Origin of the sequence: Gordonia heveisoli, from assembly GCF_030315745.1 — a bacterium.
GTDB lineage: Bacteria > Actinomycetota > Actinomycetes > Mycobacteriales > Mycobacteriaceae > Gordonia.
On the sequence record NZ_JASXSH010000023.1, the window covers coordinates 1 to 57,671 of the forward strand.

37 protein-coding genes and 3 tRNA genes (1 of these 40 running past the window's edge) are annotated in these 57,671 nt (G+C 66.9%); 18 read left to right on the forward strand and 22 right to left on the reverse strand.

Features of this window, described 5'->3' with window-relative positions:
* Positions 1 to 224: 224 nt before the first annotated feature.
* Positions 225 to 1,805, reverse strand: a complete 1,581-nt coding sequence (locus QSJ18_RS17265) for a hypothetical protein (RefSeq protein ID WP_286327864.1) — start codon at positions 1,803 to 1,805, stop codon at positions 225 to 227.
* A gap of 263 nt (positions 1,806 to 2,068) precedes the next feature.
* Here QSJ18_RS17265 and QSJ18_RS17270 point away from each other — a divergent pair, with 263 nt between their 5' ends.
* Positions 2,069 to 3,583, forward strand: a complete 1,515-nt coding sequence (locus QSJ18_RS17270) for a DUF7782 domain-containing protein (protein ID WP_286327865.1) — start codon at positions 2,069 to 2,071, stop codon at positions 3,581 to 3,583.
* A 12-nt stretch (positions 3,584 to 3,595) separates the two neighbouring features.
* Here the strand turns inward: QSJ18_RS17270 and QSJ18_RS17275 are convergent, their stop codons facing one another.
* The 3 genes from QSJ18_RS17275 to QSJ18_RS17285 all read right to left on the reverse strand — a co-directional run bounded on the left by QSJ18_RS17275 (position 3,596) and on the right by QSJ18_RS17285 (position 7,880).
* Complete coding sequence (locus QSJ18_RS17275) at positions 3,596 to 4,762, reverse strand: trans-sulfuration enzyme family protein (protein ID WP_286327866.1); 1,167 nt, start codon at positions 4,760 to 4,762, stop codon at positions 3,596 to 3,598.
* A complete protein-coding gene (gene opgC / locus QSJ18_RS17280; protein WP_286327867.1) occupies positions 4,759 to 5,991 on the reverse strand; it encodes an OpgC domain-containing protein in 1,233 nt (410 codons plus the stop codon). The genes QSJ18_RS17275 and opgC overlap by 4 nt, the downstream gene beginning before the upstream one ends.
* 104 nt (positions 5,992 to 6,095) lie before the next feature.
* Entirely contained in the window at positions 6,096 to 7,880 is a 1,785-nt protein-coding gene (locus QSJ18_RS17285; protein WP_286327868.1) for an AMP-dependent synthetase/ligase, read from the reverse strand.
* 278 nt (positions 7,881 to 8,158) lie between these two features.
* Here QSJ18_RS17285 and QSJ18_RS17290 point away from each other — a divergent pair, with 278 nt between their 5' ends.
* From QSJ18_RS17290 to QSJ18_RS17300, 3 genes are all read left to right on the forward strand, one after another.
* Positions 8,159 to 9,943: a DEAD/DEAH box helicase gene (locus QSJ18_RS17290; protein ID WP_286327869.1), complete on the forward strand. Its 1,785-nt coding sequence runs from the start codon at positions 8,159 to 8,161 to the stop codon at positions 9,941 to 9,943.
* Between the two features lie 164 nt (positions 9,944 to 10,107).
* Positions 10,108 to 10,443 carry a rhodanese-like domain-containing protein gene (locus QSJ18_RS17295; protein WP_286327870.1) on the forward strand — a complete coding sequence of 112 codons (336 nt, stop codon included), beginning with the start codon at positions 10,108 to 10,110 and terminating at the stop codon, positions 10,441 to 10,443.
* 111 nt (positions 10,444 to 10,554) lie between these two features.
* Positions 10,555 to 14,733 carry an AAA domain-containing protein gene (locus QSJ18_RS17300; protein WP_286327871.1) on the forward strand — a complete coding sequence of 1,393 codons (4,179 nt, stop codon included), beginning with the start codon at positions 10,555 to 10,557 and terminating at the stop codon, positions 14,731 to 14,733.
* Positions 14,734 to 14,779: 46 nt separating this feature from the next.
* On the opposite strand, the gene QSJ18_RS17305 is transcribed toward QSJ18_RS17300, so the two are convergent.
* Complete coding sequence (locus tag QSJ18_RS17305) at positions 14,780 to 15,232, reverse strand: HIT family protein (RefSeq protein WP_286327872.1); 453 nt, start codon at positions 15,230 to 15,232, stop codon at positions 14,780 to 14,782.
* A 473-nt stretch (positions 15,233 to 15,705) separates the two neighbouring features.
* On the opposite strand from QSJ18_RS17305, the gene QSJ18_RS17310 reads away from it, so the two are divergent.
* Together QSJ18_RS17310 and acpS are read left to right on the forward strand one after the other, a co-directional pair.
* The gene (locus QSJ18_RS17310; protein ID WP_286327873.1) at positions 15,706 to 24,942 is read left to right on the forward strand and encodes a type I polyketide synthase; all 9,237 of its coding nucleotides are present in this window, start codon (positions 15,706 to 15,708) and stop codon (positions 24,940 to 24,942) included.
* A gap of 17 nt (positions 24,943 to 24,959) precedes the next feature.
* The gene (gene acpS, locus QSJ18_RS17315; RefSeq protein ID WP_286327874.1) at positions 24,960 to 25,352 is read left to right on the forward strand and encodes a holo-ACP synthase AcpS; all 393 of its coding nucleotides are present in this window, start codon (positions 24,960 to 24,962) and stop codon (positions 25,350 to 25,352) included.
* Between the two features lie 9 nt (positions 25,353 to 25,361).
* Here the strand turns inward: acpS and QSJ18_RS17320 are convergent, their stop codons facing one another.
* Positions 25,362 to 25,994: a TetR family transcriptional regulator gene (locus QSJ18_RS17320; RefSeq protein ID WP_286327875.1), complete on the reverse strand. Its 633-nt coding sequence runs from the start codon at positions 25,992 to 25,994 to the stop codon at positions 25,362 to 25,364.
* 10 nt (positions 25,995 to 26,004) lie between these two features.
* Positions 26,005 to 26,478 carry a thioredoxin-dependent thiol peroxidase gene (gene bcp / locus QSJ18_RS17325; protein WP_286327876.1) on the reverse strand — a complete coding sequence of 158 codons (474 nt, stop codon included), beginning with the start codon at positions 26,476 to 26,478 and terminating at the stop codon, positions 26,005 to 26,007.
* Positions 26,479 to 26,643: 165 nt separating this feature from the next.
* Here bcp and QSJ18_RS17330 point away from each other — a divergent pair, with 165 nt between their 5' ends.
* The 6 genes from QSJ18_RS17330 to QSJ18_RS17355 all read left to right on the forward strand — a co-directional run bounded on the left by QSJ18_RS17330 (position 26,644) and on the right by QSJ18_RS17355 (position 32,542).
* A complete protein-coding gene (locus QSJ18_RS17330) occupies positions 26,644 to 26,865 on the forward strand; it encodes a DUF3618 domain-containing protein (protein WP_286327877.1) in 222 nt (73 codons plus the stop codon).
* Complete coding sequence (locus tag QSJ18_RS17335) at positions 26,862 to 28,070, forward strand: L,D-transpeptidase (RefSeq protein WP_462476109.1); 1,209 nt, start codon at positions 26,862 to 26,864, stop codon at positions 28,068 to 28,070. The genes QSJ18_RS17330 and QSJ18_RS17335 overlap by 4 nt, the downstream gene beginning before the upstream one ends.
* A gap of 66 nt (positions 28,071 to 28,136) precedes the next feature.
* A tRNA-Lys gene (locus QSJ18_RS17340) sits at positions 28,137 to 28,212 on the forward strand.
* A 217-nt stretch (positions 28,213 to 28,429) separates the two neighbouring features.
* Positions 28,430 to 29,653: a L,D-transpeptidase gene (locus QSJ18_RS17345; protein ID WP_286327912.1), complete on the forward strand. Its 1,224-nt coding sequence runs from the start codon at positions 28,430 to 28,432 to the stop codon at positions 29,651 to 29,653.
* 102 nt (positions 29,654 to 29,755) lie between these two features.
* Complete coding sequence (locus tag QSJ18_RS17350; protein ID WP_286327878.1) at positions 29,756 to 30,898, forward strand: acyl-CoA dehydrogenase family protein; 1,143 nt, start codon at positions 29,756 to 29,758, stop codon at positions 30,896 to 30,898.
* 135 nt (positions 30,899 to 31,033) lie between these two features.
* Positions 31,034 to 32,542 (forward strand): DUF4185 domain-containing protein, encoded by a 1,509-nt coding sequence (locus QSJ18_RS17355; RefSeq protein WP_286327879.1) that lies wholly within the window; start codon positions 31,034 to 31,036, stop codon positions 32,540 to 32,542.
* Positions 32,543 to 32,561: 19 nt separating this feature from the next.
* Here QSJ18_RS17355 and QSJ18_RS17360 read toward each other — a convergent pair whose 3' ends face one another.
* The 6 genes from QSJ18_RS17360 to orn form a co-directional block, all read right to left on the reverse strand.
* A complete protein-coding gene (locus QSJ18_RS17360) occupies positions 32,562 to 34,595 on the reverse strand; it encodes a neutral/alkaline ceramidase (RefSeq protein ID WP_286327880.1) in 2,034 nt (677 codons plus the stop codon).
* A 28-nt stretch (positions 34,596 to 34,623) separates the two neighbouring features.
* A complete protein-coding gene (locus QSJ18_RS17365; protein WP_286327913.1) occupies positions 34,624 to 35,253 on the reverse strand; it encodes a TetR/AcrR family transcriptional regulator in 630 nt (209 codons plus the stop codon).
* 2 nt (positions 35,254 to 35,255) lie between these two features.
* On the reverse strand, positions 35,256 to 36,731 hold the full coding sequence (locus QSJ18_RS17370; RefSeq protein ID WP_286327881.1) for a flavin monoamine oxidase family protein: 1,476 nt from the start codon (positions 36,729 to 36,731) through the stop codon (positions 35,256 to 35,258).
* Between the two features lie 274 nt (positions 36,732 to 37,005).
* A complete protein-coding gene (locus tag QSJ18_RS17375; RefSeq protein WP_286327882.1) occupies positions 37,006 to 37,260 on the reverse strand; it encodes a hypothetical protein in 255 nt (84 codons plus the stop codon).
* Positions 37,261 to 37,401: 141 nt separating this feature from the next.
* Positions 37,402 to 37,474: transfer RNA gene (locus tag QSJ18_RS17380), tRNA-His, on the reverse strand.
* Positions 37,475 to 37,578: 104 nt separating this feature from the next.
* Complete coding sequence (orn, locus tag QSJ18_RS17385) at positions 37,579 to 38,178, reverse strand: oligoribonuclease (protein WP_286327883.1); 600 nt, start codon at positions 38,176 to 38,178, stop codon at positions 37,579 to 37,581.
* A 67-nt stretch (positions 38,179 to 38,245) separates the two neighbouring features.
* Here orn and QSJ18_RS17390 point away from each other — a divergent pair, with 67 nt between their 5' ends.
* Positions 38,246 to 39,826, forward strand: a complete 1,581-nt coding sequence (locus QSJ18_RS17390; RefSeq protein ID WP_286327885.1) for a helicase HerA-like domain-containing protein — start codon at positions 38,246 to 38,248, stop codon at positions 39,824 to 39,826.
* A 12-nt stretch (positions 39,827 to 39,838) separates the two neighbouring features.
* Here QSJ18_RS17390 and cmrA read toward each other — a convergent pair whose 3' ends face one another.
* The 6 genes from cmrA to QSJ18_RS17420 form a co-directional block, all read right to left on the reverse strand.
* Complete coding sequence (gene cmrA, locus QSJ18_RS17395; protein WP_286327886.1) at positions 39,839 to 40,642, reverse strand: mycolate reductase; 804 nt, start codon at positions 40,640 to 40,642, stop codon at positions 39,839 to 39,841.
* A 129-nt stretch (positions 40,643 to 40,771) separates the two neighbouring features.
* Positions 40,772 to 42,835, reverse strand: coding sequence for an NADPH-dependent 2,4-dienoyl-CoA reductase (locus QSJ18_RS17400; RefSeq protein ID WP_286327887.1), 2,064 nt, complete (start codon positions 42,833 to 42,835; stop codon positions 40,772 to 40,774).
* A gap of 68 nt (positions 42,836 to 42,903) precedes the next feature.
* Complete coding sequence (locus QSJ18_RS17405) at positions 42,904 to 43,452, reverse strand: PadR family transcriptional regulator (protein WP_286327888.1); 549 nt, start codon at positions 43,450 to 43,452, stop codon at positions 42,904 to 42,906.
* 180 nt (positions 43,453 to 43,632) lie between these two features.
* Positions 43,633 to 44,064 carry a hypothetical protein gene (locus tag QSJ18_RS17410; RefSeq protein ID WP_286327889.1) on the reverse strand — a complete coding sequence of 144 codons (432 nt, stop codon included), beginning with the start codon at positions 44,062 to 44,064 and terminating at the stop codon, positions 43,633 to 43,635.
* On the reverse strand, positions 44,061 to 45,242 hold the full coding sequence (locus tag QSJ18_RS17415) for an FAD-binding oxidoreductase (protein ID WP_286327890.1): 1,182 nt from the start codon (positions 45,240 to 45,242) through the stop codon (positions 44,061 to 44,063). Before QSJ18_RS17415 ends, QSJ18_RS17410 begins: the two co-directional genes overlap by 4 nt.
* A 50-nt stretch (positions 45,243 to 45,292) precedes the next feature.
* Positions 45,293 to 45,817 (reverse strand): RrF2 family transcriptional regulator, encoded by a 525-nt coding sequence (locus QSJ18_RS17420; RefSeq protein ID WP_286327891.1) that lies wholly within the window; start codon positions 45,815 to 45,817, stop codon positions 45,293 to 45,295.
* Between the two features lie 174 nt (positions 45,818 to 45,991).
* Between QSJ18_RS17420 and QSJ18_RS17425 the strand changes: the two genes are divergently transcribed.
* Positions 45,992 to 47,332 carry a uracil-xanthine permease family protein gene (locus QSJ18_RS17425; protein WP_286327892.1) on the forward strand — a complete coding sequence of 447 codons (1,341 nt, stop codon included), beginning with the start codon at positions 45,992 to 45,994 and terminating at the stop codon, positions 47,330 to 47,332.
* 7 nt (positions 47,333 to 47,339) lie between these two features.
* On the opposite strand, the gene QSJ18_RS17430 is transcribed toward QSJ18_RS17425, so the two are convergent.
* Together QSJ18_RS17430 and QSJ18_RS17435 are read right to left on the reverse strand one after the other, a co-directional pair.
* Positions 47,340 to 49,148, reverse strand: a complete 1,809-nt coding sequence (locus QSJ18_RS17430; protein ID WP_286327893.1) for an alpha/beta hydrolase — start codon at positions 49,146 to 49,148, stop codon at positions 47,340 to 47,342.
* On the reverse strand, positions 49,148 to 49,471 hold the full coding sequence (locus QSJ18_RS17435) for a hypothetical protein (RefSeq protein WP_286327894.1): 324 nt from the start codon (positions 49,469 to 49,471) through the stop codon (positions 49,148 to 49,150). The genes QSJ18_RS17430 and QSJ18_RS17435 overlap by 1 nt, the downstream gene beginning before the upstream one ends.
* Before the next feature lie 237 nt (positions 49,472 to 49,708).
* Here QSJ18_RS17435 and QSJ18_RS17440 point away from each other — a divergent pair.
* Together QSJ18_RS17440 and QSJ18_RS17445 are read left to right on the forward strand one after the other, a co-directional pair.
* Positions 49,709 to 49,782: transfer RNA gene (locus QSJ18_RS17440), tRNA-Arg, on the forward strand.
* A gap of 267 nt (positions 49,783 to 50,049) precedes the next feature.
* Positions 50,050 to 52,080: a cytochrome c oxidase assembly protein gene (locus tag QSJ18_RS17445; RefSeq protein WP_286327895.1), complete on the forward strand. Its 2,031-nt coding sequence runs from the start codon at positions 50,050 to 50,052 to the stop codon at positions 52,078 to 52,080.
* A gap of 78 nt (positions 52,081 to 52,158) precedes the next feature.
* Here QSJ18_RS17445 and QSJ18_RS17450 read toward each other — a convergent pair whose 3' ends face one another.
* Positions 52,159 to 52,539 (reverse strand): hypothetical protein, encoded by a 381-nt coding sequence (locus QSJ18_RS17450; protein WP_286327896.1) that lies wholly within the window; start codon positions 52,537 to 52,539, stop codon positions 52,159 to 52,161.
* Between the two features lie 370 nt (positions 52,540 to 52,909).
* Here QSJ18_RS17450 and ettA point away from each other — a divergent pair, with 370 nt between their 5' ends.
* A complete protein-coding gene (gene ettA / locus QSJ18_RS17455; protein ID WP_286327897.1) occupies positions 52,910 to 54,583 on the forward strand; it encodes an energy-dependent translational throttle protein EttA in 1,674 nt (557 codons plus the stop codon).
* Positions 54,584 to 54,621: 38 nt separating this feature from the next.
* Positions 54,622 to 57,671: the 5' portion of an NAD-glutamate dehydrogenase gene (locus QSJ18_RS17460; RefSeq protein ID WP_286327898.1), read on the forward strand. 1,705 nt of this gene lie beyond the right edge of the window; the window shows 3,050 of its 4,755 coding nt (coding positions 1-3,050); its start codon is at positions 54,622 to 54,624; its stop codon lies off the right edge, out of view.

A 57,671-nucleotide genomic window follows, 5' to 3' on the forward strand; every position in this document is an offset into this window, starting at 1 on the left:
TTCCTCGGTGCCGATCGCCATCCGTGGCTGATCCCACCCGCCACCGTCGATGCGCGGCGTCGGCCGTTACCGGCCTACAACCGGCGCACGATGCGCCTGTCAGATACCGAACTCGCCGCCGCCTGACCCCGCCCTGCCTCCGAGTGTTACCTCGTGTGAGGTGCTGTGTTCGTTGACAACTCCACAGTGTGACGGGCGAAGTGCGTCCATCCCGGATCGCCGCGTCAGCGCGGGGTGCGGCGGTCGCGGTTCGCCTCGGCCCCTCGGCCGGTGCCGGTGGTGTCGTCCTCGCGCAGGCACATCGACCGCACCACGTTGTGGTAGTTCACCAACCCGTAGGTCAGGGGGAGGAGGGCGACCCGGCCCGCGAGCCCGGTGGGTGACCAGGTGCCGACTCCCGTGGGCAGCACGAGTCCGAGCGCAGCCGCCAACGGACTCTCCACAAGTCCGCCGACCACGCTGAACAGGTGTACCGACAGGTACCAGGAGTAGTAGGCGGCGGTCAGTGACTTGGTCACGGTGAGGTCGGCCAGGGACACGGTCTCGAGTGGGTTGTTTCCCTGGCCGAAGTTGTGGCCAAGGCCGAGGATGATGTCGGTGGGTGCGCCGCCGACGTAGGGGATGAAACCGCCTAGGAGTGAGGCGATCTGCTCGGCCTGACTGAAGTCGGCCGGATCGGCCGGGATCAGGTGATGTGGGATGCGCGTCGAGCGCATTCCGACGAGGATCTTGCGTGCCTCGGCGGCGATCAGTCGCTTCTGGTCGGCGCCGGTCACTGAACGCTGGGCGTAGTCGGCGGTGCGCGCCACGATGCGGCTCAGGGAGAGCTCGCTGATCGGGGTGCATGTCTCGTTGTCGGCGAGAGCGAGCTGGTCTGCGATATCGGCGACAATCGGCGCGATCGGGACGTCGAATCTGACGGAATCGCTCGGACGCCCCGCCGCCTCGCGCTGTTCATTGGTGACCTGTGCGACGCACTGGTTGACGACGCTGCTGGAGATCGCCTGATAGAGGTACTGCAATCCCAGCTGGCCGCCGAGCGTGACCAGGTTGAGGATCGAGTTGTAGCTGAGGCTGCTGACCACGACGTCGGGAGCGCCGGTGTCGGTCAGTGGGCTACCCAGTCGTGGCAGGAAGCCGACGCCGACACGCACTGGTGCGATCACCGTGACGAAGAGATAGACAAAGGCAGACTCAACGGCCTGGCTCACCGTGATGTTGCCGAGCGGAATCGCTTCGGATTCACGGCCATCGCGGATCTTGAGGAGATTGGACACGATCAGCTGAGAGATCGGGCCACGGTAGCGGGCCGAGCCGTCCTCACGGTCGGCGCCCAAGGTCATCGGGTTCTCCGAGACCGCCAGTGTCGAGACGTGCAGTCGCTTCATGTCGCGGTGGGCGATGTTGCGCTGGATGCGGGCTGGGCCCTGCAGGGCGGGCGGCAGCGTCGGGTAGATCGATTCGAAGAGGGAGTCGTAGACGACCGACAGGGTGGTGAATTCGCCGCTGACACAGCTGGTGTCCGCACCTCGCTGCGATTTCGGCGTGGCCAGCAGCGAACGCTTGGACTTCGCGATCCGTTCCTGCCGATCGGCGTATGACTCGGCCGGTTGCTGCCGGGCGGTGCGAGGAGTCCGGTGTTTGGTGACCGGACGTGGACCGGTGGGTTCGGCCGCCGGACGTGGGGAAAGCCCGGCTGCGAGCGCGGGTCCGGGATAGGTGGTGGAAACGACCGCGGCCGATCCGTTGGCGCTGGAGGTGGTGAGCGCGAACACGACCAGGGTTCCAACCGCCGTCGAACGCACGAACCATGGTCGCGTGCGCCGGAACCCCTGCGTGCGCCGGAACCCTTGGGTGCGTGGGAACGCCTGCGCGTGGTGTTGCCCCGATGCCACGTAAACCCCCGTGTTGTGTCGATCCTCGGCCGGGCCGATTGTCCGAAATGCTCCGCTTGCCGAAGCCCCCGGGAACTTAGCACACCCTCAGTAAGGGTCACCTAATGGCTTCGTGATGGACGTCTGCGTGGCATGCCGCCTGGCCGGCCGACCCGGCAGAATAGGCTCGAGTGGTGACCGCACCGCAGCCCCTGCATGACCCAGCCGTCGTCGACGCCCTCGGCGCTGACCTACGTGCCGCTGACTACACGACGACTGGCGTCGCCGAGTTCCTCGGAGACGGCGCGAATGAGGCGCTCGCCCGCGGGATCTGGTGGCCCGCCCTGTCGGTGACCGCCGAACCCGCCGACGACCGGCAGGCGCTGGCGACTCTCGTGCGGCTGTTCCTTCTGGGTAGCGATGAGTCAGAAGTGGCTCTCGCACAAGCCTTCCCGGCGACGAAGCTAACGGCTCTCGTTGCCAATGGGGTGGTCGAACCGACTCCGTCGGGTGGTTATCGCGCGGCACTCGACATCCGGCCACACGCGGACGACCACGCCGAATACCTCGTCATCTCCGATCAAGATGCAGCCATGCGGCCGGGACCTGTCGCCCACGACCACGTCCTGGGGATCGGAGGAGCCTCGGTCTCGTTGGCGCGTGCGGTGATTCGCGAACCGGCACGACGCGCCCTCGACATCGGGACCGGATGCGGAATCCAGGCCTTGCACCTCAACGCTCACTGTGAGGAGATCGTCGCCACCGACACCAACCCTCGGGCGCTGGCACTGGCCGCGGCGACCGCGCGGCTCAACGGCATGGAATGGGACCTGCGGGCGGGCAGCCTGTTCGAGCCGGTTGCCGGTGAACGGTTCGACCTGATCGTCTCCAACCCGCCGTTCGTCGTCGGGACCGGTGGTCAGGACTACATCTATCGCGACTCCGGAATCGCCGGGGACGCGCTATGTGAACGGCTGATCCGCGAGCTGCCCAATCACCTCAACCCCGGTGGTACTGCGCAACTCCTGGCGAACTGGATGATCATCGACGGCACCGACTGGCGTGAACGCGTCGCCGGCTGGCTCGACGGCACCGGGCTCGACGCATGGGTGGTGCAACGTGAGGCCGCCGATCCGATCAGCTATGTGTCACTGTGGCTTTCGGATGCGGGGGAGGACCCGGCCGAGGCGGCGCGGCGCGGCGAACACTGGCTGGCGTGGTTCGAGGCGACCGGGGTCAGCGCCATCGGCATGGGGTCGATCACCGTGCGCGCCCACGAGATCGGGGAGGACCGCGAACCGGACGTGGTGATCGAGGAGATCACCGGCGCCGGTGAGGAGGTGACCGGTCCCGAGGCCGCGGCCTTTTTGGCCAGGCGTGCCTACCTGCGTCGTACCGACGACGAGGGGCTGCTCGCCGCACGGTTGTCGACGGCGCCGGTGTTCCTGGAGGAGCAGTCCCTCCCCGGCGAGGACGGCTGGCAGCAGGTCGCCGCGACGGTCCGGCGTCCCGGTGGGCCGGGGGCGGCGCTCGGGGTCGACGAGGTGTCCCGGGCACTGCTGGCGGGCTGTCGTGGCGAGGTTCCGCTCGGCGTCCTACTCGGATTGCTCGCCGATTTCCACGGAGTCGACGGAGATGCGCTCGCACAGGCCGCGCTGCCCGTCGTCCGCGAGGCGATCGGACGCGGCATCCTCTACGAGGCCCGGTAACCGGCCCCGACGTCAGCCGAAGGTCGCGTCGAGGGCCTGACGCAGGTCGTCGACGATGTCGTCGGCGTCTTCGAGACCGACCGAGAAGCGTAGATGGCCCCAGGTGCGGAACTCCTCCGGGTAGGCGGCCACACGGGGGCCATCCGAGCCGACATGCACGATCAGCGATTCGTCGTGACCCAGCGACACCGCCGAGGTGATCAGCCGCAGATTCCCGACGAAACGATTCTGAGTCGCCGAATCGCCACGCACCGCGAACGCCATCATCGCGCCGGTGCCCCGGCCGCCGAACTGGCGGACGGCCAACGCGTGCTGCGGATGGGACGGCAGGCCGGGATAGGCGACGTAGGCGATCCGGTCGTCGTCGGCCAGGAACTGTGCCACCTGACGGGCATTGTGTTGATGCTGGGCGAGTCTCAGTGGCAACGTGATCGCTCCGCGGGCGATCAGCCACGCGTTGAACGGCGAGATCACCCCGCCCACGTCGACCATGGCCTGAGTCTTGATGTCGTCGATCAGGTCACGTCGGCCCAGGACAGCACCGCCCATCGCATCACCGTGACCGTTGATGTACTTCGTCAGCGAGTGCACGACGAGGTCGGCGCCGTCGCTCAGCGGGCGGTACAGCGGAGGTGGGGTGAAGGTCGAGTCGACCAGCAGCAGGGCGTCGGCAGCATGCGCGATATCGGCGATGGCGGCGATATCGGCGACCTTCGTCGTCGGGTTGGCGATGGTTTCGGCGATCACGAACCGGGTCGTCGGGCGCAGCGCCGCCCGGACCGCATCATGGTCGGTGATATCGACGAAGGTCGCCTCGATGCCGTACTTCGTCGGCAGGAGATGGGTCCATAGTTTCCAGGTCGCCTCGTAGGTGGTGTCGGAGACGACGACATGGTCGCCGGTACTCAGGAAGGTGAAGAACACCGCGTGCAGGGCCGCGACGCCGGATGCGAGGACCACTGCGTCCTCGGCCTGCTCCAGGGTCGCGAGCTTGGTCTGCAGGGCGACCTGGTTGGCGCCGGTGTTGCGCGTGTAGAACAGCTGGTCGGTGCCCGACCAGCTCATCGACTCCGGGTCCGGTGGCAGGTGATAGGAGTTGGCCATCGTGATCGGTGTGCGGACCGCGGCGCCCGAGTTGTCGTTGCCGCTGTGCACACTGGCGGTCATGTCTCCGGTCATCGGGCCACTCCTGCTCGTGTCGGTTCCTCGGATTCGTTGATCTCGGATGCGCCGATCTCGGATGCGCTGATCTCGGATACGTCCGACTCGACCTCGGCGAAACGCCGGGACACGGGCGACGGCGTGAGCGCCGAGTGTTCACGCCGCAGTGCATCCCACAACAGCGCTGGGGCGCGGTGCAGCCGATCGATTCCGGCGGCGCGGCGAAATTCGGCCCAGGCCCAGCACATACCGAAGACGAGGATGACCGCGGCGTTGACGGTGATCGGATCCCACGGTCGGTGTGCGATGTGCACCGGCACGATGACGAGTGCGATGGCCTGCAGCACATACGAGTCGAGGCTGCGTGTGCCGGTCATGACCAGCGGCCGCAGCCAGTCGTGATGCCACCAGCGCAACATCAGCCGGAAGATGCCGTAGATCGCCGGAACCAGTACCCAGGCACCGACGGCGCGCGCCGGCGCGAAGTTGAGTTTGTCGGCGAAGTTCGGCTCGAGGTGCATCCACGGTCCGGTGTCGACGACGTAGTGCGAGAAGCACCAGACGCAGGCCGCGCCCAGGATGATCGCGAGCAGCCACCGGTCGACCCGTTCGGGAATGCGCCACCGCTGCCAGTTCCAGCCGACGACAACCGCCGGGATGAACATGATCTGCCAGCCCGCCCAGTTCTCGGTGTGCGGGCTGCGCATATGTGCGGAGATGAAGAACCAGTCCGGCGCGACCGTCTGTGCGGCCACATACAGCGCCAGCGACGCCACCAGGATCGGCGCCCACCAGCCGCGCATCAGAAGCGGGAAGAGCAGGAACGCCGACATCATCAGCACCATGTACAGCATCAGGATGTTGGCCCCGGCCGGCAGATACTTCATGGTCAGCGCGAGCCAGATTCCGTCGGACCAGCCGTCGATGTCGAGCAACCGCGTGAGCCAGCGGTGTCCGGCCATTGCCGCGGCCACCGCGACCAGTGCAATGGTCAGCTGACACAGGTACAGCACGACGATCCGTTTGGCGAGGCGCTGGTACGCGTAGCCGAGTCCATGACGCTCGATCCAACCGCGGTACACCAGACCCAGCACGAGGCCCGACAACATCACGAAGACGGACATCCCGTCCACGTATGGAAAAGAATGTGTCGGCTCGGCGATGGGGGTGCCACCGGCGAAGTGCGAACTGATCATGCTCCAGATCGCCAGCCCGCGGGTGGCGTCGATGGCGAGATCACGTTTCATCGCCTGGGAGCCTAGTCGCCCCCAGGGACGGGAGCGGCCCCGCGTCCGGGGTGTGCCGGATGCGGGGCCGCGCTCGTCACGCTCGCGGGACAGTGAATGCCCGATCAGGTGTACAGATCCGCGATGGCTGTCTTCTGCGCTTCGTGGATGACGTTGCGCTTGAGCTTCAGCGTCGGGGTCAACTCGCCGCTCTCGATGGTGAAGTCGGTGTCGAGGATGACGAACTTCTTGATGGCCTCGGCCTTGGAGACCTTCGAGTTGGCCTCGGCGACCGCCGCGTCGATCTCGGCGTAGATGTCCTTGTTGCTCGCCAGTTCGCCGATCGGGGTGTCGGCGGGCAGGTGATGACGTTCCAGCCATCCGGGCAGCGCCTCGGCGTCGAGGGTGATCAGTGCCCCGATGAACGGCTTGTTGTCGCCGACGACCAGGCACTGGCTGACCAGCGGATGCGCCCGGATGGTGTCTTCGAGCTGCGCGGGGGAGACGTTCTTGCCGCCGGCGGTGACGATCAGTTCTTTCTTACGGCCGGTGATGTAGAGGTAGCCGTCCTCCAGCTTGCCGATGTCGCCGGTGTGGAACCAGCCGTCGCGCAGGGCATCGGCGGTCGCGGCCGGATTCTGCCAATAGCCACCGAAGACGACCGGCCCCCGCAGCAGCACCTCGCCGTCGTCGGCGATGCGGATGCCGACCCCGGGCACCGGGCGCCCGACCGAGCCGACGCGCTGATATTCGTCGTTGTTGGCGGTCACCGCCGCGGTGGTCTCCGACAACCCGTATCCCTCGTACACGGGGATGCCGACGCCGCGGAAGAAATGTCCGAGGCGGGCGCCGAGTGGTGCGCCGCCGGAGATCGCCCCTTCGCACTGTCCGCCGAGCGCGGCGCGGAGTTTGCCGTACACCAGCTTGTCGAAGATGGCGTGACGCAATTTGAGGCCGAGGCCGATCTTGCCGCTCTCGGTGGCCTTGCTGTATTCGATCGCGGTGGCGGTGGCCTTGTCGAAGATGTTGCCCTTGCCGCCGTCATACGCTTTCTGCTTGGCGGAGTTGTAGACCTTCTCGAAGACCCGCGGCACGGAAAGGACGTAGTTCGGTCGGAAGACCGCGAGGTCGTCGATGAGGTGGGGGATGTCGTTGGTGTGGCCGAGCATCACCGCGTTCTCGACGCAGCCGACCGCGACGACCCGGGCGAAGACATGGGCCAGCGGCAAGAACAGCAAGGTGGACTTGCCCTCGGCGAGACCGGCACCGACGGCATCGCGGGTGGCGGCGCATTCGGCCAGGAAGTTGGCGTGGGTGAGGACCACGCCCTTGGGGCGGCCGGTGGTCCCCGACGTGTAGATCAGGGTGGCGGCATCGGTGGCGAGCGCGTTGGCGTGCCTGCGGTCGAGTTCGTCGTCGCCGATCTTGGCTCCGCGCTTGGACAGGGTGGCGAGGGCGTGATCCTCGATGAGGAGGCTCTCGCGCAGGGCGGGTGCCTCCTCGATGACCTGGATGTGCTTGGTGTAGTGCGCGTGATCCTCGACGATCAGTAGCTTGGTGGCCGAGTCCTCGAGGATCCACTTCACCTGATCGGGTGCCGAGGTCTCGTAGATGGCGACGGTGGTCGCCGCTGCGCGCCAGATGGCGTAGTCCAGGACGGTCCACTCGTAGCGCGTCGAGGACAGGATGGCGACGCGGTCGCCGGGTTCGATGCCGGAGGCGATCAGGCCCTTCGCGACCGCGTCGACCTCGTCGGTGAACTGTTTGGCCGTGACGTTGATCCACTGCCCGCTGGAGCGGCGTTTGAACAGCGGCAGGGTGGGCCGCTCGGCGCGATAGCGGAGGATGGTGTCGATCAACGTCGCCTTGTCGTCGATCGTCAGATCCGACGGGGTGGCGTATTCCTGCATGAACTCTCCTGTGACCAGCGAAATAGACGGTGCCGAAGCGGACAATTCGGACGACCGAAGACATGCGTCGATCGAGGTGAAAAGCGTGTCGACGGCCGAACACTGAGTGAAACTGACGGTACCAGTATTCGTGTGACGCATCACACCAACCCGATGCTGTGGCGAGGGGTGTGCCGGTGATCGGGCAAGTGGGACATCACACGTACTTTCTCCGCGATGCGGCTTATCCTCGCCTTGGCCATTAGAGTTGAGGTCGATATGAACGAAACGCGCAGCGCATGAGTACCCACGACGACAACGACAACTCCCCGGCGGACGGCCCCGAAGCCGGCGGCTTCGACGATCTCGGGCTCGATCCGCGCGTGCGTGCGGCCATCACCGATGTCGGATATGAGACCCCCTCACCGATCCAGGCGGCCACGATCCCGCTGTTGATGGCGGGCCGTGACGTGGTGGGACTGGCGCAGACCGGTACCGGTAAGACCGCCGCGTTCGCGATCCCGATCCTGTCCCGCCTCGACGAGTCGGCACGCAAGCCGCAGGCGCTCGTGCTGGCGCCCACCCGCGAGCTAGCGCTGCAGGTCTCCGAGGCCTTCGGTAGCTATTCGTCGCATATGCCGCAGGTGAAGGTCCTGCCGATCTACGGCGGCCAGAGCTACGGCGTGCAGTTGTCGGGTCTGCGTCGTGGTGCCCAAGTGATCGTCGGCACCCCGGGACGTGTCATCGACCATCTCGACAAGGGCACTCTCGACATCTCCGAACTCGAGTACCTCGTGCTCGACGAGGCCGACGAGATGCTCACCATGGGCTTCGCCGAGGACGTCGAGCGGATTCTCGCCGACACTCCCGAGAGCAAGCAAGTCGCACTGTTCTCGGCGACGATGCCCAGCGCGATCCGACGCCTGGCAGGCAAGTATCTGAAGAACGCCGAAGAGGTCACGGTCAAGTCCAAGACCGCCACCGCGCAGAACATCACGCAGCGCTATCTGCAGGTGTCCCACCAGCGCAAGCTCGATGCGCTCACCAGGTTCCTCGAAGTCGAGTCCTTCGACGCGATGATCGTGTTCGTCCGCACGAAGTCGGCCACCGAGGAGCTCGCCGAGAAGCTGCGGGCTCGCGGGTTCTCGGCCGTTGCCATCAACGGTGACCTGGCTCAGGCGCAGCGCGAGCGGACCATCAATCAGCTCAAGGGCGGCAAGATCGACATCTTGGTCGCGACCGACGTCGCCGCCCGCGGACTCGACGTCGACCGGATCTCGCATGTCGTCAACTACGACATCCCGCACGACACCGAGTCGTATGTGCACCGCATCGGTCGTACCGGTCGTGCCGGCCGTTCGGGCAATGCGCTGCTGTTCGTGTCGCCGCGCGAACGGCATCTGCTGCGTTCGATCGAGCGGGCCAACCGTGAGCCACTGACCGAGATCGGGCTGCCCAGCGTCGACGACGTCAACACGCAGCGCAAGGCGAAGTTCGCCGAGTCGATCACCGAGAACCTCGGCTCCGATCACCTCGACATGTTCCGCAAGCTGGTCGAGACCTACGCCCAGGAGAACGACGTGGCGATGGCGGATATCGCCGCGGCCCTCGCGCTCGAAACGCGGGATGGCGGGTTCCTGATGGCACCGGATCCGCCGGAGGGTGAACGCCAGGCACGTCGTGAGCGTGCACCGCGCGGTAGTTCGGGCGGCAACTTCGCCACCTACCGGATCGCGGTCGGCCGCAAGCACAAGGTCTCGCCCGGTGCCATCGTCGGTGCCATCGCCAACGAGGGTGGGCTGAGCCGCGGTGACTTCGGCAACATCAGCATCCGTGACGATTTCAGTCTGGTCGAGCTGCCCGACGATCTCGGCAACGAGACCCTCGCCGCGCTCCGGCACACCCGGATCGGTAAGAATCCGATCGACCTGCGTCGGGACATGGGTGCACCGCGTACCCGCGGTGGTGCCAAGCGCACCGCGTCGGGCCAGCGGGGTGGCCCCCGCGAGGGGCACGGTAAGCGTGGCGGCGATTGGGGTAAGCGCGGCGGAACGCCGCGGGTGGCCGGTCGCCGACGCGGCTGACGGCCGCGCCGAGGCGCACCGGCAGCGGTAGTTTCGCTCCGCGTGGGATCAGACTTGTCAGATCGAGATAAATCCGTAACCTTTTAGTTGGGGGACGGACATACCCGGCGGTATCGCAATCCGCGATCTGACCACACTCGATCTCTAGGAATGGTGAGTCACCAGTGTCAGTGGTGAATTCGATCTCAGCAGCCGAAGCCAACGACCACATCCGACATGGGTGGGCCACCATCGTCGACGCGCGCCCGCAGGTGATGCGCCACCAGGGGAGTCTGCCCGGCGCGGTCGTCGTCGATCCGACCGACGTGGACAGCCGGTTGGCGCCGACGCCGTCGGGCACTTTCCCGGTGGTGACCGATCCGGACGCCGAGATCGCGGTGGTGTCGGTGCGGTCCCAGGCGATGCGGATCGCCGAGCAGATCGCCGATCTCGGTTACACCAACGTTCGCTACGTCGATGGTGGGTACGGCGCGCTGCGCTCGGCCACCGACCGCTCCTGAGCCTCGGTCTCATCCCAGTCGTGCCGGCCGTCGCGGTCGGCCATGTCGTCACGCCTACCGGGCCGCGCGCTTGGTAGCGTAGCCGGGCATACGTGGGAGAACGAGGAGCACATGGAGGACGCCAGTCACGACGAGGCTCGTGATCAGGTCACGCGGCTGATCGGAGTGCTGCGCGGACTCGTCCGGTCGCGGTCGGAGTTCGTGGGAGATGTCGCCGACCACCCGGGGATGGTGTGGGTAGGTCCGACGACCCCGGTGTCGCTGCGCTCGGGTGCCGTACCCGGGCAGGTGCTTGTCGAGCTCGCTCCCGACGCCGCCGGCTACGATGACCTCGCAGGGCTCGTCGACGAGTTGCACGACAATCCCGAGACGCTTGAGCTGGTCATCGCCAATGCGCTACTCACCGTCGCCGAACCGGAGAACGACACTGCGCCGCTGATCCGGGAGCATCTGCTCACCCAGCACGTCGTCGCCGATCGGCTCGACGACGAGACCCTGCGGATCTCCATCGGTGCCGGTGCGGTGCCGATGGTGCATGACGCTCATCTGCTCGCCACGGTGGACGGCATCGACCTGTCCGGGGCGATCCGTAAACGGGCCAAGCTCGCCGAGCAGGCTGCGATCGTCAACTCCGCGACCGGTGATCTGGTGGCCGAGTGGATGGAACGGATCGAGGTCGATCCAGCGGTGGTCGACGTGTCGGTGGACATGCGCCCGGCGATCGTCCTGCGCACGCGCGGGGTGGCGTCGTCGCTCGCCTTCTACGACGCGATCCTGGCGTCCCTGGCCGACCCCGACATCCCGGTACCGTTGGGTCTGGCCCAGTTGGTCCGCCCGATCGAGGCGGCCGAACGCGTTGCGGCCCTTGCTGATTCCGAGGCCATCAGCGCCGGCGAGCTCGTGTCGGATGCGCTCTTCCCGCTGTCTTCCAATGTGGAACAGCGCGACGTCCTGGCCCGACTCGGTGTGGACAGCGGAGTCGTCGTCGAGGGGCCGCCCGGCACCGGCAAGACCCACACCATCGCGAATCTGATGTCGGCGCTGCTGGCCAAGGGTCAGCGCGTGCTGGTCGTCAGCGAGAAGGCCCACGCTCTGCACGTCCTACGGGATATGTTGCCCACCGGAATCCGCGATCTGACCGTGTCCATCGCCGACGTGCGCCAGGACAGCTTCGACGCGGTGGCCGACGGCGCTACCACAATCGCCGAACGCAAGGCCGGCTATTCCGACGGTGTCGCGGAGGCCGAGATCGCCGATCTGATGGCCCGGCGCGATCAGGCGCGGTCGCGTCGCGAGCAGATCATGCGTGACCTGTGGGAGTTGCGCGCAGCCGAGGTCGAAGTTCACGAATGGGTGGCAGGCGACTATCGGGGGACTGCCGCGGAGGTCGTGCGGGCGGTGCGCGCCGCCGCCGACCGGTTCGACTGGCTCCCCGCGCCGGTCGACGGGGTGGTACCGCCGCTCGATGCCGACGAGTTCGACCGGTTCGTCACCTTGATGCGCAGCACCGGCGGCGCCACCGACCGCTTGGCCCAACGATTCTTCAACCTGTCCGACCATCTGCCCGATCAGACGGCCATGGACCAGATCTGTGCCCGGATCAGTTCCCGCCCACGTGAACCGATGACCGGCAGTGGCTCGTTGCTGTCGGTGCTCGACGGCGTGGAGAGTGATCGGCTGCTCCGCATCAAGGAGATCTGCGAACATCTCGCGGTCTCGGCTACCGAGGTGCGGGGTTTCCCCTCGACGATGGTCGACATGGCCGACCGACTTTTGGGTGGACAGGCCACGCACCTGTGGTCGCGACTGACCGCGTTGTCGCCGGTCATCGCCGAGGCGGCCCGCCGCGACCGGCAACTCGGTGCGCATGCGGTGATCGTCGATGGTGCCGGTCCGGGCGACGCCGCCCTGTTCGACGCGGCGGCCGACCATCTGGCAGCTGGCGGGCGCTGGCGGTCGAAGCTGCGTCGTTCACCCGCGCAGCGAGCTGTCGAGGAGTCGGCGGTACGAGCACTGGTGGATGGTCGCGAACCCACCGATGCGGCCTCGCTCCGGTTTGTCGCCGACCATCTGACCGTCACCGAAGCCGTGTATCAGGCGCATCGTCTGCTGGCCGACCTGCATGTCCCCATCGACACCTCCGGTTCGCGCTCGGCCCAGCTCAACCTGCTCGTCCGCCTCGATACCCAGCTGAGCTGGATCTCGGATCTGGTCGCCCGGCGTGACCGCCTGGTGCATGAACTGGAAGCGATCAGTCCCGGCGGGCCGCGTCCGCGCACCGTTGCCGCGGTCGCCGAGGTGGCGCAGCAGGCCAGGCTGATCGCCGCCACCAACGACGCGGTGATCGCCGAGACCGAACTCGCCGACACCGCATACGCGCTGTCGCACGAGGTGGAGAAGGGGCCGTCGCCGGAAGGCGACGCGCTGGTCGCCGCGCTGGCCAATGCCGACGCCGACGCCATTCGGCAGGCCCGCCGCGCCTACGTCGCCGCACGCGCGGAGTACGACGAGCAGATCGCCGTCGACCTGCTCGGACTCCGGTTGCGCAGCAAAGCGCCGGAACTGTTCGCGGCGGTTGTCGACAACCCCGAGGACCCCGCCTGGGTCGGCCGCGCACGAGACTTGAGCGCGGCCTGGTCGTGGCGGCGTGCGCACACCTGGGCGGCGGAACGCTCCGACCCGCATCGGGAAGCCGAGCTGGCCGCCGCGCTCGACCAGGTTGAGGTGGACATCGCGGCGACGACCACGCGCCTCGCGGCGGCACGGGCGTGGCGGGCGTGTCTGGCACGCACCACCGTCACCCAGATCCAGGCGTTGCAGTCCTACCGCGATCACATGATCAACCTCGGTAAGGGATCGGGGAAGCACGCCAGTCGATTCCGGGCGGCCGCTCGTGAGTCGATGGTGCAGGCGCAGTCGGCGGTGCCGGCGTGGATCATGTCGATCAGCCAGGTGTCGCAGATCTTGCCCCCGACCGGTGACGCCTTCGACGTCGTCATCGTCGACGAAGCCAGCCAGGCCGACGTCACCAGTGCATTTCTGCTGTGGCTCGCGCCGCGGGTGATTGTGGTCGGCGACGACCGGCAGTGCGCGCCGACCGGGCTGGCCGGCACGACCCTCGACGAGGCCTTCGCGAAGCTCGACGCGCAGCTTCCTGACCTGCCGCACTACCTGCGCGACAGTCTCACGCCCCGGACCAGCCTGTTCGCGCTGCTGCGCAGCAGACTCGGGCATGTCGTCGCCCTGCGCGAACACTTCCGGTCGATGCCGGAGATCATCGAGTTCTCCTCACGACAGTTCTATCGTGGGTCGCCGCTGGTCCCGGTCCGTCAGTTCGGCGCCGACCGACTCGATCCGCTGCGCACGGTACGCGTCGAGGGCGAAGCGCAGGGATCGGGTGCCGCGCTGACGAATGAGGCTGAGGCACAGGCGATCTCTGAGGCGATCGAAGGTTGTCTGGCCGACCCTGCCTATGTGGGACTGGATTTCGGGGTGATCGCGCTGCAGGGCACCAAGCAGGTGGAACTGCTCGAACGGACCATCCGGGACCGGGTCGGCGAACAGGCGTGGCGTGCGCGCCGAATCCGGGTCGGCTCGCCACCGGACTTCCAGGGCGACGAGCGACGCGTCGTCTTCCTGTCGATGGTGGTCTCCGATCCAGGTGCGATCTCGGCGCTCACCCGCGCCGAATCCCAACGCCGGTTCAATGTGGCCGCTTCGCGTGCGATGGACCAGCTCTGGCTGTTCCATTCGATTGACTTGGATGACCTGCGGGACAACGATCTTCGGTATTCGCTGCTGGGTTATATGCAGGCGAATGCCGGCACGGTGACGGCACCCATGCCGCATGATGTCCCCGATCATGAGCGCGTCGAACCCTTCGACAACCTGCTCGAGCAGCAGGTCTTCAACCGGCTTGTCGCGCTCGGCTACCACGTGACCCCGAAGGTCACGGTGAACAACCGCGATATCGATCTCGTCGTGACGGGCGCCGATGCGAGGATGGCGGTCGAATGCGATGCCGACACGTTCCGGACCACCGGGCGCCAGGCTCGGTCCGATCTCGAACGGGAACGTGAACTTCGCCGGTGCGGGTGGGAGTTCGTGCGCGTCCGGGAGTCGGAATTCGCTTTCGATCCCGACCGGGTGATCGCGTCGGTCGCCGCGGCGCTCGACGCCCGCGGGTGTAAGCCAGGTTCCGTCATCGATTCGGCGGCCCCGGCGCCCGATGACGGTGCCGATGCCGAACGGGCGGCCTGGCAGCCGATCGATCTCAGCGCTGGGGACTGAGTAGCGGGGACTGGGTAGCGGGGACTGGGTACCGGTCGCGTGCCGGTCAGGCGGTATCCGGGTCCTGTTCGGCGCTGGTCGTGGCGGCGATCCAGGTGCGCAGTTCGTCGGCGGTCGTGTCCGGGTCGCGGTCGCGCCGCACCACGAGTCCCTTGACGAAGCTGACCTTGTCGCCGTCGTGGCGGGGGACGACGTGCAGGTGGGTGTGAAAGACGGTCTGGAAGGCGGCGCGCCCGTCGTTGAGCGCGAGGTTGACCCCGTCGGCCGACAGTGGGCCCGAACGCATCGCGGTGGCGACCCGCTGCCCGGCGCGGATCAGGGCGCCGCCGTGGGCGGGGTCGAGATCGGCGAGCCCGGACGAGTGGACGCGGGGTACCAGCAGCGTATGGCCGCGAGTGACCGGCCGGATGTCGAGAAAGCCGACGATGTCGTCGTCGGAGTAGACGATGCGGGCCGGTGCAATACCGGCCACGATGTCGCAGAAGACGCACGCAGTCATGGCTCAACCCTAGTGGCGACATTCGGGGTGGGGTAGATCACATCACGATTTCATAACGATATGCCGAGCGATTGTTCGGGTGTCACGGCGGTTGTGGAAATCCGGCTGAACAGTGCCGATCATCGGGTCGGCTGACCTACTCGAGTGGGGCTGGAAAGTTACTCGCGGGGTTACCGGCGGGTATACCCGGGGGTCGGCGATAAACATGAGGGATCCCTCACTTTCGTGTGTCATCATGGTTCTCACGTTCACGTCGACGCCGACTCGATGCCGAGTTGTTGGCCGTCAATGTCCTTGTGTGGCAGACGTGTTCGGGTTGTCGCGCCCACCGGAGGGGGTGACGACCGCCCCCTGGAGCAACCGCCCGACAAATGGCGTGACCACAACGACCAGTGCTTGTCGATGTGTCGCGCGGCCGTAGAGGCCGCGGGCACATGACCACCCAGCATGACCGCGACCGCAGAGGAGACCTCGTGACCGTCGACCAATTCCGCACCGGAGCACATGACGCCGCACACGCCGATCGACCGACCGGCACCCTGATCGACCGGCTGGCCGCCGGCGAGGCCTATGCGATCAGCTTCGGAGGTCAGGGCGCGCAGTGGTTGCCCACCCTCGCGGAACTGGTCATCGACGCCGACCTCGAACATCGCATCGCCAAGATCGTCGAAGCCGCCGAACGCCTGGTCGAGCCGGTCGCCGATCGGCTCACCGTCGCACGTGCCGCCGGCTTCCACCCGCTGACCTGGGTTCATGCGCTCGATGCCGGTGACGAGGTCCCCTCCGACGCGGCGCTGGCCGACTTCACCCTGTCGGGTCCCGGCGTGCTGCTGACCCAGCTGGCCGCACTCGAATCGCTCAAGAAGCAGGGACTCGACCCCGCCTCGATCGCCCCGGCCGCCGTCATCGGACATTCGCAGGGCTCGCTGGCCGTGGACGCCGTCGCAGTGGCCGGGCAGGTCGCCGAAACCGGCGAGGGTCTGCTGCTGGCCGTGTCGAACCTCATCGGTGCCGCGGGTGCGCTGATCGCCCGTCGTCGCGGTCTGGGCATCGCCACCGAGGGGTCGCCGATGCTGTCGGTCGCCGGCATCACCCCGGCGCGGGTGGCCGCGGTGCTCGCCGACTATCGGAACGGTCTCAGCGAGGCCGAACTCGTCACCGCTCCGGTGATCGCCATCCAGAACAGCCGTAACTCGGTCGTCCTGTCCGGTGCACCCCGCCACCTGGCCGGCTTCGTGGCGCTGTGCGACAAGATCGCCGCGGCCGAGGCCGACGAGCGTAAGCGCAAGCTGACTGGCGGCGAACCGTTCGCCCCCAAATTCGACCACCTCGACGTCTCGGTGGCCTTCCATCACCCGGGGATGGCCGACGCGGTCGACCTGGTCGTCGAGTGGGCGCAGACCTGTGGCATCGATGCCGAGGTTGCCCGGCGCCACGCGACCGAGATCCTGGTCGACCCGGTCGACTGGGTGGCCACCGTCGACAACTGCGTCGCCGAGGGTGTGCGCTGGATCCTCGACTTCGGTCCCGGTGACCTGGCCACCCGACTGACGTCGCCGCTGGTCCGCGGTCAGGGTGTGGGCCTGGTGCCCGCCGCGCTGCGCGTCGGACAGCGAAACCTGTTCAGCCCGGGCGGCATCCCCGAGGTCGCACCGCCGTGGAGCCGATTCGCCCCCACGCTGGCCGAACTGCCCGACGGCCGTCGGGTGGTCGAGACCGCCTTCACCCGTCTGACCGGTCGCTCGCCGATCCTGCTGGCAGGCATGACCCCGACCACCGTCGACCCGGCCATCGTCGCCGCGGCCGCCAACGCCGGCCACTGGGCCGAACTCGCGGGTGGCGGGCAGGTCACCGAAGACATCTTCGCCGCCAATATCGCCAAGCTGACCGACCTGCTGGAGCCGGGACGCGAAGCAGCCTTCAACGCCCTGTTCCTCGATCCGTACCTGTGGAAGCTGCAGCTCGGCGGCAAGCGACTGGTCCAGAAGGCCCGCGCACAAGGTGCCCCGATCGACGGTGTCATCGTCACCGCCGGTATCCCCGAACTCGACGACGCGGTCGCCATGGCGGACGAGTTCGTCGACGCCGGCCTGCGGTTCGTCGCCTTCAAGCCGGGCACGGTCGAGCAGATCCGCGCCGTCGTGCGGATCGCCGCCGAGGTTCCCCACCACCCGGTCATCGTGCAGATCGAGGGGGGCCGCGCCGGTGGACACCACTCGTGGGAGGACCTCGACGATCTGCTGCTGGCCACCTACGGTGAGCTGCGGGCACGGGCGAACATCGTCGTCTGCGTCGGCGGCGGTATCGGCACCCCCGAACGCGCCAGCGAGTACCTGACCGGTAGCTGGTCCCAGCGCTACGGATACCCGGTCATGCCGCTCGACGGCATCCTCGTCGGAACCGCGGCGATGGCCACCAAGGAAGCCACCACCGCCCCCGAGGTCAAGCAACTCCTCGTCGACACCGAGGGCTGCGACGAGTGGATCGGTGCCGGACACGCCACCGCCGGTATGGCTTCGGGCCGCTCCCAGCTCGGCGCCGACATCCACGAGATCGACAACACCGCTTCACGGTGCGGCCGCATCCTCGACGAGGTCGCCGGCGACCAGGACGCGGTCGTGGCGCGTCGCGACGAGATCATCGCCGCGATGGCCGATACCGCCAAGCCGTTCTTCGGCGAGGTCGGGGAGATGACCTACCGCGAGTGGCTCGATCGCTACGCCGCCCTCGCGGTCGGCGATGCGGGCGAAGACCGGCTGCCGTGGGCCGACATCACCTGGCAGCAGCGGTTCGTCGAGATGTTGCAGCGCACCGAGGCCCGCATGCATCCGCAGGACTCGGGTGCCATCCCGACAATGTTCGCCGACCTCGCCTCCACCAGCGATCCCCATGCCGCCATCGACGCGCTGGGCAGCGTGTACCCGGCCATCAACGGTGACATCCTGCACCCGGCCGACGTCGCCTTCTTCTTCGAGCTGTGCCGCACCCCCGGCAAGCCGGTCAACTTCGTCCCGGTCATCGACAAGGACGTCCGTCGCTGGTGGCGCAGTGACTCGCTGTGGCAGGCCCACGACGCGCGGTATCCCGCCGATGCCGTCTGCATCATCCCCGGCCCGGTGGCCGTCGCCGGGATCACCCGCGTCGATGAGCCGGTCGGCGAACTGCTGGACCGCTTCGAGGCGCAGATCGCCGCCGACCTGGCCGACGCAGGTACCGCAGCGGTGACCGTCGACTCGCGTAAGCGGGCCGGCTTGGTCGAGCACTTCGGTGTCATCAGCACCGTGATCGAGGCCGACGACGTGTCCTGGGCCGGGCGGATCGTGCCCAGCCCGATCGCGCTGCTCGGTGATCGCGACAAGTGGGAGATCGTCGACGCCGATCGCGCCGAACACGGTCCCAGCGGTGCGGTCCTGGAGCGCGTCGCCGACGATCGCTTCGACCTCAGTGTGCCGATTTCCGGTGCCGCCGTTCGCATCCCGCTGACCGCGTCCGCGAGCCTCGTCGACGGTGGCAGCCCGCTCATCGGCCTCGACGCCGCGGCCGGTGCGATGCGGGAGATCCTGACCGTCGCCGCCGGTGGCGGACTCGCCGAGGTCGCCGACGGCGCCGCCGTCACCGGCGTGACCTGGCAGCCCGATTCGGTCGCCGACCACGCCGCCGTCACCGGATTCTCGCTGCCGCCGCGCCTGCGCCCGACCACCCCGACCGAGCCCTTCGGCTTCGCGGTGCCCGACACTCTCGTCGTGGCCTGCTGGCCGAGCGTCTTCAGCGTCATCGGGGCTGCCCGCACGGCCGACGGCGCACCCGTCGTGGAGGGCCTGCTCGACCTGGTCCACCTCGACCACGCGATCGCACTCACCGGCGACATCCCCGCCGAGCAGGCCGAGCTGCAGGTCACCGCGCGTGGCGGCGCCGTCTACGACGCCGAGGTCGGACGCGTCATCGAGGTGAGCGTGGAGGTCGCCGGCCCGGCCGGTCCGATCGCCACCCTCGCCGAGCGATTCGCCATCCGTGGTCGTCTCGGTGATGCCGAGCTGGTCGACCCGGTTCGCGCCGGTGGTGCCGTCACCGACGAGGGCACCGCGACCCGCAAGCTGCTGCGCTCGGCGACGATCACCGCCCCGGCGCGGATGAACGGTTTCGCCGTCGTCTCCGGTGACCACAACCCGATCCACACCGACCGGGCAGCCGCCGCGCTGGCCGGACTCGGTGACCCGATCGTGCACGGCATGTGGCTCTCGGCCGCCGCACAGCAGGTGGTCACCGCCACCGACGCGAAGGCGCCGACGCCGTCCGCGCGGCCGCTGATCGGTTGGACCGCGCGGTATCTGGGGATGGTCCGCCTCGGTGACACGATCACCGTCCGGGTCGACCGCGTCGGCCTCGACGCCGGTCGTGAGGTCGTCGAGGTCAGCGCCAAGGTCGGCGACGATCTGGTGATGAGTGCGACCGGTCTGCTGGCCGCCCCGCGCACGGTCTACGCCTTCCCGGGACAGGGCATCCAGAGCAAGGGGATGGGCCTCGACGCCCGCTCCCGTTCGGCTGCGGCCCGCAAGATCTGGGACCGCGCCGACAAGCACACCCGCGCCGCCCTCGGCTTCTCGATTCTCGCGGTGGTGCGCGACAACCCGACGAGCATCGTCGCCGGCGGAACCACCTACAACCACCCCGACGGTGTGCTGAACCTGACCCAGTTCACCCAGGTCGCGATGGCCACACTGGGCGTCGCGCAGATCGCCGAACTCAAGGAGTCCGGCGGGTTCGTCGAAGGCGCCATCACCTGCGGCCACTCGGTGGGTGAGTACAACGCGTTGGCGGCCTGCGCCGGTGTGCTGCCGCTGGAGGCGGTCCTGGAGGTCGTGTTCCAGCGCGGCGAGGCCATGCACCATCTGGTCCCGCGTGACGAGTTGGGGCGCAGCGACTACCGGATGGCCGCCATCCGCCCGAGCCAGTTCGGTCTGGCCGACGACGAGGTCAGCGACTTCGTCGCCGGGATCGGCGCCGAGATCGGTGAATTCCTCGAGGTCGTCAACCTGAACCTGCTCGGTTCGCAGTACGCCATCGCCGGTACCGTGCGCGGCCTGGAGCACCTGGAAGCCGAGATCGACCGTCGCCGTGCCGAATTCGGTGGCAAGCGGTCCTTCATCCTGGTGCCCGGCATCGACGTGCCGTTCCATTCGACGGTGCTGCGCGCCGGCGTGCCGGAGTTCCGCGAGAAGCTCGGCGAACTGCTGCCCGAGCACATCGACCCGGAGATCCTGGTCGGTCGCTACATCCCGAACCTGGTGCCGCGCCTGTTCAACCTGGAGCGCGCCTACATCGAGGAGATCGCGGCGTTGGTCCCCTCGCAGCCGCTCGACGAGGTGCTCGCGAACTGGGAAGCGTGGGCGGCCACACCCTCCGCGCTGGTCCGCGTCGTGCTCATCGAGTTGCTGGCCTGGCAGTTCGCCAGCCCGGTCCGCTGGATCGAGACACAGGAACTGCTGTTCGCCGGCACTGAGCGTGGCGGCCTGGCCGTGCAGCGTTTCGTGGAGATCGGCCTCAAGGGCGCGCCGACCCTGTCGGGCCTGGCGTCCAACACCCTGAAGCTCGACGACTATGCGGCCGCGACCACCGAGGTGGTCAACGTCGAACGCGACTCGGATGTGATCCTGGCCAAGGATGCCGGTGTCGAACCCGAGGACGACGAGCTTCCGGCGGAGGCCGAAGCGACCGCGGCGCCCGACGCCGCACCCGCACCGGCAGCGGCCCCGGCTGCTCCGGCCGCCCCGGCCGCCCCGACCGCGGCGGCCGGTGCACCCCGACCCGACGACATCGCCTTCGGCCCGGCCGACGCGGTGCGCGCAGTGATCGCACTGTGGACCAAGATGCGCGTCGACCAGATCGGTTCGGCCGACACCATCGAGGCACTGTGCGACGGTGTCTCGTCACGCCGCAACCAGCTGTTGCTCGACATCGGCGGTGAGCTCGGACTCGGCGCCATCGACGGTGCCGCCGAAGCCGACATGGTTGCGCTGTCCTCGACCGTCGAATCGTTGGCCCGCGGCTACCGGCCGCTCGGCCCGGTGTTGACCGACGCGGTGTCCGATCAGGTCCGTAAGGTGCTCGGACCGCTGGGTAAGCGGCAGGCCTACATCACCGACCGCGTGTCGGGTGTGTGGCAGCTGGGCCCGGGTTGGGGCCTGCATGCCGCGGTCGCCGTCGCGCTCGGTACCCGGGACGGTGCCAGCGTCCGTGGCGAGGATCTGGGCAACCTGCTCGACGGTGCCCTCGGCAACGCCGACGCCCTGGACGCGCTGATCGATCGCGCGGTGACCTCCGTCGGTGCTGCCAAGGGGATCGCGGTGGCCAAGCCTGCCGGCGACGCCGGCAGCGGTGCCACCGTGGACGCGGCGGCCCTCGGTGAGTTCACCGAGGCGATCACCGGTCGTTCCGGTGCGCTCGCATCGGCTGCGTACACGGTCCTGGAGAAGCTGGGCCTGGCCGACGCGGCGGAGACCGCCGAGGTCGTCGTCGACGAGAACGCGTTGGTCGTCGAGCGTGTCAGCGCCGAACTCGGTTCGGATTGGGCGCGTACCGTCGCACCGGTCTTCGACGACGCCAAGGTGGTGCTGATCGATGATCGCTGGGCCACCGCCCGCGAGGATCTGGTCCGCATCTGGCTGGCCGACGAACACGATCTCGACGCCGACTTCGAGCGGGTCATCGGCGGCTTCGCCGGTGCCGGTCACACTGTCGCCCAGCACGCCACCTGGTGGCAGGGCAAGGCGCTGGCCGCCGGGAACAGCGTGCACGCACGCACTTTTGCGGCCATCGCGGAAGCTGCCGAGGATCCGGGCACGGGTCGTTACGCCGGTGACATCGCGGTCGTGACCGGGGCGAGTAAGGCCTCCATCGCCGCCGGTGTGGTCGGTCGTCTGCTGGCCGGCGGTGCCACCGTCATCGCCACCACGTCGCGGCTGGACTCGGCGCGCCTGGCCTTCTACAAGGAGCTCTACCGGACCCATGCACGTGCCGGGGCGGCCCTGTGGGTCGCGCCGACCAACATGGCGTCCTACACCGACGTCGACGATCTGGTCGAGTGGATCGGTGCCGAGCAGACCGAGAACCTGGGCAGCACCACGGCCATCGTCAAGCCTGCGATGAAGCCGACGCTGCTGTTCCCGTTCGCCGCTCCGCGAGTGGCCGGTGACCTCACCGACGCCGGTGGTCGCGCCGAACTGGAGATGAAGGTCCTGCTGTGGTCGGTCGAGCGGATGATCGCCGGTCTGTCCGAGCTGCACGCCGACCATGACATCGCGGCCCGTCTGCACATCGTGCTGCCGGGTTCCCCCAACCGGGGCATGTTTGGCGGCGACGGCGCCTACGGCGAGAGCAAGGCCGCGCTGGATGCGCTGGTGCAGCGCTGGGCTGCCGAGGAGTCGTGGGGATCGCGAACCACGCTGGCGCACGCGCTGATCGGTTGGGTGCGTGGCACCGGGCTGATGGGCCACAACGACGGCATGGTCGACGCTGTCGAGGCCGCCGGGGTGCGAACCTGGAGCACCGACGAGATGGCCGGCGAGCTACTGAGCCTGTGCACTCCGGAACAGCGGCTGGCGGCGCGGTCGGCGGCGATCACCGCAGACTTCACCGGCGGTCTCGATCCGGCAACCGTCGACCTGAAGGCGCTCGCGGCCGTGGCCGCGGAGGCACCGGCCGAAGAGGAGGCCGACGCCGACGCGGCGATCGCCACCGTCGCCGCGCTGCCTGCCCCGGCCCGTGCGCCCGAGGGGATGCGCCCGAATTGGCCGGCGATCGACGCCCGGCCTGAGGACCTGGTCGTCATCGTCGGCGCGGGGGAGCTGGGGCCGTTCGGTTCGGCACGCACCCGTTTCGAGATGGAGGTCGACGAGAAGCTCTCCGCCGCAGGCGTTGTCGAGCTGGCCTGGAACACCGGTCTGATCCGTTGGGATTCGCTGCCCAAGCCGGGTTGGTATGACACCGAGACCGATGAGCTGGTGCCGGAGAGCGACATCGCCGAGCGCTACCACGACGAGGTCGTCTCCCGCTGCGGTATCCGCCGCTACGCCGACGACGGTGAGATGATCGACAACACCTCGCCGTTGCTGACTTCGGTGTTCCTCGACGAGGATCTCAGCTTCACGGTGAACTCCGAGGCGGAGGCGCGTGCATTCGCGTCGGCGAATCCGGAGAAGACCCGCGTCGCAGTCGATCCCGAGTCCGGTGACTGGCGGGTGACACGACTGGCGGGCACCGAGATCCGGGTGCCGCGCAAGTTCGAGCTGAGCCGGACCGTCGGTGGCCAGATTCCGACCGGCTTCGACCCGACCCGCTGGGGTGTCACCCCCGATATGGCCGAGTCGATCGACCGGGTCGCATTGTGGAACCTGGTCGCCACCGTCGATGCCTTCCTGACCTCTGGCTTCACCCCGAGCGAACTGATGCGCTGGGTGCACCCGGGTCTGGTCGCCAACACCCAGGGCACCGGTATGGGCGGTATGACGTCCATGCGTGAGCTGTACATCAACACCATCCTGGGCGAGTCCAAGGCCAACGACATCCTGCAGGAAGCCCTGCCGAATATCGTTGCCGCCCATGTCGTCCAGTCCTATGTCGGCAGCTATGGCGCGATGATCCACCCGGTCGCCGCCTGCGCCACCGCGGCCGTCTCGGTCGAGGAGGGCGCGGACAAGATCCGGCTGGGCAAGGCGCTGTTCGCGGTCGCCGGCGGGTTCGACGACCTGGGAATCGAAGGCATCGTCGGCTTCGGCGACATGTCCGCGACCGCGGAGTCGGCGAAGATGTCGGCGCGCGGCATCGAGGACCGCCGGTTCTCCCGAGCCAACGATCGTCGTCGCGGCGGATTCGTCGAATCCCAGGGCGGCGGAACGATTCTGCTGGCGCGCGGTGACGTCGCGACACAGATGGGACTGCCGGTTCTCGGGGTCGTGGCCTGGGCGCAGAGCTTCGGCGACGGTGTGCACACCTCGATCCCGGCCCCCGGCCTGGGTGCACTCGGTGCGGCGCGTGGTGCCGATTCGTCGCCGCTGGCCTGCGCGCTGAGCTCGCTGGGAGTCAGCGCCGACGATGTCGCGGTAGTCTCCAAGCACGACACCTCCACGCGGGCGAACGATCCCAACGAGTCCGAGCTGCATGAGCGGCTGGCCGAGGCGATCGGCCGCGGTGCCGGTGCACCGTTGTTCGTGGTGTCGCAGAAGTCGCTGACCGGACATGCCAAGGGTGGCGCCGCCGCCTTCCAGCTGATCGGTCTGTGCCAGCTGCTGCGCGACGGCGTGATCCCGCCCAACCGCAGCCTGGACTGCGTCGACGAGAAGATGAAGGAGTACCCGCACCTGGTGTGGCCGCGTGAGACGCTGCACCTCGGTGAGCGTTTCCCGCTCAAGGCGGGGCTGCTGACCAGCCTGGGCTTCGGTCACGTCTCCGGTCTGATCGCCGTGGTTCACCCCGAGGCCTTCGTGGCCACCCTGGGCGAAGCCGATCGGGACGACTACCGCGAGCGTGCGGCACAGCGCCTGCGTCAGGGCAACCAGCGTTTCCTGGAGTCGATGCACGGCGGCGAACCCGCCTACCGTCGCCCGGCCGACCGCCGGTTCGACGAGACGGTCGACGAGCATGACGCCGAGGCCGGTCTGCTGCTCGATCCGGCGGTCCGTCTGGGTGCAGACGGCGCCTACGGGTCGCGGTGACCACGGAGGATACGTCGGTGAGCGTGCTGGGTGTGGGGATCGACATCGTCTCGATCCCGGAGTTCGGCGAGCAGCTCAAACAGCCGGGAACGACGTTCGCCGACCGCTTCACGGTCGGCGAACGTCGGGACTCGGCGGCCGGAACCGGCGATGACGCGCGGCATCTCGCGGCTCGCTGGGCGGCGAAGGAAGCGGTGATCAAGGCATGGTCGGTGAGCCGGTTCGCGCGGTCACCGTTGCTGCCGCTGATCCGGCACAGCGACATCGAGGTCGTCACCGACAACTGGGGTCGTCCTGCTATCCGACTTTCCGGTGAGATCGGGGAGTTGTTGGCGGACACCACGATGCACATCTCGCTGACCCACGACGGAGACACCGCGGCTGCGGTGGCGATCCTCGAAGGCCGCTAGCTTGTCGCACTAGTCGTCGCTGGTCGATTCCTCGAGCAGGAGATAGCCGGCCAGCATCCGCTTGAGTTCGGATACGGTCCGGTCGTGGTTGTGGCCGTCTTGCACGGAAAAGCTGAGCAGCGAGTACGCGGTGTGGACGAGGACCTGCGCCATCATCTCCCGTCGGCTCGACTGGGATGGTGTCAGCGGCGCCAGGATGCGTGCGACCTGTTCGGCCAGGACCCGCTCGTTGAGCGAGGCGGTCGCCCGGGTGGCCGGAGTGGACTGCACCGCGAGCCAGACCGCCCGCCGGGACGGATCGGTGCGCCACAGCGCGGCAAGGTGATCGAGAAACTTCTCCAGCAGGCTGGGCCACTCCAGGGAGGGCACTTCGGTGGCGAAGGCCGCCAATTCCTCTCGGACGTCGACTGTGTCCTGACGATCGAGTTCGCACACGATCACGTACTTGTTCGCGAAGTACTGGTAGAGCGTCCCGATGGGCACCTCGGCCCGGGCCGCGATCTCCTCACAGGTGAGCGACTCGAAACCGACGTCGATTAGCAGATCGCGTGCGGCGACGAGCATTCCCTCGAACTTCCGCTTGCTGCGCTCCTGGGTGGGCCGCTTGCGGGGGACCAGCGGCTCGGCGATCACCTCCGACATCGAGGTGCACTCACACCGACAGGTCGCGCCGCAGCTTCGCCACATGTCCGGTGGCCCGGACGTTGTACTGGGCGAGTGCGATCGTGCCGTCTTCGTCGACGAGGAAGGTGGAGCGGATCACGCCGTTGACGATCTTGCCGTAGAGCTTCTTCTCGCCGAAGGCTCCCCACTCGGTGAGGACCGACTTCTCCGGGTCGCTGAGCAGCGGGAAGGTCAGCCCTTCCTGGTCGATGAACTTCCGCAGCTTCTCGGGCTTGTCCGGTGAGATGCCGATGACGTCGATACCCGCACCCTCCAGTTCGGCGAGGCTGTCGCGGAAATCGCAGGCCTGCTTGGTGCATCCCGGCGTCGAAGCGGCGGGGTAGAAGTACACGATCACCTTGCGTCCGGCGTAGTCGGACAGGGAGACGGGTGCCGAATCGGCATCGGGGAGGGTGAAGGCCGGCGCCTTGTCACCCACCGACAAACGTGTGGTCTCTGCCATGACCGCAAGGCTAGTCGATCGTCGTCCGCGCCCGTGGCTACGCGCCGATCAACGGTATGGATGCCGTAGAGTCGAGACGTTGTCGTTCGCGGCCGTCCGTCCCTCGGGACGGATACGGTCACCGGGCGACATCCTGCATCAGTCGACCAGCACCGGGAGGAACACGTGGCCGGGGATACCGAACGCATCGAGCAGGACATCGCCAAGGCCCGTGAGGACCTCGCCGCGACGCTCGATCAGCTCGCGGCTCGCGCCAACCCGCAGCGGCTCGCCGACGATGCCAAATCGAAGGCCATTGCGACCCTGTCGCAGCCGCCGGTGAAATACACCATCGCCGGTGTGGGTGCCCTCGTGCTGATCCTGGTGATCCGCAAGGTCGTCAGTTGATCTCCGGTCGCAGCCGCATTGTCCGCGGCGCGACCGCAGCCACCGCCTTCATCGCCGCATTGTCCGTATTGTCGGGCTGTGCGAGCGAACCCACCTATCCCGACTCGGTCGGGAACGTCGCCGCCGTCGACACCTTGGGGCACCCGACCATCAGCGTCACCGGTTGGGGTGACCGACCGATGAACGACGAGGCTGTCGGCGTCATGCCGGGTGCGCCGATCGTCGTCGCAGCGCATGCCGGTCGGCTGACGTCGGTGGCACTGTCGGGACCCGACGGCCGCGTGACGGGGCACCTTCGTGACGGCGGGCAGTCGTGGGTGCCAGACGGCACACTCGACTACGGCGCCGACTACACGCTGACCGCGGTGGCGCGGGGTGTGGACAGTGACGGTGCCCGGCAGCTCCGCTTCTCGACGGCGTCTGCGGATTCGCTCGCGAGTGTCGCCTCGGTCACCGACGACGGTGAGACGGTCGGCGTCGGACAGCCGGTGATGATCAACTTCGATTCGCCGGTCGTCGACAAGCGCACCGCCCAACGGGCCATCACGATTCGCACCGATCCACCCGTGCCGGGCGCCTTCTACTGGGTCAACGACAGCATGCTGCGCTGGCGCCCACAGCACTTCTGGGCGTCGGGGACCAAGGTGACGGTCGACGCCCGGCTGCGGGGCATCTCGCTCGGCAATGGGGTGTACGGGGCCAATGATCTGCACACCTCGTTCCGGGTTGGTCGACGATTCGTGGCGATCGCGGACGACAACACCAAGACGATCACGGTGTGGGTCGGCGGCAAGGTCGTGCGGACGATGCCCACCTCGATGGGCAAGGACTCCTCGCCGACCAATACGGGTACGTATATCGTCGCCGAACGCGATCCCAGCGTGATCATGGACTCCTCAACCTACGGTGTACCGGTGAAGTCGGCCGGCGGCTATCGGGAGGTCGTCTACGACGCGACCCGGATCTCCTTCAGTGGCATTTACGTTCACGCCGCCCCGTGGTCTGTGGGTGACCAAGGTAACACCGACGTCAGCAACGGCTGCCTCAATGTGAGCCCGGACAACGCGGCCTGGTTCCTCGGTAAGGCGTTGCGCGGCGACATTGTGATCGTGAAAAACACTGTGGGCCCACCTCTTCCGGGTGACGATGGTCTCGGCGACTGGAATGTGCCGTGGTCGACGTGGCAGCGGGGCAACGCCGAATAACGCCCCTGACCAGCCGATTTCACTTCTGCGGGGGTCGTCATGTAACGTTCTCTCTCGCAACGACAAGCGCCATTAGCTCAATTGGCAGAGCAGCTGACTCTTAATCAGCGGGTTCGGGGTTCGAGTCCCTGATGGCGCACCACCAAGACAAGACGCCCCGCTTCGGCGGGGCGTCTTGTCTCGTCTGTGTCGAACGATTCGCTGGGATGGGCGTGAACCAGCCGAACGACGGACATCGACAAATCGGGTAAACCCGGTGTCTCGTACACTGTGGCGATAGGTGCGGTCGGCATTCCCGGGAGTCCGGGAAGTTCGTGGATTCCGAGGTGGCTTCGGGGTCGGATCGAGGTGGGAGAATGATGGTGATCGGACGAGCCCGGCGCGGATCGGTGTTGGCTGGAGCCGCGGTTCTCGCTGTGGTCGGATTGGTGACGTCCTGCTCGTCGCAGGAACCCAAGTACCCCACCAACGTTCAGAGCGCGAACCTCATCGACGACCTGCTGCAGCCGGGCCTCGACTTCTCGATCTTCGGCGAGGGCCAGGGTCCGCTGCACGACAAGGCGGTCGGAGTACAGCCCGGGGCACCGATCACCGTGCAGGCCTCCGACGGGGCGATCAGCAGCGTCGTGATCAAGAAGTCCAACGGCGAGCCCGTCCGCGGTGAGCTCAGCGAGGACGGCACACAGTGGGTCAAGCGCGAGCCGCTCGGCTACAACAAGAGCTACACGCTCGTCGCCGAGGCCCGGGGCGTCGGTGGTACCAGCGTCAAGCAGGTCACGTTCACCACCAGCGCGCCGAACAACCTCACCCAGGCCTATGTCACGCCGACTGTCGAGGATCGCATCGTCGGCGTCGGGCAGCCGGTCGCGGTCAAGTTCGACGAGTCGATTCCCGATCGCAAGGCCGCCGAGCGGGCCATCCGGATCAAGACCGAGCCGGCCGTCGACGGCGCCTTCTACTGGATCAGTGACACCGAGGTTCGCTGGCGTCCCGAGAAGTTCTGGAAGACCGGCACCAAGGTCAAGGTCGAGGTCAACACCGAGGGCATCGATCTCGGTGACGGACTGTTCGGCCAGGAGAACGTCAAGCGCGAGTTCACCATCGGACGGTCGATGATCATCACCGCCGACGATCACACCAAGCAGGTCGTGTTCAAGCGCGACGGCAAGGTGATCAAGACCATGCCCACCTCGATGGGTAAGCCGGGCGCCGAGACCGACAACGGGATTTACCTCGTCTCGGACAAGCACGAGCACATCATCATGGACTCGTCGACCTATGGTGTCCCGATCAACTCCGCTGACGGCTATCGGACCCCGGTCGACTACGCCACCCGGATGTCCTACAGCGGGATCTTCTTCCATTCGGCTCCCTGGTCGGTGTGGGCGCAGGGCAACACCAACACGAGCCACGGCTGCCTCAATCTGAGCCCGGACAACGCGCTGTGGGTCATGCAGAACACGCTGCGCGGCGATCCGGTGGTGGTCCGCAACACCGATGGCGGCACCCTGCCGGTCACCGATGGCCTCGGTGACTGGAATATCGACTGGGCGAAGTGGAAGAAGGGCAACGCCGACGGCTGATGCCGTGAGGTGCGGCGCATCCGTGGCGCCGATTACATTCTGCCATTGAGCACTGTTACGATCTCGGCTGACATTAGTCAGCCGACCATCGAGGTGCACCGCATGCCCGTTCGTTCCGCCTGGGAAAACGACGACCTGACCGCTCTGCGCGATCTGGCTCGCAGCTTCTGCGAGAAAGAGATCAAGCCCAACATCGAGAAGTTCATCGATCAGCACCATGTGGATCGTGACCTGTGGAACAAGGCCGGTGAACTCGGTCTGCTGTGCATCTCGATTCCGGAGGAGTACGGCGGCGGCGGGGGAGACTTCGCCCACGAGGCCGTGCTGATCGAGGAGCAGGCACGGGTCGCCGACACCGCCTGGGGCGCGAGCCTGCACAGCGGCATCGTCGCCCACTACATCCTGTCCTACGGCTCGGAAGAGCAGAAGCGGACCTGGCTGCCCAAGATGGCCTCCGGTGAGGCCGTCGGTGCGATCGCGATGACCGAACCCGGCACCGGCTCGGATCTGCAGAACGTCAAGACGAAGGCCGTCAAGGACGGCGACGAATATGTCATCGACGGATCCAAGACCTTCATCACCAACGGTGGCCAGGCCGACATCATCATCGTGGTGGCCAAGACCGACTCGGCCGAAGGTGCCAAGGGCATCTCGCTGATCCTCGTCGAAGGCGACCGGGACGGCTTCCGGCGCGGCCGCGTCCTGGACAAGGTCGGGCAGCGCGGTCAGGACACCTCCGAGCTGTACTTCGAAGGTGTGCGGGTGCCCACCGCGAACCTGCTCGGCGCCGAGGAGGGGCAGGGTTTCATCCAGCTGATGCAGCAACTCCCGCAGGAGCGGCTGATCATCGGGGTCGCCTCGGTCGCCGCCATGGAGGCCGCGCTCGAGCAGACGATCGCGTACACGAAGGACCGCACCGCCTTCGGTCGCCCGGTGTTCGGATTCCAGAACACCAAGTTCAAACTGGCCGAGATCGCGACGGAGGCCCGGATCGCGCGGGTATTCGTCGACGACTGCCTCGTCAAACACGTCGCAGGTGAGCTCGACATCCCGACCGTGGCGATGGCCAAGTGGTGGACCAGCGAGCGTGCGATGGTGGCCATCGACGAGTGCGTGCAACTCTTCGGCGGATACGGATACATGAACGAGTACCCGATCGCGCGCATGTGGGCCGACGCACGCGTCCAGAAGATCTACGCGGGCACCAACGAGATCATGAAGGAGATCATCGCGCGGTCACTGTGATCGTGACGCGCGCCCGGCGGTGACGTCCTCGGCGCTGCTCCCCGGACCGCCGAGTCAACGGCGGTCCGGGGACGGCTCCGGTGATAGATTCACGGGCGATGTGGCCGCTGGTCACGCGGGCGAGAGGGACGGGCGATGGCGGGCCGGACGGGTGTGCGATGGATGGCACCCGCCTGTGTGGGCATCGTGCTCGCCGCGGCGGTCCTCGCGGCCCCGACAGAATCTGCCGCCACGCCGCGTGAATGGTTGCCCAGCTCGGGCTGCGTCGGCGATCTGCCGCCCAAACCGACACCGCGGCCGTGGGATCCGCGCCAGCTGATCCCCACTCTGCCCGATCGCATCGGGATTCCACTCCCGTATCCCCGACTTCTGCCGGTCCCCGAACCCGCACCGCGCCCCACCCCGGTCCGGATCCCGTCGGAGGCGGCGCCGGCGGATCCGTGTACGGATCCCTGCCCGGATATCACCGATCCGCGACCGCCGAAGCCGTCGGACGGTCCCGCGTTGAGTATCGAGTTCCCGAAGATCGAGTTCGACCCCAAACCGATCAACATTCCCTACCCGGTGCCCAACCCGCATCCGCCGACATTTCCGCCACCGCCGCCGCGGGCGCATCCGGTGGTGGAGACGGCGCCGGTGGCACCCAAACCTGCTGCGCCGCGCGTCGGCCGGGTAGAGGCGGTCGCGACGCTCACCGGCAAGGGGTCGACGAGTCGTACGGACAAGCGATGGCAGGTCATGGGCACCGACCTCGGCATCATGTGGGAGTCGGCGCCAGGACAGGTCGCCATCGTCTTCGGCGACACCTTCGGCAAGGGATTCAAGCCGCCGGGCGCCAACGGTGGCGACTGGCGCAGCAACGTACTCGGATTCTCGCGCGACCGTGACCTGTCCGACGGTCTGTCGATCGACACCATGGTCCAGGACAGTCGCTGCCACGCGGTGCAGATCCTCGACTCGCGCCATATCGACTTCTACGAGATGACCACCATCCCGACGTCGGGCTTCACCGTCGGTAACCGCCAGTATCTGAGCTATATGTCGGTGCGCCGCTGGTCGGTGGTACCCGGGGTCTGGCTGACCAATCACGGTGGCCTTGCCTATTCCGACGACGGCGGTTCGACGTGGACGCGTGATCCCTATGCCCGCTGGGACAACATGTTCGGCACCAGTCAGTTTCAGGTCGCGTCGATGGTGCGCCGAGGCGATCACGTCTACATGTTCGGTACGCCCAACTCCCGGGTCGGTTCGGTCGGCCTGGCGCGGGTGCCTGCGACCGAGGTGCTCAACAAGACCGCCTACCAGTATTGGCGCGACGGAAAGTGGGTTCCGGCACGTGACGGCAATGTCGCGTCGGTGCTGTTCGCCGGTCCGGCCGGTGAGCTTTCGGTGCGGTTCGACGAATCCGCGCAACGCTGGCAGATGACCTACCTCGATGTGCTGCGCAACTCGATCGTGATGCGCACCGCACGTGATCCGCAGGGATTGTGGTCGGAGCCGACGGATCTGGTTCGTTCACAGGGCCAGAACGCGCAGCTCTACGGCGGGTTCATGCATCCGTGGTCGACCCCCGACGACCTGTACTTCACCATGTCGACATGGGCGCAGTACAACGTGACGCTCATGCGCGCCCGGCTGCACTGACGTCGGCACCCGCGGCGCGTCAGCCGACGGTGAACGACCGGGAGAAGCCGTCGAACTCACGGATGTGGCCGCCACCGTCGCGGCTGTTGCCGAGATACCGGATCCGATAGGTCCCCGACGTTCCGGTCGGCGGCGTCCAGGTGATGCGGATCGTCGAGGTGTCCGACGATCCGGCGGGCCGCGACCAGTGGAAGACGGTGGACCAGTCGTTGTCGTCGGCGATGGTCCGCCAGCCGCCGGCGTCGCGCCGCTGCACCTGCAGATAGGTACTGCCGTGCCGGAAGTCGTTGTTCGGGTGGGCGCCGACGAACTCGGCGGCGACCAGTTGGCCGGGCCGGTAGCCGGCACGCGGCTGGGTCAGCACGTCGCCGTAGCGGTGGCCGGGTATCGGCCGGTCGGCCGGGACGGGCGGGACCAGGTCGGGCTGGAAACCGGACTTGTCCAATGGCGCCGGGCCGCGCGGGGGTCGTTGCCCGGCGGCCATCGCTCCGGCCAGGGCGGCGAACTCCTGCATATAGGCAGACAGGGTCCAGCGTCCGAACTGGGTCTCACCGCCCTCGTACTGCTGCGAGTCGTATTCCTCCGGGGTGGTCACATACTGCGTGTAGGCGTTCGAATATCCCTGCACCAGAACGTTGTCCATACCGACCCGCAACGCATCGGCGACGACCTGCCGCAGACGCAGGCCGGCGACGATGGTGACCTCGGCGGGCAGTGCGACGAGCACCAGCTCGCCGATCCGCATGATCTGTAACGGCACCACCTGCGGGATCCACGGTGACGGTGGCATGATCCCGAGCGGGAAGGCGATCAGCTTGGGCGCCTGCATATCCCGGATCCACGGCGACACCGGCGGGCGGCGGTCGCCGCCCAATGCGGTGACGAGCGGATTGGTCGTGCCCTCGACCAGGAACGGTAGCGGCTGTTCGTAGTTGTCCTCACTCGACGTGGCCGCCGCCGCCACACCCATCATCGCCGGTGTCGTCGCCGCGGGTTTGCCCTCCGGGGTGAAGGCGCCGTCGATCCGTACCGACGACATGTCGACGTAGCGGGTCACCGCGTCGACCCCGCCACGGGTCATCGGTCGGGTATCGGCGAACGCTCGCCGCCCTGCCTGATACTGGCGTTCGCCGATGATCTCGCAGTTGCGTTTGTTGTCGCGGGTCGGACCGCTGGGTTCGAAGGCGCGCAGTGCCAGATTCGGGGTCATGTCGCCTGAATTTGTCTGCGGGAACGCGGCGATCAGGCCCGGCGACTCCGATTCCCAGCGGTAGCTGGCGTATCCCTTGTTGTCACCCGCGATCAACACATTGTGGTCGGCGAGAGACGTGCCGTGGGTGGAGAACCAGGTGATCGCGCCGACGTCGCGCCCGCCGCGCTGAAGTTTGAGGACCGTGACGCGCGGGTCGATGGCGGTGGGGAAGTGTCGCTTGTCCGAACCGGGGTTGCGGTCGAAGGCCACCTTGGACCGGTTGGCGCTCGCGTTGTGCAGTTCGTCGCGGCCGATGGAGATGGTCCCGGGCGCGAGATCCTCGTGTGCTCGCACGATCGAGTGGTAGAGCCCTTCCAATTCGGCGTCGTAGGAGTTCTTCTTGAAACCGAAGGCCGCGAGAGAGTAGGCGTAGTCCCACGCGGTACCGCCGCAGGACGCGTGCGTGTGCGTGGCGTTGAGGTTGACGTTGGCTTCGGTGTACAGGGCGCCGAAACGCTTGCGCAACTTACGCATCAACCCCATGTGATGGGACTGGAACAGGCAGGCGATATCAGCGGTCACGAACACCACCCGCTTGCCGGTCGCCTGGTCGACGATGATGTAGGCGCGCGACCAGCACCGTTGGAGGAGGCCCGCGGCGACCTGTTCGGGATTCGAATAGCCCATCATGCCCTGCCCGGCGACCGCTCCGGTCATGTCGGCGATACCGCAGCCGACGAGATAGCTGGTGCTGTCGGCGGGCGGGGCGGCTTCGGCGGGTGAGCCGAGAGTCAGGGCCAGCCCGCCTCCGACCGCGGTCGCGGCGGCAGTCTGAAGCACGGTCCTACGGGTGACGTCCATGGTTTCTCCGCTGGGTCGAGAAGGGGCGTTATCGGGTGCTGGGTCGCGCATCGTCGACGATGTGCAGTGCGAGCAGCGAGGCGGTGGCGGTGGCGATCGTCACGCAGACGGGACGGTCGCGAATATTCAGGTAGGACAGGGTGATTCCGTCGGTTGCGGCGACCACCAGCGGCGCCAGATCGACGACCGGCCGGTCCCAGCTCACCCCGGCCAGTTCGGCGCAGGCGGTGAGGGCTTCACCGATGGCCGCGTAGTACCTGCGATACATCTGGGCGCCGAACTCGGCCAGACCGTCGGTCTGGCGGGCGTATTGGTTGAGCGAGATCATCGCCTGTTCTCGGTCGGGGTCGGCGACCAGGCCGTCGATGTAGGCGATCAGTGCCATGCGGATCATGGTCGCGACCCCGTCGCGGCCGCTGACCTCAGTGCTGACACCTTCGGCCAGCGCCGACTCGACGGCGCCCAGTTCCATCTCGGTACCGAGTTCGACCAGGGCGGCCAGCAGGGCCTCCCGTGAGTCGAAGACGTAGTGGAAGGTCGACAACGTCACCCCGGCCTCGGCGCAGATTGCCCGGGTGGTGGCGCGGTCTACACCGTGTCGCGCGATGACCCGGAACGCGGAGTCCAGCAGCAGCCGACGCCGTTCGGCTACCGGCATCCTCACCGGCCGACCCCGAGTACCTCGGCGGCGGCGCGCTTCCCGGATCGGACGGCACCGTCCATATATCCGGTCCAGTAGTCGGCGGTTTCGGTTCCGGCCCAGTGGATCGGACCGACCGGCTCGCGTAGCGCCCTGCCATAGCGGGTCAGAGTTCCGGGGGTGCTGACCGCGACCGGACCGCCGCGCGACCACGGTTCGAGATCCCATTTGAAGATCCCGTAATCGAGGAAACTGCGGGCCTCGGGACCGAAGTAGTCGACGAAGTTGGCGATGCATTCACGTACGATCTGGGATTCCGGCGCGTGATCGAGCCGGCGCATCGCGTCGGCCGAGATGAATCCCATCAGGATGTGCCGGTTCTCGGCGTAGCTCTCGAAGGTCACGTCGATCGGGCGGCCATCGCCGTACACCTGGCCGGACAGGCCCTTCTCCCGCCAGAACGGTCGAGGGTAGATCGCCGCGAACTTGGCGACCGCCCCCATGTGATAGCCGCGGGAGAGACCGACCCGATCGGCGGGAAGTCCTGGGCGGTAATCGATCTGGCTGCTGATCGCGGGGGACATCGCGACGATCACCCGCCGTCCGCGGAAGGTTCCCGCATCGCTGGTGACGGTGGCCAGATTGCGATCCCACGAGATGGTTCGGACCGGCGCACGATAGACGATCCGGGTACCCAGTTCGGCGGCCATACGCAGCGGGATGAGCGCGGCGCCACCGTCGAACAGCTTTTCCTGGGCGCCGCCGTCGGTGCTGAGCAGCCGGATGAGGGTGCCGGGGTTGTTCTCGTCCCCAGAGGCCGCGATGTAGTTGAGGAAGTAGAGTGCCGACACCTCATCCGGGCGGGCCGACAGGGCTGCCGACATCGCGACCTGGCACAGTTCGCGCGCGGTCTGGGAGGTGGCGATCTGGCCGGTGTACTGCGCCCAGGTGATCGAGTCGAGGTATCGCGCGTTGGGGTGCTTCCAGGGTTCGCCGACCGGGAATCCGGCAAGTGCATCTGCTTGCGCCCGGGCCAGTGCGGGCCCGGCCTCGACGAGGTCGGGGACCAACGGAAGTGGCAGGTCGGCCGACATGCGCTGGGCGTGGCCGTTGTTGAAGAAGATGCTGTCGCCCGCGTTGTTGGTGCGCAGGGTCGGTACCCGGTATTCGCGGGCGAGTGCGCCGATGTGGTTCTGTGTCGGGCCGATGAACTCGGCTCCGGCATCGAGTGTCGCGCCCAGACGCGGCGATGTGATGTTGTGGACGCGTCCGCCTGCGCGTTCGCGCGCCTCCAACACGATCACCGACGCGCCCGCCGCGACCAGCGACTTCGCTGCAGCCAGGCCGGACAGGCCACCGCCGACGACGATCGCGTCGACGGTGGCGGCGGGTGCGGCCTCGGCGCGTCCGCGTCCCAGTGTGGTCGTCGTTGCGGCGACGCCGGCCGCGACGGCGGTACCGGCCAAGAATCGGCGCCGAGAAACGTTGCTACTCATGGTTACCCCCGGACGTGAACGCGGACGGCGTCCGCGGTTGATGACGGTTGGAACGCTACCCGGGCATTGTTTAGGTCATTTGACCTGAAGTTTCGTCACCGTAACAGCGGGCTGTGTCGTACGTCTCGCAAACGGGGAGATTACTCCGGGCCGCACTGCTCAGAGGCCTTCGAGGCGTTGGCCGAACCTCGAAGGGTTGCCGTCCATGTCGACCGTCGGTCGCCGGACGCGAGCCCATTCAAACTTCAGTCCGACGCGACCGGGGTGACGTCGGTCAGCGGGACATCCAGCTACCGAACCGTCGTTGTTGCCACGGGCTGATCACCCAGACCATCAGTGCGACCGCGATCGGCACCAATAGGGCCAGACGCGCCGCCGTCGGCCATTCGTGGTCGAGCGGTGCGGAGATCGTCGACAGTGCGAGAAGTAGCGGATACAGGGTGGATACGGTGACCAGCCACAGCTTCCACCGTCGGGGTGCGCGACCGGATCGTCGCGGCGTGATCTGTCTCTGTTGTTCGGTACTCATGGCGTCAACGGTGCAGCCGTGGCGCGCCCGGAGGAAGGGCCAGATCATCCTGGGTGTCGTACACCCCTGGGAGCACGGGCGGGTACGAAAACGAAGGCGCCTCACCCGGATATGTCCAGGTGAGGCGCCTTCGGTTATCGGGGTGGATGACGGGACTCGAACCCGCGACAGCCAGGATCACAACCTGGTGCTCTACCAACTGAACTACATCCACCATTGGCGTCGGAAACCCAGGTGATGTTCGCTGGGTCCCAGAGCCAGGTTCATACTTTAGCCGGTTGCCGGGCCAGAACTCCAATCGGTTCCTGACCAGCGTGTTCAGGCGGGCCCGAGGTCCTTGACGATTTGCGCGAGTGCGTCGACGTCAGGCCCGGGCGCGGGAACGAATGCGGCGGCGCGGTAGTAGCGCAGCTCGCGGATCGACTCGCGGATGTCGGCGAGTGCCCGGTGTGCCAGGCCCTTCTCCGGCTGTCCGAAGTACACGCGGGGGAACCAGCGGCGGCTGAGTTCCTTGATCGAGCTGACGTCGACCATCCGGTAGTGCAGGTAGGCGTCGAGTTCGGGCATGTCCCGGGAGATGAAGCCGCGATCGGTGGCGATGGAATTGCCGGCCAGTGGTACGGCTCCGGGTGTGGTCACGTGCTTGCGGATGTAGTCGAGTACCTGTTTCTCGGCTTCGGCCAGGGTGACCGTCGAGGCGCGCACCTCTTCGGTGAGCCCCGACGACGCGTGCATCTTGGTCACCACGTCGGGCATGTTGGCCAGCGCGTCGTCGTCGGCGTGGATCACGATGTCCACGCCATCACCGAGAATGTTGAGATCACCGTCGGTGACGAGCGCCGCGATCTCGATCAGTTTGTCCGACTCCAGGGAGAGTCCGGTCATCTCACAGTCGATCCACACCAGTTTGTCCTGCACCCAACAACCTTAGCCAACCATGGGTGACCGCTATTGTTTGCTGTGGAATCGCCGCCCAACCGAGAGGATGCCCGTGACCGACGCCAATGGTCCCGCCCAGACCATCGCTGCCGGATATGCCTTCACCTCGACCTCGCTGGAACTGGGCGCGGTCTCGGTTGACGGTCAGGTCGATCCCACCGCCAAGGTGCGTATCCCGCTGTCGATGATGAATCGCCATGGCCTGATCGCCGGCGCAACCGGTACCGGTAAGACAAAGTCACTGCAGCTGATCGCCGAGCAGCTCTCCGCCAACGGGGTGCCGGTGGTGATGGCCGACATCAAGGGCGACCTGTCGGGGCTGAGCAATCCGGGCGTCTCGAACGACAAGATCACCGAACGCACCGCGCAGACCGGCGACGACTGGGCGGCCGGCGGCTATCCGGTGGAGTTCGTGTCGCTGGGGTCGACCGGTATCGGTGTGCCGGTCCGCGCGACGATCACCTCATTCGGTCCGATCCTGCTCAGCAAGGTGTTGGGGCTCAACGACACCCAGGAATCGACACTGGGACTCATCTTCCACTGGGCCGACAAGCAGGGCCTGCCGCTGCTTGACCTCAAGGATCTGCGTTCGGTCATCGCGTACCTCACCTCCGATGAGGGGAAGCCGGAACTGAAGGCGATCGGCGGTGTCTCGACGCAGACCGCCGGGGTGATCCTGCGGGCGCTGACCAATCTGGAGGCCGACGGCGGCGACACCTTCTTCGGTGAACCGGAGATCGAGCCCGGCGACCTGCTCCGTCTGGCGGCGGACGGCCGCGGCATCATCACCCTGTTCGAACTCGGTGCCCAGGCGGCTCGCCCGGCGCTGTTCTCGACCTTCCTGATGTGGATCCTGGCCGACCTGTTCGAATTCCTGCCCGAGGTCGGTGACATCGACAAGCCGAAGCTGGTCTTCATCTTCGACGAGTCGCATCTGCTGTTCGACGACGCCTCCAAGGCGTTCGTCGATCAGGTGGTGCAGACGGTCAAACTGATCCGCTCGAAGGGGGTGGGCGTCTTCTTCTGCTCGCAGTTGCCCACCGACATCCCCAATGAGGTCCTGTCCCAGCTCGGTGCGCGCATCCAGCATGCGTTGCGGGCGTTCACCCCCGACGATCAGAAGGCGCTGACCAAGACGGTCAAGACCTACCCGGTGTCGGAGGTTTACCCGAAGCTCGATCAGGTACTCACCTCGTTGGGTACCGGCGAGGCCGTCGTCACCGTGCTGTCGGAGAAGGGGGCGCCGACGCCGGTCGCGTGGACGATCATGCGCGCCCCCCGGTCATCGATGGAAGCCGTTGGCGCCGAGGGCATCACGGCGGCGGCCAAGGCGAGTCCGCTGTATGCGAAGTATGGCCAGTCGGTTGACCGGGATTCCGCCTACGAGCGGCTGGCTGCGAAGGCGCTGGCCCCCGGTGAGCCCGCCGACGCCCCCGTCCCGGCACCGGCGCCCGTCCCGGCTCCGGCGCCCGCTCCGGCTCCGGCACCAGCTCCGGAGGAGCCCGGCATCTTCACCGAGGTGATGACCAGTAAGCCGATGCAGAGTTTCCTGCGGTCGGCGGCATCGGCCGCGGGTCGAGAGTTCAGCCGGGCGATCTTCGGGACCGGCCGGCGCAGGCGTCGCTGACGTTTCGTCCGGTCAGCCCCCGAGTTTGCGGTAGAAACCGCCGACGATCGGTGCCACCACGGCGCGCGGACTGTAGCCACCGGCCACCGACATCGCCTTCGAAAGGGTGCCGGGGACGACACGCATCTTGTTGTGTGACAGGGCGTCCAGGCTCATCTCGGCGACCTTTGCCGACGAGTGCCAGAGAAAGTCCGGGACCATCTTGTCGACGATCGAGGCCTCGTCGGCGCTCGGGGTCTGGGTGCGCACAGGTCCGGGGGCCAGGAGCGTCACATGCACTCCCTGACCGCTCACCTCGCCACGCAATGACTCGCTGAAGGTGTTCACGAATGCCTTCGTGGCTGCGTAGGTCGCATTGTTGGGGATGGGCATGTTGCCTGCGGTAGATCCGACCATGAGGATTCCGCCGGACCGGCGTGCGACCATCTGGGGGAGCACCGCCAACGTCAGGTCGTGTACCGCATTGACGTTCAAAAGTACTTGTGCGCGTTCATAATCGGCGTCCAACTCGCTGACCGGCCCGAAGGTCGCGATACCGGCGTTGTTGCACAGGATGGAGATCTCGCGGCCGGCGAACTCCGCGGCGAGAACCTCGACGGACGTCGGCTCGGACAGATCGACGGCACGCACCTCGACGGTGACGCCGTGCTGCCGATGCAGTTCGGCGGCAAGTTCTTCGAGGACGTCGCCGCGACGCGCGACCAGGATCAGGGAGTGGCCGCGGGCGGCGAGGGCCCGCGCCAATTCCATTCCGATTCCCGACGATGCGCCGGTGATGACGGCACGGGAGGTGGCAGAAGGAGACGGCACTGGCATGAGGCAATCATAGGGCGACCGCCCATCTGGCGGTCATCCGGTCGTGGTGTCCGCGTCTGACGACTTCGCCCGATGCCAGGGCGGCATCGGGCGAAGTCAGTTGTCTGTCAGAAAGCGTGTCGACGCAGCTCAGCCGATGCCGGCCGCGACCTCGGTGCCCTGCCGGATGGCGCGCTTGGCGTCGAGTTCGGCGGCGACGTCGGCGCCACCGATGACGTGGGTGGTCACCCCGGCCACGGTCAGCGGGTCGATCAGCTCGCGCACCGACTCCTGTCCGGCGCACAGCACGACGTTGTCGACTTCGAGGATGCGGGTGCCGGTGACGTTGCCCTCGTCGTCGCGGAAGCTCAGGTGCAGTCCCTGGTCATCGACCTTGTCGTATGTGGCGCCGGAAATCTGTTCGACCCCCTTCATCTTGACCACCGCGCGATGGACCCAGCCGCTGGTCTTGCCCAGCGTCTTACCCTGCTTACCGGGTTTGCGCTGCACTAGGAACACCTCGCGGATGGCCGGCAGTGGGCGCGGTTTGGTGACGAAACCGGGCTTGTCGCCGTCTTCGGTCACGCCCCACTCCTGCTCCCACTCCTTGAGGTTGAGCGACGGCGATTCGTCGGTGGTGAGGAACTCGCTGACGTCGAAACCGATTCCGCCGGCACCGATCACGGCGACGCGCTTGCCGATCTCACGGTTGCCGAGGACGGCCTGGGCGTAGGTCATGACCATCGGATGGTCGACGCCGGGGAAGGTTGGGATGCGCGGGGTGACGCCGGTCGCGATGATGACGTCGTCGTAGGCGCCGGCGATGATGTCCTCGGCGCTCACCCGAGTGTTCAGATGAACGTTGACCTTCTTGACCTCCAATTGCCGGGTGAAGTACCGGATCGTCTCCTGGAACTCCTCCTTGCCGGGGATGCGCGACGCGATCGAGAACTGGCCGCCGATGGCGTCGCCACCCTCGTACAGGTCAACCTTGTGTCCACGCTCGGCGGCGGCGACCGCCGCCGACAATCCGGCCGGACCGGCGCCGATGACCGCGACGCGCTTGGCCTTACGGGTGGGGCCGAGCAGCAGGGTGGTTTCGCGTCCGGCACGCGGATTGACCAGGCAGGAGACCTTCTTTCCGACGAAGGCGTGGTCCAGGCAGGCCTGGTTGCAGCCGATACAGGTGTTGATCTCGTCGCCGCGGCCCTCGCGGGCCTTGTTGGCGAGATCCGGATCGGCCAGGAACGGCCGGGCCATCTGGACGGCGTCGACGCGCCCGCGCTCCAGGATCTCCTCGGCCAGTTCGGCGGTGTTGATGCGGTTAGCGGCGATCAGCGGGATCGACACGTGATCGCGCAGCCGCTCGGTGAACTTCACGAAGGCGCCGCGCGGCACCGAGGTGACGATGGTGGGCACCTGGGCCTCATGCCAGCCGATGTCGGTGTTGATGGCGTCGACCCCGAATTCCTCGGCCTTGCGGGCCATGAGTGCGATCTCATCCCAGGTCTGGCCGTTGCGGATCAGGTCGGCGATCGACTGGCGCAGGATGATCGGGTAGTCGCGGGGTACCTGGCGGCGCATCTCCTTGATGACCTCGACCAGGAACCGCTGCCGGTTCTCGGTGGTGCCACCCCATTTGTCGGTGCGGTCGTTGGTGTGCGGGCAGAGGAACTGGTTGATCAGGTAGCCTTCGCCGCCCATGATCTCGACCGCGTCGTATCCGGCCTGACGGGCCAGCTTCGCCGACCGGCCGAAGCCTCGGATGACGTGCCAGACGATCTGCTCGGTCATCTTCAGATGCTTGAACGGGTGGATCGGTGACGGCTCGGATCCCGCGGCGACCTTGAACGGGTTGTACCCGTAGCGGCCGGCGTGGATGAGCTGCATCGCGATCTTGCCGCCCTCGTCGTGGACGGCCTTGGTGACCCGCTGGTGGCGCTTCACCTCCAGGACGTTGGTCATCTTGCCGCCGAGTGGGGAGAGCACGCCGGTTCGGCTGGTCGCGAAACCGCCGGTGATGATCAGTCCGGCACCGCCGCGCGCGCGTTCGGCGAAGTAGGCGGCAAGCTTGTCGGTGTCCCACACCCGATCTTCGAGGCCGGTGTGCATCGACCCCATGACGAGGCGATTCTTGAGGGTCATACCGCCGATCTGGAGGGGCTCGAACAGGTGTGGGTAGTACTGATTGCGCGGCGCCGTGGGGGCTGACATGGCGTTGCCTTTCGTGTCGGTGACGTGACGGTTGTCGCGTCGGGACCGGATGGTCCGGTGGTCTGTGCTCAGAGGTCGGCGATTTCACCTTCGAGGCCGGCGATGACCTCGTCACACCAGTCGACGAAGGCCTGTTCACTCCGGATGCCGCCGCGCAGTACCAGGTACTGGTGCAGCTTGCGCCCGGTCAGTCCATCGGGTTCGGGGTAGTAGTCGGCGGCGAATCCGGTGAAGACCTTCAGTTGGGCCAGATGTTCGTCGCGATGGGATTTGAGTTCCCCGATGATCGCGGCCAGGTCACCGAATTCGGCGGCGCGCAACTTCACTCCGAGGTCGCTGTGCATCGGCTGGAGTCGGGTGGGGCTCATTGCCCACTCCGCCAACACCTTTCGGCCCTGATCGGAGATCGTGTACACCTTCTTGTCCGGACGTCCGTCCTGGCTCACGGATTCGAAACTGACGAGACCGTCGGTGTGCAGCTTCTTGAGCGTGCGATAGATCTGTTGGTGGGTGGCGGACCAGAAATAGCCGATGGATCGGTCGAACTGCTGACCGATCTCGTAGCCCGTGCCGGGCCGTTCGGCCAGCGATACGAGGATCGCGTGTTCGAGCGCCATAGTCCGACGCTAACACTGCACCAATGCACTATGCAACAAAGTTCATATGCACCGAAGTGCGTATGCAGTGACCGGGGACGATCGGGATGTGGACAGCCCAAAAGCCCGCGCGTGGCGGCCCCGGGGGGGGCCGCCCCGCGCGGGCGGGGTGTCGACGGTGGGTGTCGGGACTCTGGTGCGTCAGGCCAACAGCGCCAAGGTGCCCAATCCGATGAGTGCGCCCACCTTGATCAGTTCCAGGCCGACGTACACCAGATGTGCGTGGCTGCGGTGGCTGTGGTCGCCGCCGGCCAGGACCGCATCGGATCGTTTGGTCAGTTGGGGGCGGACGAACAGGATCTGCACGCCCAACGCGGCAGCTGCGATGCCGATCGCGATGGGTACCCCAGCGCCCGACCAGTCTGTCACCACCACCGCGATGATGATCGCGACCGCCAGCACGGTCTCCACCGCGTTCAGCGCACGAAAGACCAGTCTGCCGATACCCAGACCGAGCGGGATGGTGATCCCGGGTGCCCGGAACTTCAGTGGTGCCTCGATGAACGAGATGGCCACGACCATGCCCAGCCATAGGAAGGTCAGGGCGGTCACGGCCGCCACCGAGGTACTCATCGTGCCGCGGACCGCAGCAACTCCGGTCCGAAGGTCTCGTAGTGGATCTGTGACTCCGGGACCTCACGGGAGACCAGCTGCTCGCGCATGCCGGCGAGGAATCCGCCCGGTCCGCACAGCATGACGTGGGCATCGTCGGCGATGTCGATGTCGTCGAGGGTCATGGTGCCGACCCGGATCGACGGCGACTCGAGGTGGCCTGCGCCGTTTTCGTACCACTGGTAGAGGCGCCCGTTGGGGAGTTTGTCGACCAGTGCGGCGAGCTGCCCGCGGTGTGGCTGACGGTTGCGCGACCGATCGGCGTGCAGAACGGTCACTGGGCGCCGGTCCTGATCGTTTGCCAGTGCTGTCAGCAGTCCGATGACGGGTGTGCAGCCGATACCGGCCGAGGCTAGGACCACCGGCATGTCGTCGTCGGGGAGGACGAGGTCGCCGAAGGGGGTGCTCACGTGCAGTCGATCGCCTTCAAAGACCTGCTCGTGCAGGTATGCCGAAACCTCGCCCGCCAGTTTGACGCTGAAGGTCCAGCGGTCGTCGGTGGGTGATCCGGTGAGGCTGTACTGGCGAATCTGCCGGGCACCGTCGGCCAACGGAACCTGAACCGAGATATATTGTCCCGGACGGAATCCCGGCAATGATTCACCATCGCCGGCCAGAGTGAGCGAGATCGTGTCAGGGGAGACCTGGACGCGTTCGGCGACGATGGCGTCGTGCCACACCTGGCCGGGTTTCACACCCGCCTGCGCGTAGAGCGACGCTTCCTTCTCGATCAGAAGGTCGGCCATATCCCAGTAGAGCTGATCCCAGGCGTCGGCGACCGGTGGGGTGACGGCATCGCCGAGGATCTCCACGATCGCGGCGAACAGGTGCTCGTGGACCACGTCGTACTGCGCGCGGGTCACGCCGAGCGACGCGTGCTTGTGGGCGATCCGGTCGAGGATGAAGCGTTGTCGCCGCACGTCGGGTTCGAGCTGGAGTGCGGCGAAGGCGGCGATCGAACCGGCCAGGGCCTGCGGCTGTTCACCGGTCTTCTGGTGGGTGCGGTTGAACAGGTTGTCCAGGAGGTCCGGATGTGCGGTGAACAGGCCGCGATAGAAACTCGCGGTGATGTCCGCCAGCGCGCCCTGGACGGCGGGCAGGGTGGCGGCGAGGGTTGTGCGCTGGGTTTCCGATAGCACTGGTCACTCCGATCGTTTGGTGATCAACTTGATCACGTTGTTGCCGAGGGCTATTCGGCAAGTCTGGTTATTCCGCGTGCGGTGGCGGCCGCGGGTGGGGACAGGGTGAGCAACACCCCTGCGGTGGGTTCGAGCACGAGATCGGCGACGGTCATGTCGTCGAGGCTGGCAAAGAAGGCGGCCCGGGCGCGGGTGAGCGCACCGCGCAACCGGCATGCGCCGCGCAGTGGGCAGGGTTGTGGCCCTTCGCAATCGACGACCTCACCATCTCCCTCCAGAGCTTCGGCCAGCCAGCCGATCTGGGCCGTCCGGCCGAGTTCGGTGATCACCAGGCCACCGGTTCGGCCGCGTCGTGAATGGACGACGCCCAACTCGGAGAGTCGGCTGACGACCTTGGCGACATGGGTGAGCGGCACCGACAGCTCGGCGGCCAGCAGCCTGGTGGTCAGCTGTGTCGGGGTCGGTTGGATCGGGACCTGTGGGGTGAGGTCGGTCGATGCCTGCGCTGCCGGCGCCCCGATGGCCAGGCGCATGACGACCCGGAGGCCGATGTCGGTGAACCTGGTGAGTTGCATATCTCGAGTAGATCATATTCGGCATCTGAGATGCGCATTTAAATGCGGTGACCCCCATCACTTTTCGAAGCCTGGATCGAGATGGGCGGCGCGACGTCGGCGAAGCTCGGATTCGCCAGTGGCACAATCGCGATCAGCGCGCGCGGTCATAAATTATGCCGCAGACTATGGCCCATGAGTCCAGAGCATTTAGGCCCTGATGGGTCCGTCGAAGGTCCGGCATCCGCCGCTGGGGGGCAGGCCGGAGAAGCCGGCTTCTTCGGCTGGCGCACGGTGACCGCGCAGGGCGTCGACACCGTGATCCGGCCGGACGAACGACTCACCTGGCCCCGCACCGTCGGCATCGGACTGCAGCACGTCGTCGCGATGTTCGGCGCGACCTTCCTGGTTCCCGCGCTCACCGGCTTTCCGCCGGCGACCACCCTCCTGTTCTCGGGTATCGGCACCCTGCTGTTCTTGCTGATCACCCGCAACCGACTACCGAGCTACCTCGGGTCCAGCTTTGCGATCATTGCGCCGGTGGGTGCCGCGACGGCATCGAACGGTCAGTCGTCGGCGCTCGGCGGCATCGTGATCGTCGGAGCGCTGCTGGTCGTGATCGGCGTGATCGTCCACCTCGCAGGCACCGGATGGATCGAAACACTGATGCCGCCGGTGGTGACCGGCGCGATCGTGGCGCTCATCGGCCTGAACCTGGCGCCCAACGCAAAAGAGAACTATGAGCAGGGGGCGGTGACCGCGACCGTCGTCCTGGTGCTCCTGATCGCGGCCATCGTGCTGTTCCGCGGGTTGATCGGTCGGCTCGCCATCGTCATCAGCGTCGTCCTCGGCTATCTGTTCGCCCTGATCCGCGACGAGGTCGACACCAGTGCGATCGCCTCGGCGCGATGGGTGGGATTCCCGGACTTTCAGGCCCCGTCGTTTCATCTGTCGGTGATTCCGATGTTCCTCCCGGTGGTTCTGGTGCTCGTCGTCGAGAACATCGGGCATGTGAAGTCGGTGGGCATGATGACCGGGATCGACTACGACAAGCGCATCGGCCGGGCGTTGGCCGCCGACGGACTGGCCACCATGCTCGCCGGTAGCGGGGGCGGCTCGGCGACGACGACCTACGCCGAGAACATCGGTGTCATGGCCGCGACGAAGGTGTACTCGACGGCCGCTTATTGGGTGGCGGGTACCGCGGCGATCTTGCTCGGGTTGTCGCCGAAGGTCGGCGCGGTGATCGACTCGATCCCGCCCGGCGTACTCGGCGGGGTGACCACGGTGCTCTACGGATTGGTCGGCATCATCGGTATCCAGATCTGGGTCAGCAATGGGGTGGACTTCTCCAAACCGATCAACCAGTTCACCGCGGCGATCCCGTTGATCATCGGTATCGCGAACTATGAACGGGCGGTCGGCGACGTTCAATTTGGCGGCATTGCGCTGGGTTCTGTTGCGGCGCTGGTGATCTACCACGTGATGCACTTCGTCGGCGGGTGGCGGGGTACTGCGGGAGTGCCCCAACGCTGACCGCTGCTCACCGAGGCACCGTGCGATTCCACGATTCCGGGAGTGTGCCGACCCCGCCGACCCCATAGGTGTCCCGGAATTCGTAGTGGCCGCCCGGTAGATAGCCCAGCGTGTGCTCGCCGGCCCAGTTCAGGAGGCCCCGGGCCAGATCGCGGGCGTCTCCTTCGGCGTCGATGTCGGGTTCGCGTTCGACGTAGAGGTCCGGCGGTTGACCGGTGATCACCTTCACCATGTTGCGGAAGGCCGTGGATTGGGGGTCGTCCCAGTATCCGCCGTGTGCTGAGGGGCCCGAGTCGACCACCACGCCGTTCCTGGTGAAAGTGCCGGTGTCGAGGCGTGTGACCCCCGGTGCGGAATCCGGATCGTCGCCGTGGGGGTTCTCCGGGATCGATTGGAAGTACTGGATGGGGTCACCCGGGTAGGTGAGCGAATACCGATGTGCGTCGGGATTGACCCATGGGCCGTCGTAGACCCCGGTGCCTGCCGACGACGCGTAGATGACGTTGTCGGCGCGTAAGCCGAGTTGTTCGGCGCTGCCGACTATGGAACCACCGTAGGAGTGACCGATGAAAGTGGTTGTGGCGCCCGGGGCGTGAGCGGCGATCTCGGCGTCGAGTTCGTGACCGAAGGCCACGAGTCGTGGCGCCATCTCCCGTGCGAATCGGGGATCGACGGCGCTGCCCCGCAGATCATCGATCGCGTGGTCGTTGGCATGGAACGGGTCGAGCAACGACCAGGCGATGGTGCCGCCGAGGTTGTCAAAGGCAAGTCGCTGTGGCAGGTCTCCGTCGGCGTAGAGCAGGACCGGGCCGTGAGTCTGACGTGCCAACTCGAAGGCCGAGCGACGGTTGGAATCCGAGCTGTTCAGATTGGTGCCGGTACCGGGCACATAGACGGTCGCGTTCCGGACTCCCGGCTCGAGGTTGCCGATCATCTCGACGAATCGTCCGTTGGGGGTGCTGGCGAAGGCGATGAAGCGGCGCTCGGAGGTGTGGTCGCCGTGCGGGTCGTCCGATGTCCACGGGTCGGGTTGCTGGGTGAGCAGTTCCCGCAGCTTCTGGGCCCGCTCGCCGGTTCCTCGTCCAGCACGGATCTCCTCGACGATCGCGTTCCGGATATTGATCTCATTGGCCGTCGCGCGATGCTCGAAGGGAACACCGTCGAGGTTGCCCATGATTCTCGGGTCGGCCTGGATCATCCGCCGAATATCGGCCGGTGACATCTGGGCGAGTACGGTCCGACGCTGATCCGGACGCATACCCGCGAGGAGTCGTACGGCCGCGTCCGGGTCGAGGGTGGTGCCACCGGGGACGGTGACGTCGGGTTGTCCGTTGATCATCGCGGTCAGATCGGTACTGAGATCCGCGAGTCGTCGGGCGTACCGATCGTCGATCTCGGACACGGCGTCGAGGGCCTCGGAGATCGCGGAGGCCGCCGATCTCGTCTCCGGTGCTGCCTCGTCGCCGGGGTCGGAGACCATGCCGTGGTCATCGACGTCGAATCCTTGAGCGCGGGCGTCGGCGACGAGGCGGAGCGCGTGGTCGCGGGCGTAGGTGAGGTCGGTTGCGGCGTCAGCGGCCTCGTCGGCGATCTGCTGCAACACGTTTCGGACTTCACAACCGTGGTCGAGTTCCGCACGGATGCGGTATGTCGATGCATTGTGTGTGCGTCCGAACCAGAAGGTGGCGTCGTCGGTAGCCCGCACCGAACGCCGCAGGCTCTGCTCGAGTTCGGCGGCGGTGAATCCGGCGCGCGCGGCCGCCCGCCCGATCGAGTCGGTGTGCCATTGCTGCAACTGGGTGATCGTGGGGCGCATCAGCGGTGCCGCATCTCGTCGAAGGCGGCCGCCGCGGTGTTGTCGGTGTCGGCGCTCTCCGAGTTGAAGGTGCGCAACACCCGGCTCATCTGTGCGAGTCGGTCGGCGATCGACCCGGTAGCCCGTGCGGCTGGCTGCGCGGCCGAACACAAGGCTTGCGCCACCGCACTGCCCGGCGCGAGCGCCTTCGTGAACGGATCGAAGTCGAGTGCATGGATGGCGATGCTCTGCGTGAACCACGCGTTGGCGATCGACGTGATCTCCGGTTGGTGGACCCCGAAGGTGTCGAACAGTTCGAATGGGCCGCGGGTGCGGGGAGCCATGAGTCCTCCGTCGATCGATGGACGCGATGGTGATTCGAGCGGGACATCGCGTTGGGTGGTTGCAGAAATCGACGCAGTGGGTCGCGGTTCGGTTCCATGCCCGGCCACCGGCCACCGGCCACCGGCCTGCATCGTCGCGCCGTGCGAGCCCGTAACAGTCGGGATGTCGTAGACTCCAGATGCTCGGCGCGGTGACAACCACGGCCGGGCCGTCGGAATGCCCGTGGCGCCGACGTTGCCTCCGTAGCTCAGGTGGATAGAGCAAGGGCCTTCTAATCCCTAGGTCGCAGGTTCGAATCCTGCCGGGGGCGCGGTGACATCCCTGCCGGCCTCCGGCCGGTGTGCGCCCACCGTGTGTGCAAGAGATTCATGCGGGCGCACGGTGACATCCCTGCCGGCCTCCGGCCGGTGTGCGCCCACCGTGTGTGCAAGAGATTCATGCGGGCGCACGGTGACATCCCTGCCGGCACCGTCGCCGCACCCTTTCGCATCGCCGGTCGGCCGCAGTGCTGTGGGCGGCGCCACCTCGGTGTCGGGCCGCGGGTCACCTGCGACGACGACCGTCTTACAGTTGAGGGATGACCCGCACGAAGCCGACACCCAAGGCGGAACCGGCTCGTGATTCGATGCGCGAGCCGCATGGTCTCGTCGCCGGTATCTGGTGGGCGCTCGCCTGGATCGGTGCGATCGTGGCGATCGCCATCACGGCCGACTCTGCCGCTTCTGCGCTCCAACTGACCGGTGTGCCCGACCCCGGTCCGCTCACCACCTACGGTCTGCCTGCGCTTACCGTGATCGGCGAGATCGCGGCCGCGGTTGCGCTCGGGTCGGCAGTCTTCGCCGCCTTCTTCGTGCCTCCGCAGTCCGACGGTGTGCTCGACGTCGGCGGCTTCCGGGCCATCCGGATCGCGTCGACCGGTGCGCTGGTGTGGGCGATCTGCGCGGTGCTGCTGATGCCGATGTCGGTGTCGGAGGTGAGCGGGGAACCGCTGTCGACGACGATCCAGCCGGCCAATCTGTGGCGGGTACACGATCAGGTCGCCGACGTTCGGACCTGGTTCTGGACCGCGCTGTTCGCACTGATCGCGGCCGTCTTCGCCCGAACCACACTGCGGTGGGGGCCGACCTTCGCCACCCTCGCGTTCGCCATTCTGAGTCTGATGCCAGCCGCCCTGGCCGGACATTCGTCGACCGGTGGCGACCACGACATCGCCACCAACAGTCTGATCCTGCACATCCTCGGCGCCACCCTGTGGCTGGGTGGGCTCTTCGCCGTCGTCACCTACGCGCTGGCGCACGGGCACTGGCGATCGTTGGCGGTGCGCCGGTACTCCCGGGTGGCGTTCTGGTGCATCCTCGTCGTCGGGGCGAGTGGTGTGATCAACGCGCTGGTCCGGATCTCGATCGGCGATCTGTTCACCAGCGACTACGGCCGGTTCGTCGTCGCCAAAGCGGTCGCCCTGCTGATTCTGGGCGGCTTGGGCGCCTGGCATCGACGTCGGACGATCGCGGCTCTGGACGACGACGGCGGCGGTGCGCGGTCCCTGTTCGTGCGGTTCGGTCTGGTCGAGCTCGCGGTGTTCGCGGCCACCTTCGGACTGGCCGTCGGACTGTCGCGGACGCCGCCCCCGGGCCTGGACACCCAGCAGCCGACGATCGTCGAAACCGTCATCGGCTACCGGATCGACGAGCCGCCGACCTTCGCACGCATCCTCACCGACTGGCGCTTCGACCTCGTCTTCGGATCGCTGGCAATCGTGCTCGCCGTCGTATACCTGCGTGGGGTGTGGCGCCTGCACCGCCGCGGTGACGCGTGGCCGGTGGGCCGCACCGTTGCCTGGCTCCTCGGCTGCCTGCTGCTGCTGTTCGCGACGTCGTCGGGGATGGGCGTCTACGGGCCGGCGATGTTCAGCGTGCACATGATCGCGCACATGATGATGTCGATGATGGTTCCGGTACTGCTGGTCCTCGGCGGCCCGGTCACCCTCGCGTTGCGCGCCCTGCCCCCGGCCGGACGCGGCAATCCGCCCGGCCCGCGGGAATGGATCTCCGAGGCCATCCACAGTCTGCCGTCGCGGATCGTCACCCATCCCGGCATCGCCGCCACCATGTTCGTCGGCAGCTTCTACATCCTGTATCTGGGCGGGCTGTTCGAGGCGGTGGTCCCGTACCACGCCGCCCACCTGCTGATGAATCTGCACTTCCTGCTCAGCGGCTACCTCTTCTACTGGATCGTGATCGGTATCGATCCGGCGCCGAGGCAGGTCTCACCGGTCGCCAAACTCGGCATCGTCTGGGGATCGCTGCCGTTCCACGCGTTCTTCGGTGTCGCGCTGATGATGACGAGCACGGTGATCGCCGAGAGCTACTACCGCAGCCTGCATCTGCCGTGGGATATCGATCTGTTCGACGACCAACGCGTCGGCGGTGGCATCGCGTGGGCGGCCGGGGAGATCCCGCTCGTCGTCATCATGCTGGCGCTACTCGTGCAGTGGCGGCGCAGCGACGAAACGCAGGCCCGCCGCTACGACCGGCGCGCGGCCCGCGACCACGACGCCGAACTCGAGGACTACAACGACATGCTCAAGGAACTCAACAACCGTCGTTGATCTCCGGAGGAATAGGGAGGCCCAGCCGCAGAGCTGCGGCTGGGCCGGTGTATCGGTGAATGCTGTTCGGGCCGAGGGCTATCGGGTTCCGGGGCCGATCTTGGTCATGGTGGCCCGCCCGACCTCGATGCCGTACGAGTAGATGATCACGTCGTACCCCGTGGCGGTTCTGCGATAGACCTTGCGCCCATTCTCGGCGCCGAGGACGGCGAACGACTGATAGCCGCCGGAGCGGGTGGAGACGAATGCGCCGTAGCCGTTGACGCGCTGCGCCTCGTCGATGAAATGCTGAGCCGAACCGACCGCACACTCCGGCGCCGAACCCGGTACCGATGGCGTCCCGGTGCAGTAGCGGTAGGTTCCCGGATCGATCTGTGCGTCGGCATCCGCCGCTCCGACGCCGATCCCAACGACAGCTGCTGCCCCGATGACGAGGCCCCCGACCAGTTGCTTCTTCATGGCTGCCGATCGTATCGGCCGCGCACTCCCGATGAACAGGGTTTACCACGGTCGCCAGCATTGTGGAGTGCCCCCGCCGACCGAAAGTAGGGGACGATGTTCTTCCCCGACGTTTGCGTTCCTCGCCCAGTTGCACCCCGCGGACGAACCCAAAACTAGGAGAAGAACAGTCCTCGCTGAGGCGGTCGGCGTCGGTCGGGGAGGCTGGGACGGTGAGCGTGGCGATCGCTGGATGGACCGGCGACTAGACTGGTCGACGTTTGTGACATCACAACGGGCGAGCCTGGACATCCGACGTTCCCATCGGGGGCGGATTGCGCGTGCAGGACGATCCGACAAAGCTCGACACAGCAGGTAGAGAGGCTACAGCGTGGGTGAATTCATCTACACCATGAAGAAGGTGCGCAAGGCGCACGGCGACAAGGTCATCCTCGACGACGTCACCATGTCCTTCTTCCCGGGCGCGAAGATCGGTGTCGTCGGCCCGAACGGCGCGGGTAAGTCATCGATCCTGAAGATCATGGCCGGCATCGACCAGCCGTCGAACGGTGAGGCGTTCCTCGACCCCGAGGCGACCGTCGGCATCCTCCTGCAGGAGCCGCCGCTCAACGAGGAGAAGACGGTCAAGGAGAACGTCGAGGAGGGGATGGGCGAGATCAAGGTCAAGCTCGACCGCTTCAACGAGATCGCCGAACTCCTCGCCACCGACTACTCCGACGAACTCATGGAGGAGATGGGCAAACTCCAGGAGGATCTGGACAACGGCGACGCCTGGGACCTCGATTCCCAGCTCGAACAGGCGATGGACGCGCTGCGCTGTCCGCCGGCCGATTCGCCGGTCACCCATCTGTCCGGTGGTGAGCGTCGCCGCGTCGCGCTGTGCAAGTTGCTGCTGCAAAAGCCCGACCTGCTGCTGCTCGATGAGCCCACCAACCACCTCGACGCCGAGAGCGTGCTGTGGCTGGAGCAGTTCCTGGCGTCCTATCCGGGCGCTGTGCTTGCGGTGACCCACGACCGGTACTTCCTCGACCACGTCGCCGAGTGGATCTGCGAGGTCGACCGCGGCAAGCTGCACCCCTACCAGGGCAACTACTCGACCTACCTGGAGAAGAAGGCCGAGCGCCTGGAGGTCCAGGGGAAGAAGGACCAGAAGCTTCAGAAGCGGCTCAAGGAAGAGCTCGCCTGGGTCCGGTCGGGTGCCAAGGCACGTCAGACCAAGAACAAGGCCCGCCTGTCCCGCTATGAGGAGATGGCTGCCGAGGCCGAGAAGACGCGCAAGCTCGACTTCGAGGAGATCCAGATCCCGACGCCACCTCGATTGGGTGACGTGGTGGTCGAGGTCTCGCACCTGGACAAGGGCTTCGAGGGTCGGGTGCTCATCAAGGATCTGTCCTTCACCCTGCCGCGAAACGGCATCGTCGGCGTCATCGGCCCCAACGGTGTCGGTAAGACGACCCTGTTCAAGACGATCGTCGGACTCGAACAGCCTGACTCCGGCACGGTCAAGGTCGGCGAGACCGTCAAGCTGAGCTACGTCGACCAGAGCCGCGCCAACATCGATCCCAAGAAGACCGTGTGGGAGGTCGTATCCGACGGACTCGACTACATCGAGGTCGGGCAGAACGAGATGCCCTCGCGGGCCTACGTCAGCGCCTTCGGGTTCAAGGGGCCGGATCAGCAGAAGCGGTCGGAGGTGCTCTCCGGCGGCGAGCGCAACCGCCTCAACCTGGCGTTGACGCTCAAGGAGGGCGGCAACCTGATCCTGCTCGACGAGCCGACCAACGACCTCGACGTCGAAACCCTCGGTTCGCTGGAGAACGCGCTCGAGCAGTTCCCCGGCTGCGCCGTGGTGATCAGCCACGACCGTTGGTTCCTGGACCGGACGTGTACCCACATCCTGGCGTGGGAGGGCAATGTCGAAGAAGGTCAGTGGTTCTGGTTCGAAGGCAACTTCGAGGCCTACGAGGCGAACAAGGTGGACCGTCTCGGTGCCGACGCGGCCCGCCCGCATCGGGTGACCCATCGCAAACTCACGCGCGATTAATGCCCGACTCCGGCGACGGTGATGGTTAGCATCGAAGTGTGACCTCGCTCTTGCCGGAAGCGGTGAATCGGTACTTCACCGATCGAGTCGACCAGTCGGCGGCCACGGATGACGTGGCCGCCGATGTCGTTCTGAGCCACCTGGATGCGGCGTCCCCACGCCACGTCGGTGACGCGCTGATCAAGGTCGTGGTGTCGGACACCGGCCTGGTCGACATCATGGTGGTCGTCGACGACATGCCCCTGTTGGTGGAGGCGGTCCTCGCGACCGTCGAAGCGCATGGCCTGACCGTTGAACAGATGCATCATCCGCTGCTGCCCGCGCATCGGGACGACGACGGCCATCTGCGTGACATCGCCGACACACAGGCAGGCATCTGGGAGTCGTGGATCCTCGTCGAGGCACTGTCGGCCCGCTCGGACGTCGATGCCGACAGGCTGCGATCGGGTCTGCACGAAGTCGTCCGGCGCGTCGGCGACGTCGACCACGACGCCTCGGCGATGCGCGCACAGCTGGACATCTGCGCCGCCGACCTGGCGCGGATTCCCGCCGACGCGTCGACCGGGTTGACCGATGCCGATCGGGCCGAATATGCCGAGCTGCTGAACTGGTTGTCGGTCAACCACTTCCACGTCCTGGGTTACCTTCGCACCCCGGCTGCACGCACCCCGGACTCCGATGCCGCCGAACCGGGCACCGACGCGCTTGGCGTCTGGCGGGCCGACGCGGTACGCCGGGACTTCCGTCCCGACCAGCATGAGCCGCTGGTGCCACGAATCTCGCGGGTGTTCCTCCAAACCGGGATCCAACGGTCCGATTTCCCGGTGATGCTGTCGGTCCCCATCATCGACGCCGACGGCAGCTATCGGGGTGATCACCGATTCCTCGGGGTGTTCACCTCGTCGGGTCTGCACCAAGCGGTCCTCGACGTTCCGGTGATCCGCGGTCGGGTGGCGACCCTGATGCGGCAATCCGGCGTCGACGAGGACTCCTACGCAGGTCAGGCGACCCTCCAATTGCTACAGAACTATCCGCTGGCGGAGATGTTCGCCACCTCCGACACCGAGCTCGGCCGTCGGGTGCATACCACCCTGGACGCGGTCGCCACCCGATCGTTGCGACTGTTCGTCCGCCCCGACCCCGACGGGCACACCGCGGTGGCGCTCATCTACCTGCCGCGCGACCGCTACAACACGGTGGCCCGGGTCGCGCTGCAGGACGCGCTGGTCACCCAACTCGGGGGCCGCGATCTCGAGTACACCGCCCGAGTCAGCGAGTTGCCGCTGGCGCTACTCCAGGTCATCGTCCACATCGATCGCGACGTCGCGCTCCGCCTCGGTTCACTGCACACCGGTTCGTCGGCACTGGCGGCGATGCAGGATGCGCTCGACGATGCGATCCGAGGGTGGCCCGAACGTCTCCGCCAACTCGCCGCCGACCCGGGCACCGGGATCGCCGACGCCGATCGTGACCGCCTGCTGCGCGAGATCCCCGCGCTGTCGGAGGACTACAAGGAACAGCGCGCACCCGAGGATGCCCTCAACGACCTGCGGAACATCCTGCATCTCGCGCCGGGCGAGATCGCCGTCACTCTGGACTCCGACGACGACCACGACGAGATCGCCGACACCCGATGGGTATTCACGCTGTACCTGTGCGGGGCGTCGGCGACCCTGACCGATGTGCTCCCGGTGCTCGGCAGTCTCGGGCTCGACGTTCTCGACGAACATCCCTACGAGATCCACCGGTCCGACGGGACGGTCTGCTGGGCATACGCCTTCAGTGTTCAGCTGACGGCAGGCATGTCGGTGGACGACGCCGGGATCGCCGACCTCGAACACCGTTTCACCGAGGCGTTCACCCGGATCTGGTTGGGTCAGGCCGAGGTCGACGCCTTCAACGAGTTGGTCATCCGATGCGGCCTGGACTGGCGGTCGGCGGCGATGCTGCGAGCCTATGGGCGTTATCTGCGGCAATGCGGATTCTCTTACAGCACTTCGCATGTGGCGGAAGTGCTGGGCGAGTACCGAGCAGTGACCCGTGGGCTGGTCGACCTGTTCGGGGCCTCCTTCGATCCGGCCGCGGCCGACGAGGATCGGCGAGCCGAGGCCGAACGCCGGTTGCGCGCCGACATCGGCGCGGTGTTGGGGCTCGACGCCGATCGGGTGGTGTCGGCCTTCGCCGCAGTGCTGACCGCCACCGCCCGAACCAACTACTTCGTCCGCGATGCCGACGGCGCCGACCTGCCGGTGATCTCGTTCAAACTGCGTCCGCGTGACATCCCGCTCACCCCCGAACCCCGGCCGCTGCACGAGATCTTCGTCTACTCGCCGCGCGTCGAAGGCGTTCACCTGCGATTCGGTGCGGTGGCCCGCGGAGGGCTGCGCTGGTCGGATCGTCGTGAAGACTTCCGCACCGAGATTCTCGGGCTGGTGAAGGCGCAGGCGGTGAAGAATGCGGTGATCGTTCCGCTCGGGGCCAAGGGTGGCTTCGTCGTGAAGAATCCGCCGACGCCGACCGGTGACGGAGCCGCCGACCGCGATGCGGCCCGGGCCGAGGGGGTGGCCTGCTACCGCCAGTTCATCGCCGGTCTGCTCGACGTCACCGACAACATCGATCGACGCACCGGTGCGGTGCTGCCCGCACGCGGTGTGGTCCGCCGCGACGCCGACGACACCTACCTCGTGGTGGCCGCCGACAAGGGAACGGCGGCCTTCTCCGACATCGCCAATGACGTTGCCGCACACTACGACTTCTGGTTGGGTGACGGGTTCGCCTCGGGTGGCTCCGCCGGCTACGACCACAAGGAGATGGGGATCACCGCGCGTGGCGCGTGGGAGTCGGTCAAACGCCATTTCCGGGAGATGGGTGTCGATACGCAGTCCCAGGACTTCACCGTCGTCGGGATCGGTGACATGAGTGGTGACGTCTTCGGTAACGGCATGCTCCTGTCCGAGCACATCCGGTTGGTCGCGGCCTTCGATCACCGGCACGTCTTCGTGGACCCGAATCCCGATGCGGCCCGGTCATATACCGAGCGCGCCCGGCTGTTCGAACTGGCGCGCTCGTCGTGGGCTGACTACGACCC

What these genes read in the sequence shown, in the direction of transcription:
- QSJ18_RS17365 (WP_286327913.1), bottom strand. Translation starts at nt 35,253, where the DNA reads ATGCCGGTAGCCGAACGGCGTCGGCTGCTGCTGGACTCCGCGTTCCGG.
- QSJ18_RS17435 (WP_286327894.1), bottom strand. Translation starts at nt 49,471, where the DNA reads ATGGCTCCCCGCACCCGCGGCCCATTCGAACTGTTCGACACCTTCGGG.
- QSJ18_RS17410 (WP_286327889.1), bottom strand. Translation starts at nt 44,064, where the DNA reads ATGAGTACCTCGGTGGCGGCCGTGACCGCCCTGACCTTCCTATGGCTG.
- QSJ18_RS17290 (WP_286327869.1), top strand. Translation starts at nt 8,159, where the DNA reads ATGAGTACCCACGACGACAACGACAACTCCCCGGCGGACGGCCCCGAA.
- QSJ18_RS17320 (WP_286327875.1), bottom strand. Translation starts at nt 25,994, where the DNA reads ATGTCGGAGGTGATCGCCGAGCCGCTGGTCCCCCGCAAGCGGCCCACC.
- QSJ18_RS17430 (WP_286327893.1), bottom strand. Translation starts at nt 49,148, where the DNA reads ATGCGCCCCACGATCACCCAGTTGCAGCAATGGCACACCGACTCGATC.
- opgC (WP_286327867.1), bottom strand. Translation starts at nt 5,991, where the DNA reads ATGAAACGTGATCTCGCCATCGACGCCACCCGCGGGCTGGCGATCTGG.
- QSJ18_RS17445 (WP_286327895.1), top strand. Translation starts at nt 50,050, where the DNA reads ATGACCCGCACGAAGCCGACACCCAAGGCGGAACCGGCTCGTGATTCG.
- cmrA (WP_286327886.1), bottom strand. Translation starts at nt 40,642, where the DNA reads ATGCCAGTGCCGTCTCCTTCTGCCACCTCCCGTGCCGTCATCACCGGC.
- QSJ18_RS17405 (WP_286327888.1), bottom strand. Translation starts at nt 43,452, where the DNA reads ATGGCGCTCGAACACGCGATCCTCGTATCGCTGGCCGAACGGCCCGGC.
- QSJ18_RS17375 (WP_286327882.1), bottom strand. Translation starts at nt 37,260, where the DNA reads ATGAGTACCGAACAACAGAGACAGATCACGCCGCGACGATCCGGTCGC.
- QSJ18_RS17350 (WP_286327878.1), top strand. Translation starts at nt 29,756, where the DNA reads ATGCCCGTTCGTTCCGCCTGGGAAAACGACGACCTGACCGCTCTGCGC.
- QSJ18_RS17370 (WP_286327881.1), bottom strand. Translation starts at nt 36,731, where the DNA reads ATGAGTAGCAACGTTTCTCGGCGCCGATTCTTGGCCGGTACCGCCGTC.
- QSJ18_RS17420 (WP_286327891.1), bottom strand. Translation starts at nt 45,817, where the DNA reads ATGCAACTCACCAGGTTCACCGACATCGGCCTCCGGGTCGTCATGCGC.
- QSJ18_RS17400 (WP_286327887.1), bottom strand. Translation starts at nt 42,835, where the DNA reads ATGTCAGCCCCCACGGCGCCGCGCAATCAGTACTACCCACACCTGTTC.
- QSJ18_RS17300 (WP_286327871.1), top strand. Translation starts at nt 10,555, where the DNA reads ATGGAGGACGCCAGTCACGACGAGGCTCGTGATCAGGTCACGCGGCTG.
- QSJ18_RS17425 (WP_286327892.1), top strand. Translation starts at nt 45,992, where the DNA reads ATGAGTCCAGAGCATTTAGGCCCTGATGGGTCCGTCGAAGGTCCGGCA.
- QSJ18_RS17305 (WP_286327872.1), bottom strand. Translation starts at nt 15,232, where the DNA reads ATGACTGCGTGCGTCTTCTGCGACATCGTGGCCGGTATTGCACCGGCC.
- QSJ18_RS17275 (WP_286327866.1), bottom strand. Translation starts at nt 4,762, where the DNA reads ATGACCGGAGACATGACCGCCAGTGTGCACAGCGGCAACGACAACTCG.
- QSJ18_RS17355 (WP_286327879.1), top strand. Translation starts at nt 31,034, where the DNA reads ATGGCGGGCCGGACGGGTGTGCGATGGATGGCACCCGCCTGTGTGGGC.
- QSJ18_RS17450 (WP_286327896.1), bottom strand. Translation starts at nt 52,539, where the DNA reads ATGAAGAAGCAACTGGTCGGGGGCCTCGTCATCGGGGCAGCAGCTGTC.
- QSJ18_RS17345 (WP_286327912.1), top strand. Translation starts at nt 28,430, where the DNA reads ATGGTGATCGGACGAGCCCGGCGCGGATCGGTGTTGGCTGGAGCCGCG.
- QSJ18_RS17285 (WP_286327868.1), bottom strand. Translation starts at nt 7,880, where the DNA reads ATGCAGGAATACGCCACCCCGTCGGATCTGACGATCGACGACAAGGCG.
- QSJ18_RS17360 (WP_286327880.1), bottom strand. Translation starts at nt 34,595, where the DNA reads ATGGACGTCACCCGTAGGACCGTGCTTCAGACTGCCGCCGCGACCGCG.
- QSJ18_RS17390 (WP_286327885.1), top strand. Translation starts at nt 38,246, where the DNA reads ATGCCCGTGACCGACGCCAATGGTCCCGCCCAGACCATCGCTGCCGGA.
- bcp (WP_286327876.1), bottom strand. Translation starts at nt 26,478, where the DNA reads ATGGCAGAGACCACACGTTTGTCGGTGGGTGACAAGGCGCCGGCCTTC.